The sequence below is a fragment of the Duganella radicis genome (assembly GCF_009720825.1).
Lineage (GTDB): Bacteria > Pseudomonadota > Gammaproteobacteria > Burkholderiales > Burkholderiaceae_D > Rugamonas > Rugamonas radicis.
In genome coordinates, this window is sequence record NZ_WNKY01000003.1 from 1 (window position 1) to 57,194 (window position 57,194).

At 63.0% G+C, this 57,194-nt stretch carries 49 protein-coding genes and 2 tRNA genes (1 of these 51 running past the window's edge); 32 read left to right on the forward strand and 19 right to left on the reverse strand.

The features are described from left to right. The coding region (locus GM676_RS04655; RefSeq protein WP_211923154.1) for a hypothetical protein at positions 1 to 310 on the reverse strand (310 nt) is incomplete at its 3' end. A 196-nt stretch (positions 311 to 506) separates the two neighbouring features. Here GM676_RS04655 and GM676_RS04660 point away from each other — a divergent pair. After that, on the forward strand, positions 507 to 1,466 hold the full coding sequence (locus tag GM676_RS04660) for a helix-turn-helix transcriptional regulator (RefSeq protein ID WP_155462240.1): 960 nt from the start codon (positions 507 to 509) through the stop codon (positions 1,464 to 1,466). Here GM676_RS04660 and GM676_RS04665 read toward each other — a convergent pair. From GM676_RS04665 to GM676_RS04690, 6 genes are read right to left on the reverse strand one after another with little or no spacing between them, the layout of a single operon-like run. Continuing rightward, a complete protein-coding gene (locus tag GM676_RS04665) occupies positions 1,463 to 3,247 on the reverse strand; it encodes an MFS transporter (RefSeq protein ID WP_229262542.1) in 1,785 nt (594 codons plus the stop codon). The two genes, GM676_RS04660 and GM676_RS04665, sit on opposite strands and share 4 nt — an antisense overlap. Positions 3,248 to 3,258: 11 nt before the next feature. Next, complete coding sequence (locus tag GM676_RS04670; RefSeq protein ID WP_371866114.1) at positions 3,259 to 4,356, reverse strand: N-acetylglucosamine-6-phosphate deacetylase; 1,098 nt, start codon at positions 4,354 to 4,356, stop codon at positions 3,259 to 3,261. Between the two features lie 4 nt (positions 4,357 to 4,360). After that, positions 4,361 to 5,128 carry a DeoR family transcriptional regulator gene (locus GM676_RS04675; RefSeq protein WP_155462241.1) on the reverse strand — a complete coding sequence of 256 codons (768 nt, stop codon included), beginning with the start codon at positions 5,126 to 5,128 and terminating at the stop codon, positions 4,361 to 4,363. A gap of 32 nt (positions 5,129 to 5,160) precedes the next feature. After that, a complete protein-coding gene (locus GM676_RS04680; protein ID WP_155462242.1) occupies positions 5,161 to 6,504 on the reverse strand; it encodes a D-tagatose-bisphosphate aldolase, class II, non-catalytic subunit in 1,344 nt (447 codons plus the stop codon). 2 nt (positions 6,505 to 6,506) lie between these two features. Then, positions 6,507 to 7,445: an ROK family protein gene (locus tag GM676_RS04685; RefSeq protein ID WP_155462243.1), complete on the reverse strand. Its 939-nt coding sequence runs from the start codon at positions 7,443 to 7,445 to the stop codon at positions 6,507 to 6,509. After that, the gene (locus GM676_RS04690; protein WP_155462244.1) at positions 7,432 to 8,568 is read right to left on the reverse strand and encodes an SIS domain-containing protein; all 1,137 of its coding nucleotides are present in this window, start codon (positions 8,566 to 8,568) and stop codon (positions 7,432 to 7,434) included. The genes GM676_RS04685 and GM676_RS04690 overlap by 14 nt, the downstream gene beginning before the upstream one ends. Before the next feature lie 273 nt (positions 8,569 to 8,841). On the opposite strand from GM676_RS04690, the gene GM676_RS04695 reads away from it, so the two are divergent. From GM676_RS04695 to GM676_RS04735, 9 genes are all read left to right on the forward strand, one after another. Beyond that, entirely contained in the window at positions 8,842 to 12,147 is a 3,306-nt protein-coding gene (locus GM676_RS04695; protein ID WP_155462245.1) for a TIM-barrel domain-containing protein, read from the forward strand. Between the two features lie 99 nt (positions 12,148 to 12,246). Beyond that, positions 12,247 to 15,195: a TonB-dependent receptor plug domain-containing protein gene (locus tag GM676_RS04700; protein WP_155462246.1), complete on the forward strand. Its 2,949-nt coding sequence runs from the start codon at positions 12,247 to 12,249 to the stop codon at positions 15,193 to 15,195. Between the two features lie 14 nt (positions 15,196 to 15,209). Next, on the forward strand, positions 15,210 to 16,571 hold the full coding sequence (locus GM676_RS04705; RefSeq protein WP_155462247.1) for a Gfo/Idh/MocA family protein: 1,362 nt from the start codon (positions 15,210 to 15,212) through the stop codon (positions 16,569 to 16,571). A gap of 67 nt (positions 16,572 to 16,638) precedes the next feature. Beyond that, complete coding sequence (locus tag GM676_RS04710; RefSeq protein WP_155462248.1) at positions 16,639 to 17,556, forward strand: patatin-like phospholipase family protein; 918 nt, start codon at positions 16,639 to 16,641, stop codon at positions 17,554 to 17,556. A 10-nt stretch (positions 17,557 to 17,566) separates the two neighbouring features. Beyond that, positions 17,567 to 17,977, forward strand: a complete 411-nt coding sequence (locus tag GM676_RS04715; protein ID WP_155462249.1) for a GlcG/HbpS family heme-binding protein — start codon at positions 17,567 to 17,569, stop codon at positions 17,975 to 17,977. Between the two features lie 210 nt (positions 17,978 to 18,187). After that, on the forward strand, positions 18,188 to 19,351 hold the full coding sequence (gene carA, locus GM676_RS04720; RefSeq protein ID WP_155462250.1) for a glutamine-hydrolyzing carbamoyl-phosphate synthase small subunit: 1,164 nt from the start codon (positions 18,188 to 18,190) through the stop codon (positions 19,349 to 19,351). After that, positions 19,352 to 22,570, forward strand: coding sequence for a carbamoyl-phosphate synthase large subunit (gene carB, locus GM676_RS04725; RefSeq protein ID WP_155462251.1), 3,219 nt, complete (start codon positions 19,352 to 19,354; stop codon positions 22,568 to 22,570). Positions 22,571 to 22,671: 101 nt separating this feature from the next. After that, on the forward strand, positions 22,672 to 23,148 hold the full coding sequence (greA, locus tag GM676_RS04730) for a transcription elongation factor GreA (RefSeq protein ID WP_155462252.1): 477 nt from the start codon (positions 22,672 to 22,674) through the stop codon (positions 23,146 to 23,148). Beyond that, positions 23,148 to 23,627, forward strand: a complete 480-nt coding sequence (locus GM676_RS04735) for a DUF4149 domain-containing protein (protein ID WP_155462253.1) — start codon at positions 23,148 to 23,150, stop codon at positions 23,625 to 23,627. Before greA ends, GM676_RS04735 begins: the two co-directional genes overlap by 1 nt. 39 nt (positions 23,628 to 23,666) lie before the next feature. Here GM676_RS04735 and GM676_RS04740 read toward each other — a convergent pair whose 3' ends face one another. Next, positions 23,667 to 24,134: a YhbY family RNA-binding protein gene (locus tag GM676_RS04740; protein WP_155462254.1), complete on the reverse strand. Its 468-nt coding sequence runs from the start codon at positions 24,132 to 24,134 to the stop codon at positions 23,667 to 23,669. A 44-nt stretch (positions 24,135 to 24,178) separates the two neighbouring features. Here GM676_RS04740 and GM676_RS04745 point away from each other — a divergent pair, with 44 nt between their 5' ends. The 9 genes from GM676_RS04745 (at position 24,179) to GM676_RS04785 (ending at position 32,320) form a co-directional block, all read left to right on the forward strand. Then, positions 24,179 to 24,874, forward strand: coding sequence for an RlmE family RNA methyltransferase (locus GM676_RS04745; protein ID WP_155462255.1), 696 nt, complete (start codon positions 24,179 to 24,181; stop codon positions 24,872 to 24,874). A 196-nt stretch (positions 24,875 to 25,070) separates the two neighbouring features. Continuing rightward, on the forward strand, positions 25,071 to 26,954 hold the full coding sequence (ftsH, locus tag GM676_RS04750) for an ATP-dependent zinc metalloprotease FtsH (RefSeq protein ID WP_371866115.1): 1,884 nt from the start codon (positions 25,071 to 25,073) through the stop codon (positions 26,952 to 26,954). Between the two features lie 66 nt (positions 26,955 to 27,020). Continuing rightward, on the forward strand, positions 27,021 to 27,860 hold the full coding sequence (gene folP / locus GM676_RS04755) for a dihydropteroate synthase (RefSeq protein ID WP_155462256.1): 840 nt from the start codon (positions 27,021 to 27,023) through the stop codon (positions 27,858 to 27,860). A gap of 23 nt (positions 27,861 to 27,883) precedes the next feature. Next, entirely contained in the window at positions 27,884 to 29,233 is a 1,350-nt protein-coding gene (gene glmM / locus GM676_RS04760; RefSeq protein WP_155462257.1) for a phosphoglucosamine mutase, read from the forward strand. 73 nt (positions 29,234 to 29,306) lie between these two features. Further along, positions 29,307 to 29,383 (forward strand) — tRNA-Pro (locus tag GM676_RS04765). Positions 29,384 to 29,454: 71 nt separating this feature from the next. Further along, positions 29,455 to 29,531: transfer RNA gene (locus tag GM676_RS04770), tRNA-Arg, on the forward strand. Between the two features lie 198 nt (positions 29,532 to 29,729). After that, entirely contained in the window at positions 29,730 to 31,367 is a 1,638-nt protein-coding gene (locus tag GM676_RS04775) for a methyl-accepting chemotaxis protein (RefSeq protein ID WP_155462258.1), read from the forward strand. 114 nt (positions 31,368 to 31,481) lie between these two features. Next, positions 31,482 to 31,907 carry a YeeE/YedE family protein gene (locus GM676_RS04780; protein WP_155462259.1) on the forward strand — a complete coding sequence of 142 codons (426 nt, stop codon included), beginning with the start codon at positions 31,482 to 31,484 and terminating at the stop codon, positions 31,905 to 31,907. Further along, complete coding sequence (locus tag GM676_RS04785) at positions 31,904 to 32,320, forward strand: DUF6691 family protein (RefSeq protein WP_155462260.1); 417 nt, start codon at positions 31,904 to 31,906, stop codon at positions 32,318 to 32,320. The genes GM676_RS04780 and GM676_RS04785 overlap by 4 nt, the downstream gene beginning before the upstream one ends. Here GM676_RS04785 and GM676_RS04790 read toward each other — a convergent pair. Next, a complete protein-coding gene (locus GM676_RS04790) occupies positions 32,308 to 34,398 on the reverse strand; it encodes a TonB-dependent receptor (RefSeq protein WP_211923155.1) in 2,091 nt (696 codons plus the stop codon). The two genes, GM676_RS04785 and GM676_RS04790, sit on opposite strands and share 13 nt — an antisense overlap. Positions 34,399 to 34,666: 268 nt before the next feature. Next, positions 34,667 to 35,116, reverse strand: a complete 450-nt coding sequence (locus tag GM676_RS04795; RefSeq protein ID WP_155462261.1) for a GNAT family N-acetyltransferase — start codon at positions 35,114 to 35,116, stop codon at positions 34,667 to 34,669. A 106-nt stretch (positions 35,117 to 35,222) separates the two neighbouring features. Here GM676_RS04795 and GM676_RS04800 point away from each other — a divergent pair, with 106 nt between their 5' ends. Further along, positions 35,223 to 35,846: a flavin reductase family protein gene (locus tag GM676_RS04800; RefSeq protein WP_155462262.1), complete on the forward strand. Its 624-nt coding sequence runs from the start codon at positions 35,223 to 35,225 to the stop codon at positions 35,844 to 35,846. A 6-nt stretch (positions 35,847 to 35,852) separates the two neighbouring features. On the opposite strand, the gene GM676_RS04805 is transcribed toward GM676_RS04800, so the two are convergent. Further along, complete coding sequence (locus GM676_RS04805; RefSeq protein WP_155462263.1) at positions 35,853 to 36,878, reverse strand: type II asparaginase; 1,026 nt, start codon at positions 36,876 to 36,878, stop codon at positions 35,853 to 35,855. A 168-nt stretch (positions 36,879 to 37,046) separates the two neighbouring features. On the opposite strand from GM676_RS04805, the gene GM676_RS04810 reads away from it, so the two are divergent. Further along, on the forward strand, positions 37,047 to 37,376 hold the full coding sequence (locus GM676_RS04810) for a hypothetical protein (RefSeq protein ID WP_155462264.1): 330 nt from the start codon (positions 37,047 to 37,049) through the stop codon (positions 37,374 to 37,376). 48 nt (positions 37,377 to 37,424) lie between these two features. On the opposite strand, the gene GM676_RS04815 is transcribed toward GM676_RS04810, so the two are convergent. Next, the gene (locus tag GM676_RS04815) at positions 37,425 to 38,351 is read right to left on the reverse strand and encodes a collagen-binding domain-containing protein (protein ID WP_170304220.1); all 927 of its coding nucleotides are present in this window, start codon (positions 38,349 to 38,351) and stop codon (positions 37,425 to 37,427) included. 176 nt (positions 38,352 to 38,527) lie between these two features. Between GM676_RS04815 and GM676_RS04820 the strand changes: the two genes are divergently transcribed. Next, positions 38,528 to 40,222 (forward strand): FAD-dependent oxidoreductase, encoded by a 1,695-nt coding sequence (locus GM676_RS04820; RefSeq protein WP_155462265.1) that lies wholly within the window; start codon positions 38,528 to 38,530, stop codon positions 40,220 to 40,222. Here GM676_RS04820 and GM676_RS04825 read toward each other — a convergent pair. Beyond that, complete coding sequence (locus GM676_RS04825) at positions 40,219 to 41,325, reverse strand: patatin-like phospholipase family protein (protein ID WP_229262543.1); 1,107 nt, start codon at positions 41,323 to 41,325, stop codon at positions 40,219 to 40,221. The two genes, GM676_RS04820 and GM676_RS04825, sit on opposite strands and share 4 nt — an antisense overlap. A 73-nt stretch (positions 41,326 to 41,398) precedes the next feature. Here GM676_RS04825 and GM676_RS04830 point away from each other — a divergent pair, with 73 nt between their 5' ends. Then, entirely contained in the window at positions 41,399 to 41,734 is a 336-nt protein-coding gene (locus tag GM676_RS04830) for a hypothetical protein (protein WP_155462266.1), read from the forward strand. Here the strand turns inward: GM676_RS04830 and GM676_RS04835 are convergent, their stop codons facing one another. The 3 genes from GM676_RS04835 to GM676_RS04845 are packed head-to-tail and all read right to left on the reverse strand — an operon-like array spanning position 41,735 to position 45,833. Next, positions 41,735 to 43,840, reverse strand: a complete 2,106-nt coding sequence (locus tag GM676_RS04835; RefSeq protein WP_155462267.1) for a TonB-dependent receptor plug domain-containing protein — start codon at positions 43,838 to 43,840, stop codon at positions 41,735 to 41,737. Between the two features lie 2 nt (positions 43,841 to 43,842). Next, positions 43,843 to 45,459 (reverse strand): M23/M56 family metallopeptidase, encoded by a 1,617-nt coding sequence (locus tag GM676_RS04840; protein ID WP_155462523.1) that lies wholly within the window; start codon positions 45,457 to 45,459, stop codon positions 43,843 to 43,845. Next, positions 45,459 to 45,833 (reverse strand): BlaI/MecI/CopY family transcriptional regulator, encoded by a 375-nt coding sequence (locus GM676_RS04845; RefSeq protein WP_155462268.1) that lies wholly within the window; start codon positions 45,831 to 45,833, stop codon positions 45,459 to 45,461. Before GM676_RS04845 ends, GM676_RS04840 begins: the two co-directional genes overlap by 1 nt. A gap of 238 nt (positions 45,834 to 46,071) precedes the next feature. Between GM676_RS04845 and trhA the strand changes: the two genes are divergently transcribed. From trhA to GM676_RS04885, 9 genes are all read left to right on the forward strand, one after another. Next, positions 46,072 to 46,689, forward strand: coding sequence for a PAQR family membrane homeostasis protein TrhA (trhA, locus tag GM676_RS04850; protein ID WP_155462269.1), 618 nt, complete (start codon positions 46,072 to 46,074; stop codon positions 46,687 to 46,689). Between the two features lie 13 nt (positions 46,690 to 46,702). After that, positions 46,703 to 47,584 carry a LysR substrate-binding domain-containing protein gene (locus tag GM676_RS04855; RefSeq protein ID WP_371866117.1) on the forward strand — a complete coding sequence of 294 codons (882 nt, stop codon included), beginning with the start codon at positions 46,703 to 46,705 and terminating at the stop codon, positions 47,582 to 47,584. Positions 47,585 to 47,678: 94 nt separating this feature from the next. Beyond that, entirely contained in the window at positions 47,679 to 47,837 is a 159-nt protein-coding gene (locus tag GM676_RS31520) for a hypothetical protein (protein WP_170304221.1), read from the forward strand. A gap of 108 nt (positions 47,838 to 47,945) precedes the next feature. Further along, entirely contained in the window at positions 47,946 to 48,323 is a 378-nt protein-coding gene (locus tag GM676_RS04860; RefSeq protein WP_155462270.1) for a LiaF transmembrane domain-containing protein, read from the forward strand. Further along, a complete protein-coding gene (locus GM676_RS04865) occupies positions 48,320 to 49,042 on the forward strand; it encodes a LiaI-LiaF-like domain-containing protein (protein ID WP_155462271.1) in 723 nt (240 codons plus the stop codon). Before GM676_RS04860 ends, GM676_RS04865 begins: the two co-directional genes overlap by 4 nt. Next, positions 49,042 to 50,121 (forward strand): sensor histidine kinase, encoded by a 1,080-nt coding sequence (locus GM676_RS04870; protein WP_155462272.1) that lies wholly within the window; start codon positions 49,042 to 49,044, stop codon positions 50,119 to 50,121. Before GM676_RS04865 ends, GM676_RS04870 begins: the two co-directional genes overlap by 1 nt. Before the next feature lie 3 nt (positions 50,122 to 50,124). Further along, complete coding sequence (locus GM676_RS04875; RefSeq protein ID WP_155462273.1) at positions 50,125 to 50,856, forward strand: LytR/AlgR family response regulator transcription factor; 732 nt, start codon at positions 50,125 to 50,127, stop codon at positions 50,854 to 50,856. After that, positions 50,856 to 51,659, forward strand: coding sequence for a DUF6597 domain-containing transcriptional factor (locus GM676_RS04880; RefSeq protein WP_155462274.1), 804 nt, complete (start codon positions 50,856 to 50,858; stop codon positions 51,657 to 51,659). The genes GM676_RS04875 and GM676_RS04880 overlap by 1 nt, the downstream gene beginning before the upstream one ends. Before the next feature lie 17 nt (positions 51,660 to 51,676). Continuing rightward, positions 51,677 to 52,939 (forward strand): FAD-dependent monooxygenase, encoded by a 1,263-nt coding sequence (locus GM676_RS04885; RefSeq protein WP_155462275.1) that lies wholly within the window; start codon positions 51,677 to 51,679, stop codon positions 52,937 to 52,939. On the opposite strand, the gene GM676_RS04890 is transcribed toward GM676_RS04885, so the two are convergent. The 3 genes from GM676_RS04890 to GM676_RS04900 all read right to left on the reverse strand — a co-directional run. Then, positions 52,903 to 55,227 (reverse strand): ATP-dependent DNA helicase, encoded by a 2,325-nt coding sequence (locus GM676_RS04890; RefSeq protein WP_155462276.1) that lies wholly within the window; start codon positions 55,225 to 55,227, stop codon positions 52,903 to 52,905. The two genes, GM676_RS04885 and GM676_RS04890, sit on opposite strands and share 37 nt — an antisense overlap. Next, positions 55,224 to 56,864 (reverse strand): VRR-NUC domain-containing protein, encoded by a 1,641-nt coding sequence (locus GM676_RS04895; RefSeq protein WP_155462277.1) that lies wholly within the window; start codon positions 56,862 to 56,864, stop codon positions 55,224 to 55,226. Before GM676_RS04895 ends, GM676_RS04890 begins: the two co-directional genes overlap by 4 nt. A gap of 69 nt (positions 56,865 to 56,933) precedes the next feature. Continuing rightward, on the reverse strand, positions 56,934 to 57,194 hold the final stretch of the coding sequence (locus GM676_RS04900; protein WP_155462278.1) for a phasin family protein. Its footprint extends 303 nt past the window's final position; only the last 261 of its 564 coding nucleotides appear in the window; its start codon lies beyond the right edge, outside the window — the gene reads right to left on this strand; it ends in the stop codon at positions 56,934 to 56,936.

A 57,194-nucleotide genomic window follows, 5' to 3' on the forward strand; every position in this document is an offset into this window, starting at 1 on the left:
CGCCATTGCCGCCGGCGCCCGCATTGCCGCCGTTGCCGGCCGGGTTGCCGGCCGCGCCGTTGCCGCCATTGCCGCCGCTGCCGCCGTAGGCATTGGCGGTGGCGGTGGCGTCGCTGCCGCCGGTGTTGTTGGCGTTGGCGTTGCCGCCGGCGCCGCCATTGGTGGCGTTGGCGCCCGGTGTGGCGCCGCTGGCGCCGGCGGCGCCGGCCGTGCCGTATTGGGTGACGTCGGCCGCGTAAGCCTGGCTGACGGCCAGGGTCAATAGCAAGGGGGCCAGCTTGCGTTGTGGGCCAGGAGGAAGCACGCGCATGATGCAGACCTTTCAGTAATGGACGATAGTGTTTATATGACAACGTCCTCCACTGTCGCAGGATTGCCTGTCAGCGTAAATGATGCAGGTGCATCATAAGATCGGGAACATTTGTTCCTGGCAGGCAAAATAGTCTTGTTGATTTGATATTTTCCGGATATGCTGAACCAGGTCTCATCTCGGGCGCGGAGCGGTCATGGAGCAGCTGGAAGTGTTGCTGATGCAGTTGTACGGCGCCTTGCGCGAGTGCGGCGGCGCCGGATATGCGCCATATGCCATGAGCTTGTTCCAGCCGGTGCTGGGCTACGATTCGGCCCGCATGACCACGGTGGATCTGCGCGGCGGCGGCATGTTGGTGCGCGACGCGTTGTTATTCCGCGAACCGGACAACATGATGCTGGACTGGAGCAGCATCGCCGCCAGCGATCTGGTGATGCAGGATGCGCTGGCAAACCTGAACCACGCCGTCACCTTTCACGCCGCCAGCCGTTATGCGGGTGCCGGCCACGCCATCATGCGCGACTACGCCCAGCGCTACCAGCACCGCAACGGCACGGTGCAGATCATGCACGATGCCGGCACCGGCTATCACGTCGGCGTGTCGCTGTACCGCGCCGCCGACAGCGCCCGCTACAGCGAAGCCGAGCGCCTGGCCGCGCAGCGCCTGATTCCCCATCTGGCCGAGGCCATCCAGTTAAGCAGCGCCATGCGCCGTCAGCAGCCTGGCGAAGAAGCACAGGGCCGTCTGGCGATCGCCTCGTTTGACGGCAGCCTGCATTACTGCGGTCCGGCCTTCGAGGCGCTGCTGCAACTGGAGTGGCCGGAGTGGCGCTTGCCGCATCTGCCGCGCGTGCTGGTGGATGGCCTGGCGCGCGGCGCGGTGCGGCGCTATCACGGCCGGCATGCGCAATTCAACGCCACGGTGGTGGGGCAGCGCCTGTTCGTGCGTGGCCGGCGTCATTTCCGCCTGGAGCAGCTGGCGCCGCGCGAACGCGAAGTGGCGCGCCTGTTCGGTGGTGGCCATTCCTACAAGGAGATCGCGCGCCGGCTCGACGTGGCGCCCGCCACCGTGCGCAACACGGTGCAGCGGGTCTACCAGAAGCTGGCGGTGGGCAGCAAGGCGCAGCTGGCGAACCTGATGTCCGCCGACCATTAGCGCGCGAAGTGCGCTTCGATTTCTTCCAGCGTCTTGCCCTTGGTTTCAGGCAGCAGGAAGGTGGCGGTGAGGAAGTAGAGCAGGGTGGCGCCGGCCCACCAGAAGAACATGGTCGCGTAGCCGTACTGGCCGACGGTCGGCAGGAAGGTGGCGGCGATCATGGTCGAGACGAACTGGTTGATCAGCAGCGCGATGCTCATGCCGTTGGAGCGGATGCGGGTCGGCATCAGCTCGGACAGCGCCAGCCACACGCACACGCCGGGACCGACCGCGAAGCCGGCCACGAACAGGCACATGGCCGCCGCCACTTGCCAGCCATGCGTGGTGGAGGGCACGGCGGCCAGGTCGGCGCGCTCGATGTGCAGCGGCGCCGTCATGCCTTCGGCCGGATCGGCGAAGGGATTCAGGTGCAGTTTGCGGAAGAAGGCGCCGATAACGCTGTCGGCTTGCACCGTGTCCTCGCGGCTCATGTGCAGCAGCGGCAGGGCGGGATCGTCGCTGCGGCGGGTTTGCACGTTGGTGAACGGGCCGTAGGAATAGGCCACGGTGAGCTGTTGCGGTGTTGTGCTGGTGCTGCCCAGGCTTTGCAATGTGGCGGCGTCCAGTTGCAGCGACAGGCTGTCGGACTGGATCCGCGCTTGCAGCGCGGGGCGCACGTCGTGCTGTCCGGATTCGGCGCCGCGGAACAACAGGCCGGCCGCCACCAGCGCGGTGACGATGCCGCCGGTGCCCAGCATCAGCAGGAACTTGCGGCCCTTGCGGTCGACCAGGATCACGGCCACGACGGTCATCAGGGCGTTCAGTACTTTCAGCACCACGTCGCCGGCGTTGGCGGTGGTGCCGGGCAGGCCGGCCTGATTCAGGATGTTGACCACGTAGGCCAGCACCGAGTTGATGCCGGTGGCCTGGTTCAGCGCGAGGATCAGGCAGGCCAGCAGGAAGGGCAGCAGGTAGCGGCGGCTCAGGAGCGGATCGGCGGCTGGCGCGGTGGCCTCCGTAGCTGGCGTGGTGGCGGTGGCGCTTGGGGCGAGGGCTTGCTGGATTTCGTGCAGTTCGGCCTGCGCCTCGTCGGCGGGGCGGGTACGCAGCAGCGCGGTACGGGCTTCTTCGACCCGGCCTCGGCGCGCCAGCCAGCGTGGCGACTCGGCCAGCAGCAGCGCGCCGATGGTGAACACCAGGCCCGGCGTCAGGCACCACCAGAAGATGCTGCGCCACGCGTGATCTTTGGCCGCAAACACCGCCGCCGTGCGCTCGGCTTCGGCCAGATGCTGGGCGGCGGCGGTGGCGGTTTCCACCGCATGCGCTTGCATCAGACCAATCACCGCTGCCGCCACCAGACCTATCGTCAGCAGCAGCTGAAACAAGGCCGCGCCGCGTCCACGCTGGCGCGCATGCAGGCACTCGGCCAGATACAGCGGCACGATCACGCCGATCAGGCCACCGCTCACGCCTTGCAGCAAGCGGCCGAGCAGCAGCGGCAGATAGCCATCGGCCAGCGCGATCAAAGGAATACTCAAGGTGAACAGCACGCCCGACAGCACCATCGCCCAGCGGCGGCCGATCAGATCTGCCAGCGCGCCGGCAAACAGGGAAGACAGCACGGAACCCAGCAACACCGCGGCTACAATAAAGCCCAGTTGCTGCGCACTCAAATGCCACGCCACCGACGCTGTCGATTCAAGATAAGGCAACGCGCCCGCGATGATGCCAACGTCGATACCGTAAAGCAGTCCACCCATCCCTGCGATGAACAGTAAAAATCCCATGGCGCGTGCTTGCATCGAGTCTCCGTCTAGTTGGTGGTTAGATCGATGGCTTCACCTTCCACGAAGACGGCCACCGGTTGTAATTCCGCGTTGAGTACCACGATATCGGCCCAGGCGCCTGGCGCCAGCCGTCCGCGCTGCGTCTCGCCCAGATAGTCGGCAGGGTAGAGCGACAGGCGGTGCGAGGCGTCGGCCAGATCCAGCCCGAGGCCGACGAAATTGCGCAAGGCCTGGTCCATGGTCAGCACGCTGCCGGCCAGCGATCCGGTGGCCAATCGCACGCAGCCCAGGCACTTGTAGACGCGCTGGCTGCCAAGGCCATATTCGCCATCCGGCATGCCGGTGGCCGACGTTGCGTCAGTCACGCCGTACAGGCGCGGGATTGCCCGCAGCGCCGCCCGGATCGCCCCCGGCGCCACGTGCTGGAGGTCCGGAATAATCTCGGCATACTCCGCATGCGCCAGCGCCGCGCCGACGACGCCAGGATGGTAGTGGTTCAGCCCCGTCATGCCGTTGTACAGATGGGTGAAACCGGCCGCACCGGCTTCCAGCGCGGCCACGCCGTCTTCATACGTGCCGTTGCTATGGCCGATCTGCACGCGAATGCCGAGTTCATTGAGTTGCGGGATCAGCGCCAGATGGCCGTCCACCTCCGTCGCCAGGGTCATGGCGCGGATCGGCGCCAGCGCGTGATAGCTGCGCACCAGATCCATGCTGCCCACCGCGATCGCATCCGCAGGCTGCGCGCCGAGGCGGTGGATGCTGAGGAACGGGCCTTCCAGATGCACGCCCAGCATGCGCGCCGCGCCGGTTGGACGCTGGGCGATGGTTGGTGCCAGTCCGCGCAAGGCGCGGCGGATCGAGTTGTCGGTGGCGGTCATGGTGGTGCCCAGCATGGCGGTGGTGCCGTGCTTCGCATGCGCGCGCGCCACGGTGGCGCCGGCGTCGCCGCCCTGCATGATGTCCACGCCGGCCGCGCCATGCACGTGCAGGTCGACAAAGCCGGGCAGGATGGTCAGCGTGCTGTCCGTGCCATTGTCTTCGCGGATGTGCTGGATGCGCTGGCCGAAAGCGATGCTGCCGTTGATCCAGCCGTCCGGGGTAAGAATACGTCCACTCAGCACAGCGTCACTCCGCGATCAGGACTTCGATGCCGGCTTCCAGCAGGCCGTCGCGATATTCCGGACTGATGCCGGCGTCGGTGACCACCGTGTGCACGCGGTCCAGCTGCACGATGCGGTGCAGACTCACGCGGCCGAACTTGGAGGCGTCGGTCAGCACGATGATCTTTTTGGCCCGCTCCACCATCTTGTGATTCAGGCTGGCCTCCGCCTCGTGGTGGGTGGTGACGCCGAACTGCAAATCGAAACCGTCCACGCCGAGGAACAGCTTGTCGAAGCTATAGGCTTGCAAACAGGCTTCGGCCTGTGTGCCCTGGATCGACAGCGACTGCTTGCGCAGCAAGCCGCCGGTCAGGATCAGGTCCACGCCTGGTGCGTCGGCCAGCTCCCACGCGATGTTCAGGCCATTGGTCATGACCGTGACCCCTTGCGCCTCGCGCAAATGGCGCGCCAGCGAAATGGTGGTGGTACCGGAGTCGATGATGATGTTATCGCCCGGCTGCACCATGCGCGCGGCGTAGGCGCCGATGCGCGCCTTCTGCTCGTGGTTGATGGCGTCCTTCTGCGGCACCGTGTGTTCGGTCGGCGGCGTGCGCGCCAGCGTGGCGCCACCGTGGCTGCGCGTGGCCAGGCCTTGCGCTTCAAGGGCGCTCAGGTCGGTCCGGATGGTCACCGCGGAGACGCCCAACTGGTCCACCAGCGCGTTGACCTGCACCGAGCCGTGTTGGGTGAGCGCCTGCAAAATGGTGGCGCGGCGTTGACTGGTATGTCGCATGGTTGTGCTGATAATCTGTCAAAAATGGCAGCTTAACAGATCGCAGCCGCGGCGCCAGCCTGCGCGGCGTGATCGGCGGCGGCGTTGCGGTTGCAGGCGCGCGCATATTGCGCCAGCAGGCGGCCGATCTTGTGCTCCAGCAGGGCGTTGGCCTTGGCCGGCAACTGGCCTTGCAGCACTTCCAGATACTGCTCCGGCAGGTATTGGCTGAGTAGCGACAGCGGAATCTCCAGCGCATCCAGATTGTCCACCAGCTTCTCGACCGCAGCCACCACCGGCGCCTCGCCCCAGTAGTAGCGGCAACGGTCGCTCAGGCCATAGCGGCGCAGCAGGCGCTGCTCGGCGCTGGTGCCGGGATAATGCTTGGCCCAGTGCCTGGGCTGCGCCAGCATGGTTTCGTCCAGCACCTGCATCAGGCGCGAGGCCTGGCCGGCCGGGACCAGCTGTTCCTCGATCTGGCACAGTGCCACGAAGCCTTCGCGCAGGGCAAAGGTGGCGGCCGGGCCGACCTTGAGGATCGCAAAATGGTCGCGCACCATCTGGTGCAGCGCCGATTCGCGCTGGTAGTCGGTGGAGTGGGCCTCGAACACAATGCCCGGCTGGCCGGCCACGAAGGCCGACAGCTCGGCCGCCTGCGCCGCGTCGTAGTGCTGGATTTGGGAGTGGTCGAAGTCCACGCCCGGCTGCACCACCATGGCGATCACGCGGCGCCAGGCGCTGTGCAGCTTGTGCTCCATGAAGGCTTGGCGGTGCACGTCCAGTGTGCGCTGCGCCGCCTTGGGCGAAGTGACGGCGCCGGCCTGCGCCAGATTGGCTTCGCCGCCGGGAATCGGCACTTCGGTGCCGATCACGTACACCGGCGGCGGCAAGCCTGCCTGCTCGGCGGCTTGCTCGGCGACGATGCACAGGCGTGCGGAACGCGCCGCGATGGTTTCATCGCTCAGGTATTGCGGATCGTCGGCGCAGCGCATGCTGCAATCGAGGTGGATTTTGTGGAAGCCGGCGGCCGCGTAGGCGGCGATCAGCGTTTCCGCGTGCCCCATGGCGGTGGCCGCGTCCAGTTCCTGCCAGGCGTTGGGGCCGAGATGGTCGCCGCCCAGCACCAGCTTCTCCAGCGGGAAGCCATGCTCGCGCGCCAGCGCATGCACATATGCGACAAACTGCGTCGGCGTCATGCCGGTGTAGCCGCCGAATTGATCGACCTGATTCGACGTCGCCTCGACCAGCAGCACGGTGTCGTAGGTGGTGGCGACGCGCATGGCGGCGCGCAGCACGCTCGGATGGCTGCAACATACGCTGTACAAACCGGCGGCTTCGCCACGGCGGTGGGCGGCGATGATGTGCTGGACGGGAGACGGGGAATCGGTGGTCTTCATGATTAACTCAGTTGTTGACGAGCGAGGAGGGCGGCGCCGCGTGCGCCGCCGGCATCGCCGAAAGTGGGCGGCAGCACGGGAGGCGTGCGCACGCCGGAGAACAGGTGGCGGTTCATGGCCGCCGGCAGTTTTTCGTACAGGTGGGCCAGTTGCGACAATCCCCCGCCCAGTACAATCGCATGCGGATCGAGCGTGATCACCAGCGTGGACAGCGCGTTGGCCAGCAGGTCCAGATGCACATCCAGCGTGTGCTGGGCAACCGCCGAACCGCTTTGCGCGCGGGCGACGATGGTCAGCGGCGTTTCATCGCCGCCGCCGAAGTGGCGGTACATCTGCTTCATGCCGGGACCGGCGACGTAGCGCTCAAGGCAGCCGCGCCGTCCGCAAGGACAATCGAACAGCGGCAGGCCGTGCGGCTCCAGCAGCGATGCGGCCAGTGGCCAGTGGCCCCATTCGCCGCCGACGCCATTCGGGCCGCGTATCAGTCGGCCGTTGACGCAGTAGCCGCCGCCGGCGCCGGTGCCGATGATGGCGCCGAACATGGTGGCCATGCCCTCGGCCGCGCCGCCCTGCGCTTCGGACAGGGCGAAGCACTGGCAGTCGTTGCCGATGGCGAGCGGGCGTTGCAGCGCTTCTTCCAGCGACTGCGCCACCTGACGGCCGTTCAGCGCCGGCACATTGGAGCTGAGCTGGCGGCCGGTGGCGCTGTCGATCACGCCCGGCAGGCCGATGCCGACCGGCGCGCGCGTGCCCAGCGCAACATCGGCGCGGACGATCAGGCCCTGGATGGCGGCGACAAACTGCGCGAAGTCGGTGCCGGGTGTGGCCACGCGTTCGCGATGCACTTCGCGCAGTTGCTGGCCTTCTTCGGCAAACGCCACCAGCTCGATCTTGGTGCCGCCGATGTCGATGCCGTGATAGCCGTTGTTAGAATTCGTCATGGCGATAGATGGTGACGCCTTGAACCACGCGGTTCACGATGCCGCCCGTGAAAGGATTGTCGGGACACAGTTGCAGCAGCGCCGATTGATGCAGCGCGTATTGTTGCGCCATCAGCAGCCACAGAGGCGCCAGCCAGGCATCGGGCCACGAGGGCGTGTCGATGCCGAAGTCGCCGCCGGCGCCCACGGTCAGCACCTTGGCCGCCACCTGATCGCGGCGGAGCTCTTGCAGCAGGTCTTGCTCGTACCGGCGCGACAGCGGATCGGCGCTGCGGAACAGCAGCACCAGCGTGTCGTGTGTGACGGCGGCTTTCGGACCGTGGCGGAAACCGAGGGCGCTGTTCGCCATCGTCATGACCGCGCCTGCGGTCAGTTCCATGATTTTGAGCGCGGCTTCTTTCGCCAGCGCTTCCAGCGGACCGCTGCCCAGATAGATGACACGCGAGACGCGCAACTGGGCCAGCTCCGCCACCGGCGCGGCCCACTGCGCCGCCGCCTGTTCACCCAGACCGGCCAGTGTATTCAGGCGCTCCGGCTGGAAGTCCGGATCGAGCACGCTCAACGCCGCCAGCAGCATGCAGCTAAAGCTGCTGGTCATGGCGAAGCCACGGTCGCAGCTGGCCGCCGGCATCATCAGGTTGAAGGTGTTGGCATCCTGGGTGCCTTGCTGCGCCAGCGCGCCTTCCGCGTTGCAGGTGATGTTGAGGAAGCGCGCATTCGGCACCAGATCGCGCACCAGCTGCACGGCGGCCGTGCTTTCAGGGCTGTTGCCGCTGCGGGCGAAGGACACCAGCAGCGTCGGCGCGCCGGCTTCCAGATACAGGGCAGGGTGAGTCAGCAGGCTGGTGGTCGAAATGGCGCGCACCTGGCACGGCCACGCCGCGTTGATTTCGTCCGCGATGATCTCGCCCACATACGCCGAGCTGCCGGCGCCGGTCAGGATCACGCGCTGTTGCGGGTTGCGCAGGCTGTCGCCGAGGAAGGCGGCTATGCGGTTTTGCTCGGCGCTCAGGTGCGCCGCCAGCTCGCGCCACAGGGCGGGCTGGTGGGCGATTTCTTCGGCGGTATCGAGGCCGCCGATGTCGCGCCAGTCGGTAGTCGAACGCTGGAATAAGGTAGTCATCGAAAGAATTCTCTGTTGAAGGTCAGGCAAAGAGTAAGGTTTAATTTTCGAAAAGTCAAATACGAAAGATAAAAGAAAGAAATACTCCACAACAACTTTGCTTTAATGTGCTTGTTTCACGACATATTCGAAAGTGAAGCATGGTATGCGGACCTGATTCGAAAGATTTTGGCAATTATTTTTCGCTTTTTGCTTTCTTTTGGTTGACCGGCCTTGTTTTTATTTTTAGAGTAAATGTATCCCCACGGATTCTTTTCGAAAAATAAGCAAACTATGAGACACATTTTCGCCATCGTTGCCTTGTTCGCCAGTGCCCCGCTGCTGGCCGCGCCAATCGGCAACCTGCGCACCATGACCGCTGCGGCGGGCCAGCAGTGGAATCTGGTGACCGATACCGGCGCACAGCTACAGCTTAGTCTTCCGCGCGCCGATGTGCTGCATATCTGGGCCGGCCCGCGCGGCGGTCTGACCAGCGCCGGCGACAAGGCGGCGCCGATTGTGGTGGCCACACCGGCGGCCTCGGTCGAGCACAGCGTCAGCGAGCAGGCCGACCACATCGTGATCCGCACGCCGGCACTGAGCTTGCGCATCGACCGCAAGCCGCTGCGTTTTACTTTATATCGTGCCGGCGAGGCGCAGCCGCTGTGGCGCGAGGTGCAGCCGCTGGAGCTGGGCGACAGGCAAAGCGTGCAGACTCTGTCCAGCGACAAGGCGGAACGCTTCTTCGGCGGCGGCCAGCAGAATGGCCGTTATGAATTCAAGGGCAGGCAGTTGCAGGTATCGTATTCCGGCGGCTGGGAGGAGGGCGATCGGCCGAGTCCCGCGCCTTTTCTCATGAGCTCTCGCGGCTGGGGCATGCTGCGCAATACCTGGTCGGACGGCAGCTACGATTTGCGCCAGAACGATCAGATCACGCTGGAGCATGACGAGGCGCGTTTCGATGCCTACTACTTCGTCGGCAGGGATGTGCGCGAAGTACTGGCGCGCTACACCGAATGGACCGGCCGCGCGCGCATGCTGCCGCGCTGGGCGCTGGAATATGGCGACGCCGATTGCTACAACGACGGCGACAACGTCAAGAAGCCCGGCACGGTGCCGAAAGGCTGGAGCGACGGCCCGACAGGCAAGACGCCGGACGTGATCGAGACCGTGGCACGCAAGTATCGCGAGCACGATATGCCGGGTGGCTGGATTCTGCCGAACGATGGTTATGGCTGCGGCTATTCTTCGCTGCCGGAGACGGTGCAGGGCCTGGCCAGATATGGCTTCCGCACCGGCCTGTGGACCGAGAACGGCGTCGAGAAGATGGCGTGGGAGGTCGGCACCGCCGGCACCCGTGTGCAGAAGCTTGATGTGGCTTGGACGGGCAAGGGCTATCAGTTTTCTCTGGATGCGAACAAGTCTGCCTATGACGGCATCCTGAATAATTCCGATGGACGTCCGTTCATCTGGACGGTGATGGGTTGGGCAGGCACGCAGCGCTACGCGGTGACGTGGACTGGCGACCAGAGTGCCAGCTGGGATTACATCCGCTGGCATGTGCCGACCTTGATCGGTTCCGGCTTGTCCGGCCAGGCCTATGCCACCGGTGACGTCGACGCGATTTTCGGCGGCAGCCCGGAGACCTATACCCGCGATTTGCAGTGGAAGAGTTTTACGCCGGTACTGATGGGGATGTCCGGCTGGGCGGCAGCGGAACGCAAGCATCCGTGGTGGTTTGCCGAGCCTTATGTCAGCATCAATCGCCGCTATCTGAAATTGAAGATGCGCCTGACGCCATATATGTACACCCTGATGCGCGAGGCGGAGCAGAGCGGCGCGCCGCTGGTGCGTGGCTTGATGTGGGATCACCCGGACGATCCCGCCGCGTACACGGAGGCTTATAAATACCAGTACCTGCTGGGCCGCGATCTGCTGGTGGCGCCGGTGTACCGCAGCCAGGCGGTCAGCCAGGGATGGCGCCGCGGTATCCATTTGCCGCAGGGGCGGTGGTTTGATTATTGGGATGGTCGCCAGGCCACGGCCGGCAAGGCCGGGCGCGATATCGATCTGGCGGTCACGCTGGACAAGCTGCCGGTGTTCGTGCGCGCCGGCGCCATCCTGCCGATGTATCCGGAGATGCTGTACGACGGCCAGAAGCCGAAGGACGTGCTGACGCTGGACCTGTACCCACAAGGTACTTCCGAATTCACGCTGTATGAGGATGATGGCAACACGCGCCGCTATCAGGAGGACGCGTTCAGCCAGCAGGTGATCCGCATGAACGCCGGCGCCGAAGGCGTGACGGTCGACGTGGCGCCGGTCGCCGGCAGCTACGACGGCCAGCTGCCACAGCGCGCCATCGCGCTGCGCATGCTTACCCGTCAGCGCCCCGCAGCGGTGAGCATCGCCACCATCCCTTCCACGCCGGCGGCCGCTGTGCTGCCGCCGCTGGCAGATCGCGCCGCGTTCGATGCGGCTGCGGAGGGCTGGTACTTCGATGCGGACGAGCGCCTTGGCACGTTGCACGTCAAGACATCCAGCCGGGACATCCGCCAGCCGTTGCGCTTCGTGGTGCAAGCGCCTGCGGCCACCGTTGCCGATGACGCTTTCCCGGCCGCGCCGGCACTGGGCCGCGCCATCCCGGCCGACGCCATGATGGTGCTGAACCGCCCATCCGAAGAAAACGGCTACCCGCTGGAAAACGCGTTCGATAACAATCCAGCCACCTGGTTCCGCACCACGCGCAGCCCGGCGGTGCAGGGCGGACCGCACGAGTGGGTGATCGGCTTCACCGAACGCCGCTTGATCGACGGCATCGAACTCGCTCCGCGCAACGATCAACACTGGAAGAACGGCCAGATTCGCGACTACGAAATCTACATGAGCGACAACAACGGCGACTGGGGGCGGCCGATCAAACGTGGACAGCTGAAACTGGAGCAGGGTACGCAAACCATCAACTTCCCGCCCGTTGCCGGCCGCCTGCTGCGCTTCCGCGTCCTCAGTACGCAGAATCCCGACGGCGACGGCGCCGCAGCCACCGACCCGATGGTGACCGCCGCCGGCGCATCCGCCGCCCGCGCCTTCAACGCCGCAGTCCCGAGCGAAGTAGCGCCGATCACACTGTCCGAATTCCACGTGATGGCCTACCAGCCGAAGGAAGGCGCGGAGCTCCAGCAATACCTGTCCGACCTGGCGTTGCCGAAGTCCATTAGCCGCGACAAACCATTGCGCGGCAAGGAGATGCGCATGAACGGCCTGTGGTTCCGCAAAGGCCTGGGCGTTGGACCATCCAGCCGCATCGACCTGCAACTGGCGGGCACCTGGAATCTGCTGCGCGCCGACCTTGGCGTCGACGACAGCTGCCGCGATGCGGGCGGTCTGCAATTCCAGGTCTGGAGCGGCGAACGCCTGCTGTACGACAGTGGCCTGATTACCGCGCCAGCGGTGGTCAAGCCGGAGATCGACATACGCGGATTAAGCCAGATCAGCCTGCGCACGCTGGGTGCGCGCGGCGGCAAGCCGCAGCAGGTATGCGGCAACTGGGCCAACGCGGTCCTGCTGGGCACGGAGGGAAGCACGGTCACGCCGCGCTAGATCCAACACAGAGTTTTCACACGAAAGAGCCCCTCTTCGGACCGGGGAGGGACTGTTGCAGCCTCACGATAACAAACCATGTATAAAAGGGAGAGAACCATGCAGATGAAAAAACTGGTCGCCGCGATGATGGCGGTAGGTCTGGCTTCGACGGCATTCGCCGCCGAGGACCAGGACGACAAGATGGTGCGAGTCGAGGTGACCGGCTCCAGCCTGAAACGCATCAACGCGGAGACGGCGTCGCCGGTGCAGGTCATCGATGCCAAAGAGATCGAAAACATGGGCGCACGCACGCTGCTGCAAGTGTTGGACAACCTGCCGGCCGCGCGTCCGGCGCAGCAGGACTTCCGTTCGATGTTCACTGGCTCCGACGGTGCCTCGCAGGCCAACCTGCGCGGACTTGGCGCGCAAGGCACGCTGGTGCTGCTGAATGGCCGCCGCCTGTCGTTCTACGGCGCGCCGGCCGGCTTCCAGACCATGTTCGTCAACATCGACTCGATTCCCGCCGCCGCCATCGAGCGCATGGAAATCCTGACCGACGGCGCGTCGGCGGTGTATGGCTCGGACGCGGTGGCAGGCGTCATCAACGTGATTACCAGGAAGAGCTACCAGGGCCTGGAAGCGCGCGGCAACGTGGATACCTCGCCCAGCGTGAAATCCTACGGTGAGCGCCAGGGCAGCCTGATTTACGGCCACGGTGACCTGGCCAGCGACGGTTACAACATCTACGGCTCGGTTAACGTCTATCAGCGCGACCGCATTTCGACTGCGGACACCTACCTCAAACGTCCGGCCGCCTTCTACGACAACAACCCAACCTTCATCACCAACTACCGCGTTGGCGTCGGCAGCGAGCCGGGTGCGCTGAATCCGGGCACCTTCTTCGTCTTCGATAAAGCCAACAACACCCGCACCCAGCGCGCGGTCAGCGGCTGCACCACCAGGATCACTGAAGCTTCCGGTACGCGCTGCGTGTGGAACTCGCTGCCGTATGCGTTGGATACCGGCCCCTCGTCGGACCGCATCACCGGCTACCTGAATGGCCGCATGAAGCTGGGCGGCGACCTGGAAGCGTTCGCGGAAACCGCCTACACCCACATCAGGCTGCGCGGCGAGAACGGCCCGCGTACCTTCAACAGCGGCAGCACCAACAACTGGTTCGCGCGTAACACCGGCACCACGCTCAACACCTTCGCCATTCCGTATCTGGGACCGGACAACGTCTACCTGAAAGGCAAGCTGGATGCCGACATGGCGGCCAAGATGGGCGGTGCGGCGGGGCTGAACTACATCCTGCAAGACGCCAACGGCCACTTCGGCCAGACCAATATCGACAACAGCTACCGCGCACTGGCCGGCCTGCGCGGCAGCTTCGCCAACGGCTGGGATTTTGAAACGGCACTGGCGGTGGCGGGCAGTCATTCCACGCTGTACCAGACCATCAACATCAATACCAAGGGCTTCGAAAAAGCGTTTGGCCCGTTCACCACCGACCCGGTCACCGGCCGCACCTATATCTCGGATAATCCCGCCTACAAGTTCGGTGAGATCAGCGAATCGAATGCCGCGTTGCTGCGCGCCGCTTATCCAACCTTCGACATCCAGTCCTGGACCAAGTTGATCACCTGGGACGGCAAGGTGGAAGGCACGCTGTTCACGCTGGGCGAGCGCGAGGTGCGCGCGGCATTCGGCGCAAGTTTCATGCGCGAGAGCTTCTACACGCCGGGCAATCCGGATGCGGCCAATGGCCTGATCACGCAGCAGGGCGGTTCCTGGTTCGACGGCCAGCGCAATATCGGCGCCGTGTTCAGCGAAGTGGTGGTGCCGCTGAGCGATACGCTGGAGCTGAATGCTGCCGCGCGGCTCGATAAATATCCCAACTTTGCCGCCAACCTGGCGCCGAAGATCGGCGTGCAATGGCGCGCCCGCCCGGAGGTGCTGGTGCGCGGCACCTACTCGGAAGGCTTCCGCGCGCCCAACCTGGCGGAATCGGGTAGCGGCGGCGTGTTCGCGCAGGTGGGCGGTATCCGCGACACCGTGCGCTGCGACGAAACCAACGCCATGGCCAAGCTGCTGATGAAGTCCGTCACGCCGGCCGAGGTCGAGCTGGGCAAGAACCTGCTGAACTCCAACTGCTCGACCACCGTGGGCGGCCTGACGCCGCCGAATCCGCAGCTGCGTCCGGAGAAAGCCAAGATCTCCACCGCAGGCCTGGTGCTGCAACCGGCCAAGGATGTCAGCGTGTCGGTCGACTACTGGTTCGTCTATCGCCGCAATGAAATCGTGCGCCAGGACTTCAATGAACTGTTCACGCAACTGGTGGAAAAGTATGGCCCGACCCTGGCAGGCAGCAGCGCCGCGATCCGCAATCCGATCAGCGATGCGGACCGTGGCAATATCGCGGCGGTGGCGGCCATGTGCAAGAACCCGGCCAACGCGGCCGCCTGCTCCGGCGCCTTGCCGACCTACTCGGTGGGTAACATCGGCGGCCTGATTAACTCCTACTCGAATCGCGGACGCACGCTGATCGACGGCATCGACGTGGATGCGCGCACCCGCTTCTCGTTCGGCGACATGGGCAAGCTGAATACCGGCGTATCGGCCACTTTCCGCCGCCGGGAAACCTATAACTCGGAAGACGGCACCGGCTTCAGTGGCAACTACGTGGGTTACTACGATTCGCCACGCATTCGCGCCACCTTCAATGCCGACTGGGCCTACCGCAACTTCATCACCAGTGTGTTCGTGAACTACTCTGGCAAGACCAAGTGGGCCGCCGGTCCGTGGGACACCGACAATGCGCCGGGCACCTGCATGGCCGCCGGCGTCGAGATGCCCAAGAACCAGTGCGATGGCGCGCCTTCGTACACCACCGTCAATCTGGGCTTCAACTGGAAGCCGATGAAGCATCTGGATCTGGGCCTGAACATCAAGAATGTGCTGAACAAGCAGCCTTACTACGATCCTAATGGCTGGGAGGGCTACAATCACAGCCAGAATTTGTTCGGACGCCAGTATGCATTCTCGGCGAGCTATAAATTCTTTTAACAAGGGTAGAACTGATGGACAAGCAATTCAATCGACGTGACTTCCTTGCCACCGGCGCGGCGCTGGCCGGTAGCCTGATGCTGCCGAAGGCCTTTGCCGCCACGCGCCAGCGCGTGCGCATCGGCATGATCGGTACCGGCATGCGCGGCCAGGTGCTGTTGCAGGAACTGCTGCGCCGCGATGACGTGGAAGTGGCGGCGCTGTGCGATATCGAACCGATCATGTTGAGCCGCGCGCTGGCCAACGTCAGCAAGCACAATAAACCTGCGCCCAAGACCTGGGGCGAAGACCGCGACCCGCAAGCCTACAAGCGCATGCTGGATGCCGGCGGCCTCGATGGCGTGATCATTGCCACGCCGTGGGAATGGCATGCGCCGATGGCCATCGCCGCCATGCAGGCTAAAATCCCGGTCGGTTGCGAGGTGGTGGCAGGCATCACGCTGCAAGACCACTGGGATGTACTGAATGCCCAGTTGAAAACGCAGACGCCGTATATGCTGCTGGAGAATGTGTGCTTCCGCCGCGATGTGATGGCGGTGCTGCAAATGGTGCGCGCCGGCGTGTTTGGTGAACTGGTGCATCTGCAAGGCGGCTACCAGCACGATTTGCGCGCGGTGAAGTTCAATAGCGGCGATCCGGCCAAGCCGTATGGCGGTGGCGTGGAGTACGGCGCCAAGGGCTGGTCGGAGGCGCGCTGGCGCACCGAGCATTCGGTGCGGCGCAATGGCGAGCTGTATCCGAGCCATGGCATCGGCCCGTGCGCGATGTACACCAACATCAATCGCGGCAACCGGTTCACGCGCATTAATTCCTTCGCCACCAAGGCGCGCGGCCTGCATGATTACGTGGTGAAGCAGGGCGGGGCGAATCATCCGAACGCCAAGACCACTTTCAAACTGGGCGACGTGGTGACCACCACACTGGCTTGCGAGAATGGCGAGACCATTATTCTGCAACACGATACCTCGCTGCCGCGCCCTTATTCGCTGGGCTTCCGCGTGCAGGGTACGGATGGCCTGTGGATGGATGTGAATCACTCGATCCACATCGAAGGCAAGAGCAAGCCGCACCAGTGGGACGACTTCCAGCAGTGGCAGGACAAGTATGAGCATCCGCTGTGGAAGAAGTATGGCAAGCAGGCGGAGGGCGCGGGTCATGGCGGCATGGACTTCTTTGTGATCCATTCCTTCATTGAGGCGCTGAAGGCGGAAGCGCCAATGCCGATCGATATCTACGATGCGGTGACGTGGAGCGCCATTACGCCGCTGTCCGAGCAGTCGATCGCGCAGAACTTCCAGACGCTGGACTTCCCGGACTTCACGGCCGGCCAGTGGAAGACGCGCAAGCCGATTTTCGCGTTTGATGACCGCTATTAATCACCGCGAATAAGAGACGCAGCAAGGCGGTGTACAATCTGGGCGCTTAAATTTCACTCTCGCGCCCATGCTTTCACGCCGCCTTGTTTTAGTGTTACTGTCCGCAGTCGCCATCGCCGGCTGCAAAACCACGCCTGTGGCGGAAACGCCTGTCGTGCAGCCGCCGGTCGCCGCACCGGAGCCGCTGCCTCCCAAGAAAATCAAGATCGGCCTGGCCCTGGGCGGCGGCGCGGCGCGCGGCTTCGCGCATATCGGCGTGATCAAGGCACTGGAAGCGCAGGGCATTTATCCTGACATCGTGGTCGGCACCAGCGCCGGCAGCGTGGTCGGCGCGCTGTACGCCGCCGGCAACACCGGCTTCCAGCTGCAAAAGATGGCGATGGAAATGGACGAGGCGCAGATTTCCGACTGGGCCTTGCCGCTGTTCCGCAAGTCGACTGGCGTGTTGAAAGGCGAGGCGCTGCAAGCCTACGTGAATAAAGCCGTCAACAACCAGCCGATGGAAAAGCTCAAGATTCCGTTCGGCGCGGTGGCGGCGGACCTCAAGGACGGCAAGTCTATCCTGTTCCAGCGAGGGAACACCGGCATGGCGGTGCGCGCCTCGTCGGCGGTGCCGGGCGTGTTTCAGCCGGTGACCATCAATGGCCATACTTATGTCGACGGTGGCCTGGTGGCGCCGGTGCCGGTGCGCTTTGCGCGCGACATGGGCGCGGACTTCGTCATCGCGGTCAATATCTCGACGCAGGCCGACGTGCAAGCCACCGTCAGCTCGCTGGACGTGATCATGCAGACCTTCTCCATCATGGGCCAGCGTATCAACGAATATGAGCTGCGCGATGCGGACGTCGTCATCACGCCGCCGCTGGGTAAAATGGCCAGCAATGACTTCAATGGCCGCAACCAGGCGGTGCTGGCGGGCGAGCAGGCCGCGGCGCAGGTGATGGCTCAGATCAAACAAAAACTCGAAGCGAAACGTCGACCATAAGGAAGTACTCATGCAAACCAAACCATACCTGTCGCTCGCCGACGTCAAGAAAATCGCCGCTGCCGCCGAGGCGGAAGCCGTGGCCAATAACTGGCCTGTGGTGATCGCCATCGTCGACGACGGCGGCCACCTGCTGTGGCTCCAGCGCCAGGACGGCGCCAGCCCGCTGTCGTCGCACATCGCACCGGCCAAGGCGCGCGTATCGGCGCTGGGTCGCCGTGAGTCCAAGCTGTATGAAGACATGATCAACAACGGCCGCACGGCATTCCTGACCGCGCCGGCCCCGGTGGCCGATGGCATGCTGGAAGGCGGCGTGCCGATCATCGTGGATGGCCATACCATAGGCGCCGTCGGCGTCTCGGGCGTGAAATCGACCGAAGATGCACAAATTGCAAAAGCCGGCATCGCCGCGCTGAACTAAAAAAAGGGCCGCCGGCGCAACGCCGGTGGCCTTGCCAAGCAGGGCAGATTTGGTTATAATTCAAAGGTTTAGCCAAATCATATCTCTACCGTAGCGATTACCACTCATCCATCATCAATCTGACCAACTCCCCCGTGGTGTGTAAGCGCCTGGGTCGCTTGAGGGTCGTCTGACGTGGCGCAGCTACGGTAACTTTATCAGGAGTTGCCCTTGCCGCCATTTTTTTCTGGCCCCGCCGTTCCAGCCATACTGGCCCTCGCTGACGGAACCATTTTCAAAGGTTTTTCGATCGGCGCCGCCGGCCATACGACCGGTGAAGTGGTCTTCAATACTTCCATGACCGGCTATCAGGAAATCCTTACCGATCCTTCCTACAGCCGCCAGATCGTCACCCTGACGTATCCACACATCGGCAACTACGGTATCAATACCGAAGACGTCGAATCCACCAAAGTGCACGCCGCTGGTCTAATCATCCGTGACCTGCCGCTGATCGCTTCGAATTTCCGCTCCTCCCAATCGCTGTCCGACTACCTGAAGGCCGAGAACATCGTCGCCATCGCCGGTATCGACACCCGCAAACTGACCCGTATCCTGCGCGAGAAGGGCGCCCAGTCCGGCGCCATCGTCACTGGCACCCAGGGTAACGAACCGTCGGTGTCGCAGGCGCTGGACCTGGCCCGCTCGTTCCCTGGCCTGTCGGGCATGGACCTGGCCAAGGTGGTGACCGTGAAAGAGAAGTACGAGTTCACCGAGACCGAATGGGCGCTGGGCGAGGGCTATGGCAAGCTGCAAGACTCTAACTTCCACGTCGTGGCCTACGACTTCGGCGTCAAGAAAAACATCCTGCGCATGCTGACCTCGCGCGGCTGCAAAGTCACCGTCGTTCCTGCGCAAACCACCGCTGAGGAAGTGCTGGCCCTGAACCCGGACGGCGTGTTCCTGTCGAACGGTCCTGGCGATCCGCAGCCTTGCGATTACGCCATCGCCGCCGCCAAGGTGTTCATGGAGAAGAAGATCCCGCTGTTCGGCATCTGCCTCGGCCATCAGATCATGGGCCTGGCCTCCGGCGCCACCACCCTGAAAATGAAATTCGGCCACCACGGCGCCAACCACCCGGTGCAGGACCTGGACAGCAAACAAGTGCTGATCACGTCCCAGAACCACGGCTTCGCTGTCGATCCGAACACGCTGCCGGCCAACTGCCGCGTGACCCACGTGTCGCTGTTCGACGGTTCGCTGCAAGGCTTCGCCCGCACCGACACGCCGGCCTTCTGCTTCCAGGGCCACCCTGAAGCATCGCCTGGCCCGACTGACGTCGCTTACCTGTTTGACCGCTTCATCGGCCTGATGGAAGCAACGGAGAAAAAATAAATGCCAAAACGTTTAGACATTAAAAGTATTCTGATTATTGGCGCTGGCCCGATCGTGATCGGCCAGGCCTGTGAGTTCGACTATTCCGGCGCCCAGGCTTGCAAGGCCCTGCGCGAAGAAGGCTACAAAGTCATTCTGGTCAACAGCAACCCCGCGACCATCATGACCGACCCGGAAATGGCCGACGTCACCTACATCGAACCGATCACCTGGCAGATCGTCGAGAAGATCATCGCCAAGGAAAAGCCGGACGCCATCCTGCCGACCATGGGCGGCCAGACCGCGTTGAACTGCGCGCTGGACCTGCACCGCAACGGCATCCTGGACAAGTACAAGGTTGAGCTGATCGGCGCCACTCCGGAAGCCATCGACAAGGCTGAGGACCGCTCCAAATTCAAGGATGCGATGACCAAGATCGGCCTGGGCTCGGCCCGTTCCGGCGTGGCGCATTCGATGGAGGAGTCGTGGGCGGTGCAGAAGCAAGTCGGCTTCCCGACCATCATCCGCCCGTCGTTCACCATGGGTGGCAGCGGCGGCGGCATCGCTTACAACGAAGAGGAATTCGAAGCGATCTGCAAACGCGGCCTGGAAGCCTCGCCAACCAATGAGCTGCTGATCGAAGAATCGCTGCTGGGCTGGAAAGAGTACGAGATGGAAGTGGTGCGCGACAAGGCGGACAACTGCATCATCATCTGCTCGATCGAAAACCTGGATCCGATGGGCGTGCACACCGGCGACTCGATCACCGTGGCGCCGGCACAGACCCTGACCGACAAGGAATACCAGATCATGCGTAACGCCTCGCTGGCGGTACTGCGTGAAATCGGCGTGGACACCGGCGGTTCGAACGTGCAGTTCTCGATCAACCCGAAAGACGGCCGCATGATCGTCATCGAGATGAACCCGCGCGTATCGCGTTCGTCGGCGCTGGCGTCGAAAGCCACCGGCTTCCCGATCGCCAAAGTGGCGGCCAAGCTGGCCGTGGGCTTCACCCTGGATGAGCTGCGCAACGAGATCACCGGCGGCGCGACCCCGGCCTCGTTCGAACCGTCGATCGACTACGTCGTGACCAAGGTGCCGCGCTTCACCTTCGAGAAATTCCCGACCGCCGACCACCACCTGACCACCCAGATGAAATCCGTGGGCGAAGTGATGGCGATCGGCCGCACCTTCCAGGAATCGTTCCAGAAAGCCCTGCGCGGCCTGGAAGTGGGCGTGGATGGCCTGAACGAGAAGACCAAGGACCGCGAGAAGATCGAAGAGGAACTGGGCGAGCCAGGTCCGGAACGTATCTGGTACGTGGGCGACGCCTTCGCCCAGGGCTTCACGCTGGAAGAAGTACAGCAGCTGACCAAGATCGACCCATGGTTCCTGATCCAGATTAAAGAGATCGTCGACCTGGAACTGTGGATGGACACGCAGAAGCTGGAGCAGCTGGACAAGACCACGCTGTACAAGCTGAAACAGAAGGGCTTCTCGGACCGCCGTCTGGCCTTCCTGCTGCAAACCACCCCGGCCGAAGTGCGCAAGTACCGCCATTCGCTGGGCATTCGTCCGGTGTACAAGCGCGTGGACACCTGCGCCGCCGAATTCGCGACCAACACCGCGTACATGTACTCGACCTACGACGAGGAATGCGAGTCCAACCCGACCGACAAGAAGAAGATCATGGTGCTGGGCGGTGGCCCTAACCGTATCGGCCAGGGCATCGAATTCGACTACTGCTGCGTGCACGCCGCGCTGGCCATGCGCGAAGACGGCTACGAGACCATCATGGTCAACTGCAATCCGGAGACCGTGTCGACCGACTACGATACCTCGGATCGCCTGTACTTCGAATCGCTGACGCTGGAAGATGTGCTGGAAATCGTCGACCTGGAAAAACCGGCCGGCGTGATCGTGCAGTACGGCGGCCAGACCCCATTGAAACTGGCGCTGGATCTGGAAGCCAACGGTGTGCCGATCATCGGCACCTCGCCGGACATGATCGACGCCGCCGAAGACCGCGAGCGTTTCCAGAAGCTGCTGCAGGACTTGGGTCTGCGCCAGCCGCCTAACCGCACCGCGCGCACCGAAGCCGAAGCGCTGGCCCTGGCACAGGAAATCGGCTACCCGCTGGTGGTGCGTCCTTCCTACGTGCTGGGCGGCCGCGCGATGGAAATCGTCCACGAGCAGCGTGACCTCGAGCGCTACATGCGCGAAGCGGTCAAGGTATCGAACGACTCGCCGGTGCTGCTGGACCGCTTCCTGAACGACGCCATCGAGTGCGACGTCGACTGCATCTCGGACGGCGAAACCACCTTCATCGGCGGCGTGATGGAACACATCGAACAAGCCGGCGTCCACTCGGGCGACTCGGCCTGCTCGCTGCCGCCGTACTCGCTGGCGCAGGAAACCATCGATGAACTGAAGCGTCAGACCTCGCTGATGGCCAAGGGCCTGAACGTGGTTGGCCTGATGAACGTGCAGTTCGCGATCCAGAAGCAGGACGGCCAGGACGTGGTCTACGTGCTGGAAGTGAACCCGCGCGCGTCGCGCACCGTGCCTTATGTGTCGAAAGCCACCGGCCTGCAACTGGCCAAGATCGCCGCGCGCTGCATGGTGGGCCAGAAGCTGGCGGACCAGGGCATCACCAAGGAGATCGTGCCCGAGTACTACAGCGTCAAGGAAGCCGTGTTCCCGTTCGTGAAATTCCCGGGCGTGGACACCATCCTCGGCCCCGAGATGAAATCGACCGGTGAGGTGATGGGCGTCGGCAAGACCTTCGGCGAGGCTTTCGTCAAATCGCAGTTGGGCGCCGGCGTCAAGCTGCCGAAATCGGGCAAGGTATTCCTGTCGGTGAAATCGTCGGACAAGCCGCGCGCCGTGAAGGTGGCGCGCGACCTGGTCGACATGGGCTTCACGCTGGCTGCCACCAAGGGCACCGCGGCGGTGATCGCGGCGGCCGGCATCCCGGTCACCGCCGTCAACAAAGTGGTGGAGGGCCGTCCGCACATCGTCGACATGATCAAGAACCACGAAATTGTCCTGGTCATCAACACGGTGGAAGAGAAGCGCAACGCCATCATCGACTCGCGTGCCATCCGCACCTCGTCGCTGGCCTCGCGCGTGACCACCTACACCACCATCGCCGGCGCCGAGGCGGCGGTGGAGGGCATCCGTCATCTGGACGAATTGCGCGTGTACGATTTACAAGGGCTGCATAAAACCTTACACTAAGCCTGTGAGGTTTAGGTAGTACCCGGACCACAGAGCTCGCGCTGGCAGTTTTGGCGCGGCCTCTGTGGTTTTCCATTGTAAAAACAGAGTAAATAAATAACATGACTTCAGTTCCACTTACCAAGTACGGCGCAGAACTCCTGAAAGAAGAGTTGCACCAGTTGAAGACCAAAGAACGCCGCATCGTGATCGACGCCATTGCCGAAGCACGCTCGCATGGCGACTTGTCGGAAAACGCCGAGTACGATGCCGCCAAGGAACGCCAGGCGTTCGTGGAAGGCCGCATCGCGGAACTGGAAGGCAAGCTGAGCACCGCCCAGATCATCGACCCGACCACCCTGGACGCGGACGGCCGCGTGGTGTTTGCCGCCACCGTGGATCTGGAAGACCTGGAAACCGGCGACAACGTCAGCTACCAGATCGTCGGCACCGACGAGGCGGACATCAAATTGAACAAGGTATCGGTGACCTCGCCGATCGCCCGCGCGTTGATCGGCAAGTCGGCCGGCGACGTGGTGGAAGTGCAGGCCCCGGCCGGCCCGCGCGAATACGAAATCCTGGAAGTGCGTTACGTCTGATGCTACTCGCCCGCACACGTTTGCTGGTCGCGACCCTGTGGGCCGGCAGTTTATGGGCGGTGGGCTATCTGGCTGCACCGACCCTGTTCGCCACGCTGAGTGACCGCGTGCTGGCCGGCACCATTGCCGCCAGCCTGTTCACCAATCAGGCCTGGCTGTCGATCGTCTGCGCGCTGGTGATGCTGGTGCTGCTGTGGGCGACCAATACCGGCACCGGCGGCATTTTTGCCGGTTCGGCCGTGAATATGGCGGCCAAGTCGCGCCGCAACCTGCTGCTGATCGTGGTGGTGATGTTGGGATGTACCCTGGTGTCGCACTTCGGCTTGCAGCCGATGATGGCGTCGCTGCGTGCCGCGGCGGGGCCGGGCGGTGTGATGGAAGGCGCCGCGCGCAATGAATTTGGCATCCTGCACGGGATTTCCAGTGCCATCTACCTGGTGCAAAGCCTGCTGGCCGCGTGGCTGGTGGTGAAGCAGTAATGATGATTTCGCTCCCGCTGGCGCGGGAGCGATGGCGTATCAACCCAATACCGTCTTCTTGGTCGACTTCTGGCGCGCCTTGGCGCGCTTGATGTTGCCGCCCTGAGTCACACGTTCATTCCCCTTCAGCAGTACCTTGGTGACCGACGGACGCTTGGTGCCGGTCGGGCTGGCCTTGACGATGGTGACTTCGCGCATGCCTTTGCCGGCGCTGGTGCCGCGGGCTTTTTCCGTTTCCACTTTCGGGCGGTACAGCACCAGCAGCTTGCCGATGTGCTGCACCGGCGCCGCTTTCAGCTGCTCGCAAATGGTTTCGTACATGGCGATGCGCGCTTCGCGGTCGTCGCCGAACACGCGGACCTTGATCAGGCCGTGGGCGTCCAGGCCCAGCGAGATTTCTTTGATAACGTTGGCAGTCAGGCCAGCCTCGCCGATCAGGACGATGGGTTTCAGGCCGTGGGCTTCGGCGCGCAGTGCGCTGCGCTCGGCAGGAGTCAGTTTGATCATAAAATTATTTTTTGTAGGTTCCTTAAAGGCAGTATTCTACGCGAATGGCTAAGAACAAAATAAACAAAAACTGGATTCACGACCATATTAACGATCCTTACGTGAAATTGGCCCAGAAAGAGGGCTATCGCGCCCGTGCGGCTTTCAAGCTGAAAGAGATCGATGAGGATGAAAAGCTCATCAAGCCGGGCCAGGTGATCGTCGACCTGGGCTGCACCCCGGGCAGCTGGGCCCAGTACACCCGCCGCAAGCTGTCCGGCAAGGAGGGCGGGGGCGTGCACGGCACCTTGATCGGGCTGGACATCCTGCCGATGGAGCCGGTGGCCGATTTCCATTTCATCCAGGGCGATTTCCGCGAAGCCGAGGTGCTGCAACAGCTGGAGGCGGTGGTGCAGGGCCAGAAAGTTGACCTGGTGTTATCGGATATGGCGCCCAACCTGTCCGGCATTCCGGATTCCGACGCCGCGCGCATGGAGCATCTGATCGATCTGGCAATTGAATTCTCGCAAGCGCATTTGAAACCGGAAGGTTCCCTGCTGGTGAAATGTTTTAAGGATATGGGTTTCAACGACATCGTGCATAAATTCCGCGCCGAATTTAAAACCGTGATCCAAAAGAAACCAAAAGCCAGCCGCGACAAATCGTCCGAGATTTTCCTGCTCGGCCGTGGCCTGAAAAATCCGACCGAAGGCGGCATGGCCTCGGCCCAGCCGTTGGATTCCGGCGGCTGGCGCCCTTGATATTTGCCGAACAACCCGCACATCGCTCACTGGAAGAGCAGTTTTAACTTGATTGCAGGGTGTTTTTGCTCAAATAATATGCTTTTCAGCCGGTTTTAAGCCGGCGCACGGCAGGGTTCTGGCACCTCCTGCCTATTGCGGGTAAAATCGAATTTCAGCCAGGTTTATCGATGCGCCTCGCATCCAAGGAGTTTTCGTGAATAACATGTTTTCCAAATCAGCCATCTGGGTAGTCGTGGTACTGCTCCTGCTTATGCTGTACAAGCAGTTTGACAGCCATGGCGTAACCGGTGGAGCCAAAGCCATCGCTTATTCCGACCTGCTGGATGACGTGAAAGCCAAGCGCATCAAGGACGTCGTGATTGAAGGCGGCAACATCACCGCCACCCGCAGCGACGATACCAAAGTCCGCACCACCGCCACGCTGCTCGACCGCGGCCTGATCGGCGACCTGCGCGACAACGGCATCCATTTCGACGTGAAACCGCCTGAGGAGCCATCGTTCCTGTCGCAGGTGTTCGTGTCGTGGTTCCCGATGCTGCTGCTGATCGGCGTGTGGATCTTCTTCATGCGACAGATGCAGGGCGGCGGCAAGGGCGGCGCGTTCTCCTTCGGCAAGTCGAAGGCGCGCATGATGGATGAAACCAATAACACCGTCACCCTGGCCGACGTGGCCGGCTGCGACGAAGCCAAGGAAGAGGTCGCCGAGATCGTCGACTTCCTGAAAGATCCGAGCAAGTTCCAGAAACTGGGCGGCCGCATTCCACGCGGCGTGCTGATGGTCGGTCCTCCGGGCACCGGTAAAACCCTGCTGGCGCGCGCCATCGCCGGCGAAGCCAAGGTGCCGTTCTTCTCGATTTCCGGTTCGGACTTCGTGGAAATGTTTGTCGGCGTGGGTGCGTCCCGTGTGCGCGACATGTTCGAGAACGCCAAGAAGCATTCGCCTTGCATCATCTTCATCGACGAGATCGACGCGGTCGGCCGTCATCGCGGCGCCGGCATGGGCGGCGGCAACGACGAGCGCGAACAGACGCTGAACCAGCTGCTGGTGGAAATGGACGGCTTTGAAGCCCAGTCCGGCGTGATCGTGATCGCCGCCACCAACCGTGCCGACGTGCTGGACAAGGCGCTGCTGCGTCCGGGCCGTTTCGACCGCCAGGTCAACGTGGGCCTGCCGGACATCCGCGGCCGCGAACAGATCCTGAACGTGCACATGCGCAAAGTGCCGATCGGCACCGACGTCAAGGCCGACATCCTGGCGCGCGGCACCCCGGGCTTCTCGGGCGCCGACCTGGCCAACCTGGTCAACGAGGCCGCGCTGTTTGCCGCCCGCCGCTCCAAGCGCCTGGTCGACATGCAGGACTTCGAGGACGCCAAGGACAAGATCTACATGGGCCCTGAGCGCAAGTCGATGGTCATCCGTGAGGACGAGCGCCGCAACACCGCGTACCACGAGTCCGGCCACGCGGTGGTGGCCAAGCTGCTGCCGAAGGCCGACCCGGTCCACAAAGTGACCATCATGCCGCGCGGCTGGGCGCTGGGCCTGACCTGGCAGCTGCCGGAGCACGATAATATTTCGGGCTACAAGGACAAGATGCTGGAAGAAATTTCCATCCTGTTCGGCGGCCGCATCGCGGAAGAGATCTTTGTCGGCCAGATGTCGACCGGCGCCTCGAACGACTTCTCGCGCGCCACCAAGCTGGCCCGCTCGATGGTCACCAAGTTCGGCATGTCGGACGCGCTGGGCGTGATGGTGTACGAGGATACGCAGAACGACGGCTTCCTGGGCGGCACCAACAAGACCATCTCGGAAGCGACCCAGCAAAAAGTGGACGCGGAAATCCGCGCCATCCTGGACACGCAATACGCGCTGGCCCGCAAGCTGCTGGAAGAGAACCGCGACAAGGTCGAAGTCATGACCAAGGCCCTGCTGGAATGGGAAACCATCGACGCGGACCAGATCAACGACATCATGGCCGGCCTGGAGCCGCGCCCGCCGAAGGCTGGCGTGTCGCTGCGCAAACCGCCTTCGGGCGATGGCGGCAACGGCGTATCGCCGAGCGTGACCGCACCGGCCTGATCGGACGGCAAGGCATCAACACCAAGGGTGAGGAGCGATCCTCGCCCTTTTTCATTTTCGTTTCCCATGCAATCCACCTTACAGTTTGGCCGTTTTAATTTCCCGTGGCGGGGGCAGGGCGCGCGCGCGCGCGTGATGGGCATCCTCAACGTGACGCCCGATTCGTTTTCCGACGGCGGCAATTACCAGTCGCTGGAATTCGCCATTTCCCATGCCGAGGAAATGGTCGAGGCCGGTGTCGACATCATCGACGTCGGCGGCGAATCGACCCGTCCCGGTTCGCCGCCGGTGTCGCTGGAAGACGAGCTGCGACGCGTGATGCCGGTGCTGTACGCGGTGCGCGACATGGGCCCGGCCATCTCGGTCGATACCTACAAGCCACAGGTGATGCGCGAAGCCATCATCGCCGGGGTCGACATGATCAACGATATCAATGGCTTCCGCGCGCCGGGCGCCATCGAAGCCGTGCGCGACAGTGACTGCGCGCTGTGTATCATGCACATGCAAAGCGATCCGCAGCACATGCAGCTGGCGCCGAGCTATACCGACGTGGTGGCCGAGGTGATCGCCTTCCTGCGCGAGCGCATCGACGCCATGCTGGCGGCCGGCATTGATCCACGCCGGATTTGCATCGATCCCGGCCTTGGCTTTGGCAAAACGGTAGAGCATAATTACACGTTGCTAAAATCTACATCCCGGCTGATTGCCGAGCTGAATATGCCGTTGCTGGCGGGCCTGTCGCGCAAGTCCATGGTGGGCGCGGTGACCGGCAAACCCGTCGAACAGCGTATGGCCGGCAGTGTGGGTGGTGCATTGGCTGCGGTAGCGCAAGGCGCGCTGATCGTGCGGGTGCACGATGTGGCAGAGACGGTGGACGCGCTCAAAGTGTGGAACGCCGCGCAATAAACCTATAACGAACAGAGTACACAATGACCCGTAAATATTTTGGCACCGATGGCATCCGCGGCCTGGTAGGCGAAGCGCCGATTACCCCTGATTTCGTCATGCGCCTGGGCTACGCGGCCGGCAAGGTGCTGGCCAGCAAGCGCAGCGGCACCGGCCGCCCGACCGTCCTGATCGGCAAGGACACCCGCATCTCCGGCTACATGCTGGAGGCGGCGCTGGAGGCCGGTTTTTCGGCCGCTGGCGTGGACGTCATGCTGGCCGGCCCGATGCCGACCCCGGCCATCGCCTACCTGACCCGCGCGCTGCGCCTGTCGGCCGGCGTGGTGATCTCGGCCTCGCACAACCCGTTCCAGGACAACGGCATCAAATTCTTCTCGGCCCAGGGCACCAAGCTGCCGGATTCGGTGGAACTCGACATTGAAGCCGAGCTGGACCAGCCAATGAACTGCGTGGCGTCGGAAAAACTGGGCCGCGCCAAGCGCCTGGACGACGCTCAGGGACGTTACATCGAATTCTGCAAGAGTACCTTCCCGAACGAACTGGACCTGCGCGGCCTGAAAGTGGTGGTCGACACCGCCCATGGCGCGGCCTACAACATCGCCCCGCACGTGTTCCATGAACTGGGCGCGGAAGTGATCGCCATCGGCAACAAGCCGGACGGTTTCAACATCAATCTGGAACACGGCGCCACCGCGCCCAAAGCCATGGCCGCGGCCGTGCAGGCGCACGGCGCCGACCTCGGCATCGCGCTGGACGGCGACGCCGACCGCCTCATCATGTGCGACGCCAATGGCCGCCTGTACAACGGCGACGAGCTGCTGTACCTGATGGTGATGGACCGCCTGGCCACCGGTCCGGTCGCCGGCGCGGTCGGCACCCTGATGACCAATATGGCGGTGGAAGTGGCGTTGAAAGAGAAGGGCATCGGCTTCGCGCGCGCCAAGGTGGGCGATCGTTACGTGCTGGAAGTGATGCAGGAAAAAGGCTGGATTCTGGGCGGCGAAGGCTCGGGCCACCTGCTGGCGCTGGACAAGCACACCACCGGCGACGGCATCATCTCCGCCCTGCAAGTGCTGTCGGCCCTGAAACGCGCCGGCAAATCGCTGGAGGCATGCTGCGCCGACCTGACCATCTTCCCGCAAACCCTGATCAATGTGCGCGTGCCGGCCGGTTTCGACTGGACCAAAAATGCCGCCATGGTGGCGGAAAAGGCCAAGGTCGAGTCCGAACTGGGCGACAGCGGCCGCGTGCTGATCCGCGCATCGGGCACCGAACCGCTGATCCGCGTGATGGTCGAGGCGCGCGACGCCGAGGCCGCGCAGTCGATGGCACGTCGCATCGCCGACAAGGTGGAAACCCAGCTGGCTGCGTAAAATTTCAGCAATGAAATTTAAATCGGGTGCTTTGATTGACGCCGAAGGCGAGTGAGGCTAAAATACTGTTCATCGGAGTGTAGCGCAGCCCGGTAGCGCATCTGGTTTGGGACCAGAGGGTCCAAGGTTCGAATCCTTGTACTCCGACCAAAATCTCTAAAAACGGGTTGTCTTCGGACAGCCCGTTTTTCATTTCCGCCGCAGATTCCTGCGACGTCTTTCTGCCCATAGCTCAGTTGGATAGAGCATCAGCCTTCTAAGCTGAGGGTCGCTGGTTCGAACCCAGCTGGGCAGGCCACACGACTGTTGCTTCGAGGACTCATAGTTTTTTTTGTGTTGATTCTGTGAGCTATTCGCGGCATATTGTTGCTTAACGGTACTTCATCTTGCGCTGCCCCATTGCTGCCAGCGTGTCTCATCTTCGTTTTGTTTCTTTCGCCCCGATCCCGCGAGCTTCGTTGCTGTCCAACTTTGCTTGTTATAAAGGTGCGAAATCATGGATTCTTTCAAAAAATTAAAAATTGGTACCCAGCTGTGGCTTGGCTTCGGCATGTTGACGGCTTTGATGCTGGTGCTGGCCGTGTTCTCGGTGATGCGGGTGTCTTCGCTGTCGCAGGCGTTCCAGGAGCAAGACAAGATGTCGTCCGAGAAGCTCGATCCGCTCTACGTGGCGCGGGAGGCGCTGGCACAGACCGGACTGGCAGCGCGTAATGCCTACATCTTTGAAGACGATGCACAGGCCGCCAAGGAGCTGGCCATTGTCGATGAGCAGAAAGCGCTTTATCTCTCGGCGCTGGAAAAAATGACGCCAGCCTATGCCAACGACCCCCAGTTTGCCAAAGTCAAAGAGGGCTTGCTGGCCATGGCGGACGCCTTGAAGCGCCCACGCCAGCTCCGTGAAGCCAAGAAAATGGAGGAGTACGGCAAGTTCCTGGTGACTGAATGCAGCCCGCTGCGCCGTCGCATCGTGGAGGACATGGCGGTGCTGGTAACGGCTGCCCAGAAGGAGTTTGACGCCGCCAGCGGGGCGGTGGCCAGCGATGCCAGCAGCGCGCAGCAACTGGTGACGATACTGGCGGTGGTGGCGGTTGTGCTGAGTGTGGTCATCGCCGGGTTGATCAAACGGGTGTTGCTCAAGCAGTTGGGCGGCGAGCCGGCGTATGCGGCTGAGATTGCCCGCCGTATCGCCAAGGGCGATCTGGCCGTTAATGTGCAACTGACGCAGAAAGACGAGGATAGCTTGCTGTTTGCCATCAAGAGCATGCGCGATAGCCTGGCAGGTATCGTGCAGGATGTAAGGCAGGGCACCGACGCCATCACCAATGCCTCGAACGAGATCGCTTCCGGGAACGAGGACTTGTCGGCCCGCACCGAGCAACAGGCGCAATCGCTGGAGCGGGTGGCAAGCGCCATGGACGAGCTGACCTCGACGGTCAAGCAGAACGCCAGCAATGCACAGCAAGCGAATCAATTGTCGCAGTCGGCGTCGGAAGTATCGGAGCAGGGTGGCGAGGTAATGCGGCAGGTGACTGAAACGATGGCGTCGATTAATGATTCGTCCAAAAAAATCGTTGATATCATTTCCGTTATTGACGGGATCGCATTCCAGACGAATATCCTGGCGTTGAATGCGGCCGTGGAAGCGGCACGTGCCGGTGAACAGGGCCGGGGTTTTGCGGTAGTGGCTACCGAGGTGCGTAATCTGGCGCAACGTGCGGCGCTGGCTGCCAAAGAAATTAAGGTATTAATTGATGATTCGGTGGAAAAAGTCGGCAGTGGTTCGCATCTGGTTGAAAAAGCTGGAACCACAATGCAGGAGGTGGTTTCCAGCGTGCGCAAGGTAACGGAAATAATCCTCGATATTAGCCACGCCAGCCAGGAGCAGAGCGCCGGGATTCAAGAGGTGAGCAGTGCGATCGGCCAAATCGATGGTATGACACAAAGGAATACCGCCTTGGTCGAGGAAGCCAGTTCGGCCGCGCAGGAATTAAAACAACAGGCCTATCATTTAACCGAAGCCGTTGGGCAATTTAAACTCGATGCATCCAATGCCTCGGTTTCCCATTTGCCAGCGAAAGCAGTATCCGATCATGCTGGCAAACCGGTACGTGGCCTGCGTCTGGCGGCGGGCTAGCCGGCAAACAGCGGCGCCAGTATGCCAGAAATTGGCGCGTTGCCACTGATTTCTGGCATACTCTGATCTTCCGTCCGGGGCGCCAAGCCCCGGACCTGCTTTGAGGAGATCCGGATGACCGTGGATTGGAATACATTTACGCCGGCCGCCAGTTTGGCCGGCGGACTGCTGATTGGCTTGGCCGCTGCCATATTCGTTGTTTTTAACGGGCGCATCGCCGGCATCAGCGGCATTATCGGCGGTCTGATCAGACCGCATCGCGGCGATTGGGGCTGGCGGGCCGCCTTTATCGCCGGTCTGATTATTTCCCCTATTATTTACGCTATCTTTTTTCAGTTGCCGTCAGTGCAGATTGAGGCTGATACGCCAACACTGCTTATTGCCGGTTTAATTGTTGGAATAGGAACGCGATTCGGCTCGGGTTGCACCAGCGGTCATGGCGTGTGTGGGATTTCCCGATTATCCTTCCGATCCGCCATTGCCACGCTGACCTTTATGCTGGCGGGATTTATTACAGTGTTTTTGGTACGTCATCTATGATCATCGTTTCTTTTTTGACCGGATTAATATTCGGCCTTGGACTGATTATTTCGGGCATGGCGAATCCGGCCAAGGTGCTGGGTTTTCTGGATTTGGCCGGCGCATGGGACCCGTCGTTGATGCTGGTCATGTGCGGCGCTATCGGCGTAGGTTTCTTTGCTTTTTTCTGGGCTAAAAAGCAGCAGACCACTTTACTGGGATTTGAAATGAAACTACCCAGCGCCACTAAAATAGACCGCCGTTTAATCGGTGGTTCTATTATGTTTGGCGTGGGTTGGGGCATTGCCGGTTTTTGTCCGGGGCCTGCGCTGGTCGGGTTGGGAATGGGCCTGCCCAAGGCCCTGATTTTTGTTGCCGCTATGCTAGCCGGCATGGGCATTTACGAACTGATCGAACGCCTTCAGAAGCGATAGCGCGCCGTCAGCTGCGCCGAGCGTGGCGCGCCCGGCAAGTTGAGGTTTTTATTGCTGCCGTGACCGGCGATGGTGTAAGCCTTGTCCGCCAGGTTCAGCAGATTGAGCGTCAGGTCCAGGTCGCGATCGCGGTAATAGACCATGGCGTCGGCCGTCACGTAGCTCGGCAGCACCACCGTGTTGCCCGGATTGGCAAAACGGTCGCCGACGTAGTTCAGACCGCCGCCGACGCCAAAGTGGCCGGCCAGCGACTTGGTCAGCCACAGGTTGGCGCTGTTTTTCGGCGTCAGCGTCGGTTGTTTGCCTTGCACGAGCTGGCCGTCGTCTTTTGCCACCGAAGCAATCATTTTCGCATCCAGCCAGGCGTAGCCGGCCCAGGCTTGCCAGCCATCGCCCAGATCGCCGCCGAAAGTCAGTTCCACGCCATTGGTGCGCTGCGTGCCGACCGGTAGCAACTTGTTGGTGACCGGATCGCTGGATTTCATATTGTCGCGCGTCAGTTGGAACACCGACACACCGGCCGACGCACGGCCGCCGAACAGGTCGTATTTGGCGCCGACTTCCTTGTTTTTGGTGGTTTCCGGCGCGATATCGACATTGTTGGCCGCCAGCGCGAAACCTTCGCCCGACGGCTGGAAGGAGCGGCTGAACGAGGCGTAATAGGATTGCGTCGCGCTTGGCTGATACACCAGGCCGGCGCGCGGGCTCCAGTTGCGGTCGGTGCGGGACAGGTTAGCCAGGCCGGCGATGCGTTGCTGGGTCTGCTGCTCAAAGCGGTCGTAGCGCACGCCCGCCAGCGCTTTCCACTCCGGCGCCAGCGTCACCAAGTCCTGCACATAGGCGCTGGCCACTTTGAAAATACCCAGATTGTTCGCCGTGGGCGCTCCGCCGGCCGTAAATGGCACGACCGGTGCGATCGGGTTGAACAATGACACGGTGGCCGCATTGGCTTGCGAGCGCACCAGCTGGTATTTGTTCTGCTTGCCGAATTCCACGCCGTACAGCACTGTGTGCTGCATGCCGCCCAGTTCGGCGTGCTGGGTCAGCTCTGTCTGATTGTTATAGCCGTCTTCGTCGCGCAGGACATTACCGCGCGTCAGCGACACGGTCCTGGCGGTCTCGTTCACCGAGCCGACCAGCGTATTATTCCGGTGCAACGAATAATCGTAGTGGCGGAAGGCGTTTCTGAGCGAAAGCTGCGCAGTGAAGCGGTGGTCCAGCGTGAAGCCATAGCTGTACACGCGCGATTCGCTGAAATCGAACTGGCGCGCGTTGGCCGCGCCATAGTAAGTGCTGGCCGGTACATTCACCGGACGGCCCTGGTAGGAAGGATTGCCAAAGTCGGTCACGCGCTTGTCGTGCAGATAATCGGCTTGCAGCAGCAGTTGCGTGTCCGGGCTGATGCGGAACAGCGCGGACGGCGCCAGCGCTTGCCGTTCGAGGAATTGCTGGTCGCGGTAACTGTCGGCATCTTCCACCGCGCCGGTCAGGCGCACGGCGGCGTTTTGCTCGGGCAGGTTGCGTGCGAGGTCGAATTCGCCGCGCTTCTGGCCCCAGCTGCCAACTTGCAGACTGACTTCGCTGCGGTCCACGCCCGGTTTTTTGCTGATGCGGTTGATCATGCCGCCGGACGAACCGCGCCCGTACAGCACCGAAGCCGGGCCTTTCACCACCTCCACCTGCCCGATGTTCGACAGGTCGCGGAAATACAGGGCATCGTCGCGCATGCCATCGACAAACTGGTCGCTGATGGCGCTAAAGCCGCGGATGGTCACCTGGTCGCGCTGGCCGTCGCCGGTGGACAGGCCGATGCCGGGCACGTTTTTCAGCGCGTCTTGCAGCGAGCGCGCGCCTTGGTCGCGCAGCAATTGCGCCGGCACCACGTTGACGGTCTGCGGAATGTCGCGCAGCGGGGCGTCGATCTTGGACGCGCTGTTGGAGGAGGAGATGCGGTAGCCCTCGTCGCTGGCGCCGGTCACGGTCACCGTTTGCATGGTTTGCTCGGTCTGGGCCGCAGCGTAAGGGGAAAGGGAGAGGCTCGCCAGCATCAGCGCCAGCGGAGTTTTTTGCATAGCCATGGTCGTCCTTGAAGTGATGGCATGGCTGGCTTTTGGCTGGCTAAATGAGAATTGTTATCATTGGATTATGCTCCTAAGTTAATATCCACGCAAGTGGTCCAGTCACCGTGCGGTGGATAACTTAGCTGCGGAAAAATTACGCAGCCAAACTTTATCGTTTGAAATCAGTAAGTTGGGATAGGGTGCTGGCGCTTGTTAACAGGCTTATCCACAGAATTTGTTAACAACCGGCCCTCAAGATGGACTGCTGTAGCGGCTGAAATAAGCCTTAGCGCAGTGGTGGCGCGAACATCTTCGGCTGGAAGGGATTGATGTCCTTGCGCAGCATGCGCGGGATGATGGGATCCTGCACGAAGGACTGTGATTTGTAGAAGTCGTCCGTGCCGGCCGCCGCCACCAGCAGCAGGCGGCGAATGCCCAGCCCCAGCACGTACTGCTCGATGCGTTTCATGATCCAGTGGCCAATGCCCATGCCGCGATAGCGGCTCTGGATCATCAGTTCCGACACGTAGCAAAACTCCGGCGCCGCCAGCTCCAGCCGGGCGATGCCGATCTGTTGCCTGTTCAGCTCCACCGCCACCCATTCCACCTTGCCGCGCGGATCGGCCGCCGTTGGGGGCGGCAGCAAGCTGCTGGCATCGGCGTCCTTGCGAAAGGCCAGCAGGACTTTGTTGGGTGGCGCCGCTTTCAGCAGGCGAAATTGCAGCTCGAGATCCATGGTACGTGCTTCAAGTAAGTGATCTGCGTATATTGCGGGGCGCACGCTAGCCGCGCAAGTCCACTTTTGTATAAATTGTTTCTTTACGTCTATGCGACAATGTGGCATGGATAATCAATACTTCTATGAACCCGCACAAGGCCACGGCCTGCCGCACGATCCCTTCAATGCCATCGTCGGTCCGCGTCCGATCGGCTGGATCTCCACCCGCTCCGCTGGCGGCGCCCTGAACCTGGCGCCGTACAGCTTCTTCAACGCCTTCAACTACACGCCGCCGCTGATCGGCTTCGCCAGCCTGGGCCGCAAGGACACGCTGCGCAATATCGAGGAAACCGGCGAATTCGTCTGGAACCTGGCCACGCGCCCGCTGGCCGAAGCCATGAACGCCAGTTGCGCCAGCGCGCCGCCGGAGGTGGACGAATTCCAATTGGCCGGCCTGGCGACCGCGCCATCGCGCGTGGTCGCGCCGCCGCGCGTGGCGGACAGCCCGGTAGCGTTTGAATGCAAGTGCAGCCAGATCATCCGCCTGCAAGGCGCGTCCGGCGTCGAGACCAACAGCTGGCTGATTCTGGGGGAGGTGGTGGGCGTGCACATCGCGCGCAGCGCGCTGCGCGACGGCATTTACGACACGGCCGGTTCGCGCCCCGTCTTGCGTGGCGGCGGCCCGGCCGATTACTTCGAAATCACGCCGGATAATCTGTTCCGCATGACGCGGCCCAGCTATCCGTAGGCGCGATCAGTAGGTGTAGAACATGCGCTGGATCTGCTTGCTGTCGCTGGTCTTGGTCAGCGCCAGCATCAGCAGGATGCGGGCTTTCTGCGGATTCAGCGTATCGGAGGCCACGAAGTCCAGTTCGTCGTCATTGGCCTCGCCGTTGCGCGCCACGATGCCCTGGCCGACGCGCGCCGAGCGCACGATCAGCACACCTTGTTGGCGCGCCGCCACCAGACCGGTCTTGACCGAGGTGGCCAGGCTGCCATCGCCCACGCCGGCGTGGATGATGCCCTTGGCGCCGGCCGCCACCAGCGCGTTCAGCGCCACCGGGCTGACATTGGCGTAGCCGTAGACGATGTCCACTTGCGGCAAGGTGTCCAGCTTGCTGATGTCGAACTCGCTGTCCACCGTGTGCTTGCGGGTGGAGGCGCGGTAGAAGTAAGGCTTGTTACCTTGGATATAGCCCAGCAGACCCAGTTCCGGCGTCTTGAAGCTGTCCGGGGTCGAAGTGTTGGTCTTGGTGACGTCGCGGGCGGCGTGGATCTGGTCGTTCAACGCCACCAGCACGCCTTTGCCGACCGCGTCCTGGCTGGCGGCCAGCAGCACGGCGTTGTACAGGTTGATCGGGCCGTCAGCCGACAGCGCGGTGCCCGGACGCATGGCGCCCACCAGCACCACCGGCTTCTTGCTTTTCACGGTCAGGTCCAGGAAGTAGGCGGTTTCTTCCAGGGTGTCGGTGCCGTGGGTGATGACGATGCCATCCACGTCCGGCTGCGCCAGCAGGGTGTTGACGCGCTTGGCCAGCTTGAGCCAATGGTCGTTGCTCATGTTCTCGCTGGCGATCTGGAACACTTGCTCGCCCTTGACGTCGGCCACCTTGGCCAGTTCCGGCACGGCGGCGATCAGCCGCTCCACGCCGACGGTGGCGGCGGTGTAGCCGACCGTGGTGGTGGAACTGGCGCCGCTGCCGGCGATGGTGCCGCCGGTGGCGAGGATGGTGACATGGGCCAGTTTTTCCGCTGCCTCGGCATAAGAGGTCAGCAACATTGCACAAGCAAGCACAGCTTTGCCCCAGCGGTTAGAATTATTATTAAAGAACATGAAGTCTCCTGATGGGTTTGTAAAGTTTGGCATTTTAGCAAAGCCGCCGCATGTCAACAATGCGGGGCGTTGCCGCGTTAATACGTGGTTGCAGGAACAATAAAGAGAAAAGATATGAGATTGGTTATCACGATCGCATTATTGCTGGCGCTGGCCGCTTGCGGCAAGACCGCCGAGCAAAAACAGCGTGAAGAAGCGGCGACGCTGACCACACTGGGCGAAAAATACGTCAGGGAAAAGGTGCTGGAGCCTTCACAGGCGCAATTCCGCAACCAGTTCATCGGCAAGGGCGGCGCCCCGTGCGGCGAGGTCAACGCCAAGGACGCGTTTGGCGGCTACATCGGCTACCAGCGCTACATCTCGGTGGCGCGCGACCTGACTTTGCTGGCGCAGGATGTGTCGCCGGCGGAATTCGAGGCGCAGTGGCAGCAATTGTGCCGCTGAAGTAAAAACGGAGCCCTCGGGCTCCGTTTGCGTTGCAAGGCCGGGAAATCAGGCCTTGTTCTGACGGCGGCGCACCAGCGCCAGGCCGGCCAGGCCGACGCCCATCATGGCCCAGGTCGATGGCTCGGGAACGGCCGGCAGGGTGCCGAGGAAGTTGCGGTCGTGCAGTTCGCCCGGACCGGTGTAGCTTTCGGCGTACAGGAAGCCGTTCATGGCCGAACCGGCCTGGACGTCCGAGGTGCCGGCCAGCACGGTGCCGTACCAGCCGCGGAAGTTCACGGCGGTGGTGTCGACAAAGTTCCAGATGATGCGGTTGCCCAGGTGGGTGTCATCGTTGAAATTGCCGTTGATGGTCAGGGCTTTGTCGGTGCTGGAGCTGCCGTCATAGCGCACGTTGATCACCACCGTGTCGGCCACGCCGCTGAACTTGATGGTGGCCGCCGAGGCCAGCTGGCTGGTGGTGATGTTGAACACCGAGGTGCTGCTGGCGTTGCCGGTCAGCTTGAAGGTGAAGTTGTTTGGATCGGACGAGTTCAGCAGGCTGTTGGCGCTGGTCATGCCGGCCAGTTGGGCTTCCAGCGTGTTCAGCGGGGTGGAGAAGTCCGAGATCGAGAAGGTCGGCACGCCGTGCTGGACGCTGCCGCCGCCGTTCAGGTTGAAGTGACCGGCGTTGCTGTTGATCCAGTTGACGCCGCCGGCGTTGTTGACGTTGCCGCCGCCGTTGGCGCCGATATTGATAGCGTTAACCGCCGAGTAGTCCGAAGCGTTGCCGCGCGGATTGTTGTAGAAGGTGGCGCCCTGAACCAGATTGTTGACAACCAGGCGGCCTTCGATATCGCTGGTGGTCGACACGTTGCCGGTGATCACGGCGTTGAACTGGTTGAGGATTTGGCTGGAGGTCAGCGAGGCTGCCTGAGCGGAAACGGCGGCGAGGCTGGCCACGGTGCTGATGGCGAGGGTTTTCAGTGCGCGCATGATTAGTAGATTTAGGGTAAGAAATAATGTCAGGCGCCATTTTAACCCAAAAGAAACGGAAATTAGTAATTTTGAACGAGAAATATTTTTATGGCATGATTGTTGGCGCTGAGCAATGCCCGGCGCCATGGCGTAATTAGCGCTATCATGGCCGCACTACACCGCGAGGACACGGCATGGATCAGAAATTCGGCGGCGCCAACACCGCCCCTCACCTGGCGTCATCCGACGTCGGCAACCGTCGGCATCAGATTTTCCCCACCCTGAGCGAAGACCAGTTCGACGTCCTGCTGCGCTATGGCGAACGCCGCCACTTTACCGCCGGCGCGGTGTTGTTCCGTCAGGGCGACCGGCATATCGACACCTACGTCATCATCTCAGGCTCGATCGAGATCGAGCGTGGCTCGGCGCTCGGATCGACCATCATCGGCACCCACGGCCCCGGCATGTTCACCGGCGAGATGGGATCGCTGGCCGGCCGCGCCGCCGTCGCCACCGCGCGCGTGGTGGCCGACAGTGAACTGATCGTGATCAGCGAGGACGCCATGCGCACGCTGGTGATTTCAGAAGCGGAACTGAGCGAAACCATCATGCGCGCCTACATCCTGCGGCGCGTGGTCTACATGTCCGATCAGACCGGCGGCGTGGTGCTGTTCGGCGCGCGCGATTCGCAGCAAACCCTGATCCTGCGCCATTTCCTCAACCGGAATGGCCAGCCGGCCGCCTATTTCGACAGCGATTCGGACGATGAGGAGGCCAGGACGCTGATGGCCCGCTTCGGCGTCACGCCTGAAGACGTCCCGGCCGTGGTCACGCTCAGCGGCGAAGTGTTGCGCAAACCGACGTTGCGCCAGCTGGCCGACGGCATTGGCATCAGCCCGGATGGCATCGACGGCCGTCTGTTCGATGTGGTGGTGGTGGGCGCCGGTCCCGCAGGTTTGGCGGCGGCGGTGTACGCGGCATCGGAAGGCCTGACGGTGGCGGTGCTGGATGCCAAAGCGCCCGGCGGCCAGGCCGGCGCCAGCTCCAAGATCGAAAACTACTTCGGCTTCCCGACCGGCGTGTCAGGGCAGGCCCTGGCCGGCCGCGGCCTGTCGCAGGCGCGCAAGTTCGGCGCCGAGGTGGCGGTGCCGGTCAAGGTCAGCGCCGTCAATTGCGACAGTCCGGAATACGACATCGCGCTCGATAGCGGCGAGAAGCTGCGCGCGCGCTCCATGGTGATTGCCAGCGGCGCGCGCTATCGCAAGCCGGACCTGCCGGGACTGGAGCGCTTTGAAGGACGCGGCGTCTACTACAGCGCCTCCTTCATGGAAGCGAACTTCTGCGCCAATGAAGAAGTGGTGATCGTCGGCGGCGGCAATTCGGCCGGGCAGGCGGCGGTGTTCCTGTCGCAGCACGCCAAGCATGTGCACATCGTGGTGCGTTCCAGCGGGCTGGCGGCCAGCATGTCGCGCTACCTGATCCAGCGCATCGAAGCGTCGCCCAAGATCACGCTGCACACGCACAAGCAGATCGTTGAACTGCGCGGCGGCGACCGGCTGGAAAGCATCTGCTGGCAAAGCGCGGGCGGCGAGCCGCGCGAGGCGCCGGCACGCCATCTGTTCCTGTTCCTCGGCGCGGAGCCCAGCACCGCATGGCTGGGTGACTGCGTGGCGCTGGACGACAAGAACTTCGTGCTGACCGGCCCGGACGTGCCGGACGAGAAATGGCCGCTGGAGCGGCCGCGCCACTTCCTGGAGACCAGCCGCCCGCGCATTTTTGCCGTCGGCGATGTGCGCAGCGGCTCGGTCAAGCGCGTGGCGGCGGCGGTGGGCGAGGGTTCGGCGGCGGTGGCGTCGCTGCACCAGGCCCTGGCCTCGGATTTCCTCTAAGGCTCGATGCTGCTGAGTGGTTTGCTGTGGCGGTTGGCGCGGCGGACCGTCGGCTGCTGGCGTGGCGGCCATGCCAGCGCTTCCTGCGCGCGCTGGTAGCCGTACCGCCATTGGTCCTGCATATGCTGGACGAAGATCTCGTAACTCGGCGGCATGCGCAGCTCGATGCGGTTGCGCAGCCAGTCCAGCTTTTGCTGTAGCTGCTGCTTCTCCAGCACCACCGACACGTCGGACGAATCGATGCGCATGTCGGCCAGATGCGAATTGGCATAACGCAGGCGCGCATTGCCGTCCACCCCCAGCACCGAGCGCCAGGCGGGAATCGCGAACACCTGGTCGAAGGCCTCCTTGAATTCCATAACCACTTCCTCGCCCAGCTTGCGCGCGATTTCGACCGGGAACAGATCGAGCACGCCGCCGATGTATTCATCGCCCCGATGGTGGGCGCAGCGGAAGTAAATCATGTCGGCTATCGAGATGCGGGCGGCGTCGGTGACGGCCACGCTGCTGTCGGTCAGCAGCTCGCGGGCGATGGCGTGGTCGCCCCAGCGCGGGTCACTGAGCGGCGAATCCATGCCTTGCAGCGCGGCTGCCGCGCGTTCCTTGCAGAACACCGTCTCCGCGTACAGCTTGCGCCGGCCGCGCGGCTGGCCGACATCCGACGCATCGAACAGCAGCTTGCCGCCGATGATGGCGACATCCACCGCCGGCGTGCCGGTGGCGGGCGGGAAGGGCAGCTGTGGTGGAATCTCGAACAGATAATCGTTGAACAGGTCCGGAATCACGGGCGCGCTGACGTTGTTCATCTTGCGTTTGGCGGCGCGCAGCAGGGTGCCGAGCAGCACTGCGTTGTCGGTCGAGCGCAAGCTGCACCAGAACTGGTACATGGCCTCGGACGACAGCCACGCGCGCTGCGCCTCGGGATCGGGCAGATTATGGATGATGGCGGCCGCGATAGCGCCGCCGCAGCTGGCCAGCAGCACATCCGGCGCCTTGCCGGCCTCGCGCAGCGCGGCATACATGCCGATGTAAATCCCGAAACGGAATCCGCCACCGCCCATCACCATGCAACGTTTATACGGTTTATACGATTCTTGCGTCATAGCCCGCCACCATACCACAGCAAGCAGCGTCCAGCTTGCTTGACGGCGCTCAGCAGAGGAATATGATGGGACCATGGACAGCCAAACCGCATCGACGGAAGAAGCGCTGCGAACCTTGCTGGAGCGCACTGCGGCCTTGCAAGCCAGCACTGATGCGCTTGCCGTAACCGTCTCTGAGTTGCGGGATGGACAGGTCGCTTTGCAAGGGACTGTTACCGGACTTCAGGTCGACTTAGCTGTAATCAAAGGAACGATGAGCCATTATGCTACGCACGCTGAAGTTGAAAGCGTCCGGGCGGAGCTGTACAAAGCCATCGAAGCGCAGACCTGGCGCTTGCTTGTCTGGATGACGGCGGTTTGCTCGGGGCTGACGGCTGCCGTCTATTACATTGCGCGGAACGTTCACTGACTACAGCTGCTGCTCCAGCATGATGCGCAGGGTGGCTTGGGTGGGCGTGAGGCGCAGGCGTTGCATGCTGCCTTCGGCGTCGGTGTAGCGGTAGGTTTCGGTGGCTTGCTGGCGCAGCAGGTTGTTGGCGGAGAGGCGCAGCTGGGTTTTTGCGTTCAGCTTCCACAGGGCGTACAGGTCCAGTTCGCGTTTCGGGCTGGCGCTGGTCAGCACTTCCGCCGACTGCCGCGATGGGCCGGCGGCCTGATAATTAAGGTTGCCGCCCAGTGTCCACTGCCGCCAGCGATAGTCGGCGCCGAGGTTGGCGGTGGCCGGGGTCTGGTTCTCCAGCCGGTTGTCCGGGCCCGGCACATTGTCCACGCGCGACCAGTTGCGCGACAGGTTGGCGCGCAGGTCCAGCGCTTTGCTCAGCGGCAGCCTGGCTTCCAGTTCCACTCCATGCGCGCGGGCGTTGCCGTCGTTGAAGGGCGCTTCCACCCACACCCCATCCTGCTGGAACAGGCGCGATTGCGTGACGTCGCGGATGCGCCGCAAGTAGGTGCTGACGCTGACCAGCGCTCCACCGCCCAGATAATGTTCATACGCCGCATCCAGTCCCCACGCCAGCTCCGGCCGCAGATGCGGATTGCCCTGCTCATCGGGATTGGTCTGGTTATTGTTGTTATCGTTGGTGTAGCGGCGCGGGATCAGCTTGACCAGTGGCGGCGCCTTGTAGGTGCGGCTGATCGCCATGCGCAGCACATCCTTGTTGGCCAGTTCGTAGCGTGATTGCAGCGACGGGCTCCACACCGAGGAATTGCTGTCCAGTGCATCCGGCGCATTGGTGGCGTTGGCGCGGCTGGCGGTATCGAGACGCTCGTGGCGCAGGCCAAGGTAGAGCGAGTACCGCTTCGTCACCTGCCATTCGTCCTGTGCGAACAGGGCCAGGCGGTTGACGTTGGCGCGGTAGTCGGCGTTGTTTGCGCCGGTTTGCTGGTCCACGGCGTTGAACAGGATCTCGTTGCGGTCTTCGCTGCGCACGGCATGGCTGGCGTCCCAGCCGATGGCGATGGCATGCTGTTCGCCCACCGGATGGCGATAGGTGCCGGTACTGGTCAGCGTATTCTCCACCGGCCCGGAATCGACGTGATGACGGCCCAGTGGCTTGCCTTCCGCATCGCGGCCGTGGAAGTCGAAGGTGCCGCTGCGGCGATTGGTGGCGGCGCCCAGTTTCATTTCCAGCCTGGCGCCGTCGTCCAGCAGGTGCGTCCAATTGACATCGCTGCGCAGCATCACAAAGTTGGCGATGAAGTTGGCGTCGTTGTGCGGATAGTCTGAATGCTTGCCGATCAGTGCCGTTTCATCGGCTCGGGCGAGATTGTCGACACGGCGCAGGTAGGCGAAGCTTTGCCAGCTGATGGTATCGCCGCCCTCCAGTTTCCAGTTCAGGCGCGGCGTCAGGGTGAGGGCGTCGGTGCGGCCGGATTCGATCTGCGGCGTGCGGCGCAGCAGCGTGGTAACGCCGTTGGCGTCGCGCTGTTCCTGCCAGTCGACGAACGGTTTTTCATTGCGCTTGCGCGTCAGCGTGGCGGCGAGGCTGTAGCTATAAGCTTCGCTTTGGCCGGACAGTTGTGCGCTGACGGCAGGCGTGGTCACGCCACCTTGGCGCGCCACACTGGTGCTGACCGAGCGCTGGCCGACAGCTTTTCTCAGAATGATGTTGATGGCGCCCGCGACAGCCTGGTTGCTTTGCTCCGCCGTGGTGCTGCGCAGGATCTCGATGCGCTCGATGGTTTCGGGTGCGATGCTGTCCAGCGAGAAGCCGGTGGCGACCGGTTCGCCGTTGAGCAAGATTTGCGTGTAGCCGTTGCCCAGGCCGCGCATCTGTATCGCGCCGGCGCTGGAGATGCTCACGCCGGGCAAGCGCTTGAGGACATCGGCCAGCGTCTGGTCGCCTTGCCGGACGATGTCGGCATGGTTGATGGTGACGGCGGTGGTGGTCTCGCGCTGGCGCTGGTCGGCGCGCGCGCCGGTGATCAGGACCTGCTGCGGCTCCGGCGTTTCCGAAGCGTAGGCGCAAGCGGAGACCGCCAGCAGCAGGCTGCTGGTGATTTGACGTGACAACATGGTTATCCTTTTTGCTGGCGGCGGACTTTGAGCGCGCGGGCGGTGGCGTAGGCGTCGAGGTTGTCGAGGCGGGAGGCGGGGTCGATGATCCTGCCGTTCTCTCGCAGTTCGAGATGCAGATGTGGGCCGGTGGTGAAGCCGCTTTGGCCGGAAGCGCCGATCAGTTCTCCGGCGGTGACGTGTTGGCCGGGTTTGACGTTGACGCGGTCGAGGTGCGCGTACAGCGTTTGCTGCGCGCCGTGGTCGATGATGACGGCGTTGCCGTAGCGGCCTTCGTTCTCGGGCAGCGGGCCGGCGGCGATGACGGTGCCGCTGGCCGTGGCGCGCACCGGTGTGCCTTTGGCGGCGGCGAAGTCGATGCCTTTGTGCGGCGTCGGCAGCACGCTGCGCATCACGCCGAAGAAGCTGGTGACGCGCACTTTGTCCACCGGCGCGCGCCATGTCTCGTTAGCCGGTGCGTCACCGGTTGCAACTTCCGGCATGACCCGGCCCGGGGCTTCGGCTGCGGCGGGCTGGCTGTAGGCCAGTGCCGGTTGCAGCAGCATCGCCAGCGTCAGGATGGCTGCCAATGCGGCGGCGATCAGCCATGTGGCGGCGGCGCTCAATGCCGGCAGGCCGTCTTGCTGCATGCTGCGAATGCGGCTGGCGATGGTGGCGCCGCCGAAAGCAGCGGCGCCGGCCGGCGTGATGCTGGTCCATTGACGCAGCAGGGCGGCGGCATACTGTTTGCGCTGTTGTTGCGGGCGGCCGGCCAGAACATGCTGGTCGCAGCTCAGTTCCAGCGCCCATTCCATTTGCTTCGCCATCCAGCGCAGGGCGGGGTTGAACCAGAAAACCGTCTGCAAGATGGAGGCGATGGCGAGGCATAGCGGATCACGGACGCGCAGGTGATGCAGTTCGTGGGCGATGATCATGTGCTGCTGTTCGCGTGTGAGGGCGTCCAGATCGGCGGGCAGCAGCAGGCGAGGGTGGGCCACGCCGATCAGCATTGGCGAGATGGCGGCGTCGGTGCGCAGGACGGCCAGCTTGCGGCGGGCGATCTCGCGCAGTTGCGGGGAACTGAACGCGCCGTGCGCCAGCAGGTCTTGCGACGACAGGTGCTGCGCGCTGGCCAGCAGCACGCGCCACAAGCGGCGCGCGTGCAGTTGTCTGGCCACGGTCCATGCCAGGCCGGCGGCGTAGACCAGCAGCCAAAGCGCCGCCAGCAAAGGCACGATGCGCGATGCCGCGTTGACGGGCGGGGCGAAAGCGCTGACGGCCGCGCCGGTATCCGTAGCTATCAGGGCACCGGAATTCGCAGCTATCGCCGCGCCGACATCCGGCCCGGCCGCGATCTGGCCGGCGGCCGGTGTTGTCGCGCGGGTGGCGGGCTGCATCGCGGCTGGCGCGGGAAGCGTGATCCGCGGCGCGACGCCGATCTGCGCGCCTTGCGGCAGGAAGGGCAGTATGGCGGTGGTGGCGGCCACGCATTGCGCCGCCAGCCACACGGCCCGGCGTGTCCGCAACCCCGGCCACACCCGTGCCGCGCCTTCCAGCAACGCCCATGTCAGCAGACCAGACGCCACGCAGCCAACGCACGCCAGCAGCCACGCCAGCGCCAACATCGACACGTCCTCCATCACGCTTCGTCCGCCGGCCAGTCATGCAGCATCTGTTCCAGCCGCGCCAGCTCCTGTTGATCGACCAGCTTACTGCCCGTGAACATGGCCACCGGCAGCGGCGCGTCGATCTCCATCACGCGCCGTCCGAAATCATGCGCAAACGCCGCCAGGGTGCCGACCTTCTCCAGCCGCGCACTGTAGACATTCACCCCATGCACCACCTGCACGCCCACCATCTGCTTCTCCAGCATCCGCTCCAGCGTCTTGCGGGTGGACGAAAACGACCAATCCAGTTCAGCGGCGGCCGCGTCGTGAATCTCGCGCGCGCTCAGCGGCTGCTGTTTCCACAGCACTTTCAGCAAGGTCAGCTCCGTGACCGATGGAATACTCATAGCAATACCTCCATGCGACTAATAGCGCAAGTATGCGACAAATGTCGCAATGCGGTCAAGCCAATGTATATCATTTTGTAACATTGCTTTGCATAAATTCCAAATATGCTACGATGAATTTTTTGATAATTAGTAAGAAGGCACGGCATAAACCCGGCGGCGCGCGCAAGCGAGGCGCTATACAATGCCGGTGGCCGCCGCTATCCCAGCCGCAGCCACCACTGCATTGGAACCAGACATGTATTACGGAGAGCGCTTCAACAGTATCACGCACACCGTAGGCGCGGCGCTGGCCGCGATCGGCGGCACGCTGCTGATCGTCCAGGCGGCCCGCAGCGGCGACGCCTGGAAAGTCGTCAGCTTTAGCATCTACGCCGCCACCTTGCTGGCCTTATACCTGACGTCCACGCTGTATCACAGCCTGCGCGGACGCGCCAAGGACGTGCTGCGGCAGCTGGATTACTGCGCCATCTACCTGCTGATCGCCGGCAGCTACACCCCGTTCACGCTGGTCAGCCTGCGCGGACCGTGGGGCTGGGCCCTGTTCGGCGTGGTGTGGGGACTGGCGGTGCTGGGCATCGTGCAGGAACTGCTGTTCGCCAAAGGCGCGCGCGTGCTGTCGCTGCTGATCTACGTGGCGATGGGCTGGGTGGGCGTGATCGGCGCCAGCCCGCTGATCGACGCGCTGGGCTGGAATGGCTTTATGTGGCTGGCGGCCGGTGGCCTGGTGTACACGCTGGGCATCGCCTTCTTCGTCACCGATCACAAATGGCGCTACGGTCACGGCGTCTGGCATTTGTTTGTACTGGGCGGCAGCGCATGCCATTTCGGCGCGGTGCTGCTGTACGTCGCGTAAGGATGAAACACCCGTGGATATCAACTCGGACGACTTAAAGACCTTCATCACCGTCATCGACAGCGGCACCTTGAGTGCGGCGTCGGTGCATCTGGGCCAGACCACGTCCGGCGTCAGCCGCGCGCTGTCGCGGCTGGAAGACAAGCTGGCCACCTCGCTGCTGACGCGCACCACGCGCCGCATGGAACTGACCGAGGAAGGCCAGCTGTTCCTGGAAAAAGCCCGCGCCATTTTAGGGGCGATGGAAGAAGCGGAAGAAACCATCCGCATCCGCCGCCAGAAGCCGGCCGGCCGCCTGTGTGTGGACGCGGCTTCGCCGTTCATGCTGCACTCTGTGGTGCCGCACGTGGCCGAATTCCGCGAAATGTATCCGGACATCCGCCTCGAATTAAGCAGCAACGACCAGATCGCGGACCTGATCGAACACCGCACCGACATCGCCATCCGCATCGGCGCGCTGACCGACTCCACCCTGCATGCGCGCGCCCTGATTTCCAGCCCGCTGTACGTGCTGGCCAGCCCGGACTACCTGGCGCGCCACGGCACGCCGCAAACGCCGGAAGACCTGGCGCGGCATTCGCTGCTGGGCTTTGTGCAGTATGAGCTGGGTAACCAGTGGCCATTGCGTCACGCGGCCGGCAACACCCTGCCGGTCACGCCGTCGATCTCGGCCTCCAGCGGCGAGACCTTGCGTCAGCTGGCCTTGGGCGGGCAGGGCATCGTCTGCCTGGCGGACTTCATGACCCGCGCCGACATCGCCGCCGGCCGCCTGGTCAAAGTGCTGGAAGCCGACTACACCGGCTACCGCCAGCAGATCCACGCGGTCTACTACCGCAACACCCAGCTGGCGCAGCGGATCAGCTGCTTCCTGGAGTTTTTGCAGCAAAAACTCTGAGCGATACAGTGTGCGCGCCCGTACAGAGCGACGGGCGAGGTAGGCCTACACTGAACCTACCGAATAACGATGTTGCCGCCATATGGAGGTCATCATGACGCCCACTACCCATCCTTCGAAGTATCTGGTCCGCGCCTATCTGGAGCGCCGTTCGCACGAAGTGAAGCCGCCGCCGACGCCGGAAGAGATCCGCCGCCAGCTCGGCTGGGGGCTGATGGCCTTCGAACAGAAAGTCAGCAACGGCCGCAACTAAGGTTTTTTCGCCATTCACCGGTCCAATTCCGCTATTCGCCGAATAGCGGTTTCCCCGCCTGCCGTTCCCCGGTATTGTTACATTCATACCGACTTGGGGGACATTCACATGAACGTAGAAACTGCATACCGCTGGCGCCAGCAACTGGTCTGGGGCCTGGGGCTGATCGCTGTCGGCACGGCCTTCCTGCTGGAGCGCGCCGACATGCTGGAGCTGGACATCAACTGGGCACAGGCCTGGCGCTACTGGCCATGGCTGATGGTCATCAGCGGCATCATCAAGATCATTCCACCGACCACACCGCGTTACCTGCTCCAGGGCTTCTGGGAGCTTTTCTTCGCCGGCTGGTGGTACGTCTCCTTCAACCACATCTGGGGCTTGAGTTTCGCGCAGACCTGGCCTGCCTTGCTGGTCGCCTGGGGCGTCGGCCTGCTGCTGCGCCCCTTGTTGGACAATATCTTCGCATCGATCAAGGAGCAAGCATGAAAAACCGCCGCGAGCGCAATCCCGCCACGCAGATGATTATTGGCCTGTTCGTCATCGGCATCGGCTTGCTGTTCCTGATCGATAATCTGGGCTGGGTGCACTTGAACCTGACAGTGCATATCGTGCCCGTCATCCTGATCGGCGCAGGCATCCTGAAAGTGGTGCAGACCCGCAGCCAGTCCGGCACCGTGGTCGGCGGCCTGATGATCGCGGCGGGGAGCGTGATCCTGTTGCGCGAAACGGGCCTGATCGACATCAGCATGCGTTCCCTGTGGCCGCTGCTGCTGATCGCGGCCGGCGTGGCGGTGGTGTACAAGGCCACCGCCAGCCATGCCGCGCAAACGCGGCCGGCCCCCGGTCCGCTCGATAAGCCGGACGCCGATGGCGAATCGGTCATCAACTACACCGCCATTATGGGCGGCTTCAAGCACCGCATCACCACGCAGGATTTCCGTGGCGGCGAGATCACCGCCATCATGGGCGGCTGCGACCTCGATCTGCGTCAGGCCTCGGTCAATGGCGACGCGGTGCTGAACGTGTTTGCCATGTGCGGCGGCATCACCCTCAAGGTGCCGGTCGACTGGACCGTGGTGTTCGACGGCACGCCGATCATGGGCGGCTTCGATGAAAAAACCGTGCCGCCGACCGGCCCGGCTTCCGGCAAGCGCCTGATCGTGCGCGGCTACGTCATCATGGGCGGCATGGAAGTCCGTAACTGATGCAGGAAATATCCGCTACGCGCCGGGCAACCGTCATCTATCTGCTGGTATGGCTGTTCCTCGGTTGCGCATTGGGCGGCGTGATCTCGCTTGCCAGCGAGACGCCGCTGGCCAACGCCATGCTGTTCGCGATTCCGATGAACCTGTGGTACGCCTTCGCCGCCGGCTACTCCGCTTACTATCTGTGTCGGGCCAATCCGCTAGGCACGCGCCCGGCCCCGGCGATCGCGCTGATGCTGTCGGTGGCGGCGGTGGTGCTGGGCTTTTTGTGGCTGATTATCGGGAATCTGTGGAATGCCCTGTGCCTGCTGCTGGGGGCTGCGTGGAGCGGCATCGTCATCACACCGCAGCTGTCGGTACTGGTTGTGGTGCTGGGCGTGCTGCTGTATGGCTTTGCGGCGGCGCTGCATTATCTGGTGATCGAATTCGTGCGTGCCAAAAACGCGGAACAGCGCGAGCTGGAATCGCTGCTGATGGCGCAGGAGGCCGAGCTGCGCATGCTGCGCACGCAGATCGATCCACACTTCCTGTTCAACAGCCTCAATTCGATCAGCGCCCTGACTTCGCAAGATCCCAAGGCGGCGCGGCGCATGACGCTGGAGCTGGCGAGCTTCTTCCGTCAAAGCCTGGGCATGGAGGCGCACAAGAAGGTGACGTTGGGCGAGGAGATGGTGCTGATCCGGCACTTCCTGTCGATCGAGCAGGTGCGCTTTGGCGAGCGGCTGAAAGTGGAGGAAGACATCGGCGACGGCGCGGCCGAGTGCCTGGTGCCGCCGATGATCATCCAGCCGCTGGTGGAAAACGCCGTCAAGCACGGCATCTGCAATATGCCGGAAGGCGGTACGATACGCATCACCGCGCGCCGCGCAGGCACCATGCTGCACATCGGCGTGGCCAATCCGGTGGACGAGGACATGTCGTCCGTCCGCGGCGACGGCCATGGCATAGGACTGAGCAACGTGCGCCAGCGTTTATCCGGCGCATATAAACACGAAGCCGGCATCCAGTGGGGCCGGCAGCAGAACAGCTTTGGCGTGGACATCACGATGCCCGCGCAAACGAGCGAACAAGGGGATTGAGGTATGCGTATCATCATCGTGGACGATGAAATGCTGGCGCGCGGCGTGGTGCGCGAATATCTGTCCGAACATGCGGACGTGGAAGTCGTGGCCGAATGCGGCAATGGCTTCGAGGCGGTGAAGGCGATCACCGAGCTGTCGCCGGATCTGGTGTTTTTGGACATCCAGATGCCCAAGCTGGATGGCTTTGAGGTGGCGGAACTGGCGGGCAGCAAGACCCGCTACATTTTCGCCACCGCCTACGATCAGTACGCGATCAAGGCGTTCGAATTCCACGCGCTGGATTACCTGTTGAAACCCTTCAGTCAGCAGCGCTTCGATCAGGCGCTGGCGCACGCGCGCGCCAACCTTGGTGCTGGCGGCGAGGCGGTCGAGAAGATGGTGCGCGAAGCCGCGGGCCGCAACAAGCCGCTGGGCCGCGTACTGATACGCGATGGCGCCAAAGTTCACGTCATCAATGCCGACAAGATCGAGCACGTGGAGGCGCAGGACGATTATGTGCAGATCCGCTCGGAGGGCAAATCCTACCTGAAGAACCAGCGCATGTCGGAGCTGGAGGAGCAATTGGACGCGGAGCAGTTCCTGCGGATTCATCGCTCCTACATCGTCAACATCGCGTTTGTAGACCGCATCGAGCAGGCCACCAAAGATAGTCATGTGGCGGTGCTCAAGGATGGCAGCCGCGTGCCGATCAGCCGCAGTGGCTACCAGAAAATACGCGCCGTGGTGCAGTAATGCTGCATCAGGAGTTTGCGCCGCCGCAGCCGCTGCGCGAGGTCATCAAATGCTTCTGGTATAACCGGCGCGAGGGCGCGCAGCAGCCGTACAGTTTTGAGGTGCTGCCGGATGGTTACGCTGAAATCGTGTTCTGCTTCGGCGGCGTGTCGCGCGACGGGGTTGGGTTGCCGTCGCCGTTCATGATGGGATTACTGAATCAGCCGGTCACCTTCACCGCCATCGGACGGCTGGAGATACTCGGCGTGCGTTGTTATCCGTGGACGGTGTTCGATCTGCTTGGCTTGCCGTCCGGCCGGCATGGCGTACACGCCTTCGAGCATCCTATGGCGCAGTTGCAGGCACCGCTGGCCGCTTGCGTGCAGGCGGGCGAGGTCGACGCGGCGGTGGCGCTGCTGGCCCAGTACTTCCTGCAAGCGCGCTCACAGCTGGCGCTGGACAGCATGCTGTTCAGGGCCGGGGAGGCGATGCGCGCGGCGCGCGGCGCCATGCCGGTGAGCGAAGTCGCAGCGGCGGCGCATGCCACGGTGCGCACGCTGGAGCGCAAGTTCAAGCAGTCGTCCGGACATACGGTGAAGGACGTCTCTGGCCTGATGCGCTTCGAGCAGGTGCGCAATCGCTTGTGGCATGCGCCCCAGAGCAATCTCGCCGCGCTGGCGCAGGAGCTGGGTTATACCGATCAATCGCATCTGAGCCGGGAATTCAAACGCTACAGCGGCGCCACGCCAGCCGCGTTTGCGCGCAGGGCGCGGGAGACCAGCAAGGATTTTGTCGCATTTGTACAAGCGCCGCGCGGGGACTAAGCCCTAGACTGCGGGGCATGAATACTTATGACGTCATTATCGCAGGCGCCGGACCGGCCGGCCTGTTCCTCGCTGGTGAGCTGGCCGAGGCCAAATGCTCGGTCCTCATTCTGGAGAAAGCGGAAGATCCGCATTCGCCTTTGAAGCTGCTGCCCTTTGGCATACGCGGACTGAATGCGCCTTCCATCGAAGCGCTGCACCGGCGCGGCTTGCTGGATCAGTTGGAACTGCACAAGCGTCTCCAGAATCCGTTCAGCGGCGCGCGCGGCAAGCAGGCCGGCCACTTCGCCGGCATTCCCTTTGAATACGCGAATATCGACACCGAGCGCTGGCCCCGGCGTGCGCCGGACGCGCCACCGACACATTTGCTGGCGGAGCTTGCGGAGCTGGAAGCCGTGCTGACGCGCCGCGCGCTGGCGTTGGGTGTCGATATCCGCCGTGGCCTGGCCGTCGATGGCGTCGAGCAAAGCGGCGATGGCGCCATGTTCGCGAGCCGCGGTCCGCGATCCGATGACGCAGCCGCCCGTCGCGTCGAGCGAGGAGGCGGCGTGGCGGTGCGGGCGGGAGGCCAGCTATTCCGCGCTGGGTGGCTGATTGGATGCGACGGCGCGCGCAGTGTGGTGCGCAAGGCTGGCGGCTTTACGTTCGAAGGCACCGAGCCGGCATTCACCGGCTACTCGGCCAAGGTCGATATCGCCGATCCTGAAAAGCTGGCGGCCGGCCGCGTGACCACGCCGCAGGGCATGTATTTCCAATCGCAGCCGGGCTACCTGAACATGCAGGACTTCGATGGCGGAGCGTCGCATCAGGCGCATCAAGCCGGCCAGCCGCTGACGCGCGAACGCCTCCAGACCGTCCTGCGCCGCATCTCCGGCACCGGCGTCACCATCAGCGCGCTGCACATCGCCACCACCTGGACCGACCGCGCGCGCCAGGCCACGAGTTACCGCAACGGCCGCATTCTGCTGGCCGGCGACGCCGCGCACATCCACTCGCCGCTGGGCGGCCAAGGCCTCAACCTCGGTCTCGGCGACGCCGCAAACCTCGGCTGGAAACTGGCCGCTACCATTCATGGTACCGCGCCCGAAGGCCTGCTGGACAGCTACCACGCCGAGCGCCATCCCATCGGCGCCAAGGTACTGGACTGGTCGCGTGCCCAGGTCGCCGTCATGCGGCCAACGCCGGAAGGCCGCGCCCTCAACGCCATCTTCCGCGACTTGGTTAACACCCGCGACGGCGCGACTTATTTTGCCGGCCGCGTCTGGGGTATTGGCGCGTAGCGGTCAATACGCCACCAGTTGGGCATCAGTTCCTGAATCTCCGGCCTGCCAAAGCGGTCGTCGATCAGGTAGACCGTACCGCGATCCGATTGCGTGCGGATCACGCGGCCAGCCGCCTGTACCACCTTCTGCATGCCGGGATAGGTATAGGTGTAATCGTAGCCCGCGCCAAAAATCGTCTCCATGCGCTGGCGGATCTGCTCATTCACCGGATTGACCTGAGGCAGGCCCAGGGTGGCGACAAACGCGCCAATCAGGCGCGCACCCGGCAAGTCGACTCCCTCGCCGAACGAGCCGCCCAGCACCGCAAAGCCGATGCCTTCGCTATCGAGCGTGAAGCGGTCGAGGAACTGCGCGCGCTCCGCTTCGTCCATGCGGCGCGACTGGCGCCATACCGGCACCTCCGGATACAGTTCGCTGAACTGATTGGCCGCTTTTTCCATGTAATCGAAGCTGCTGAAAAAGGCCAGATAGTTACCGCGCTGCGTGGCGTACTGCTGTCCCATCAACTCCGCGATGGGACGCAGCGATTGCTGGCGGTGTGCGTAGCGCGTGGAGATGTGCTGCGCCACCTGCACCGACAACTGCTCCGCCACGAACGGCGATTCCACATCCACCCACGCCGTGGTCTCCGGCATGCCGAGCATGTCGCCGAAGTAGTTCCATGGACTGAGCGTGGCCGAGAACAGCGCCGTGGTGTGCGTGCTTTCAAAGCGCGGCTTGAGGTACGGGGCCGGGACGATGTTGCGGATGCAAAGCACCGAGTTGCTGTTGCTGGCGCGCGCGCCAGGCGCTTTCTCGATATCGAACAGCGCATGGTCGCCAAAGCTTTCCGCCAGCCGCGCGAACATCAGCGCGTTGAAGTAGAAGCTTTGCAGGTCCGGTTCCACGTAGCCAGGATGATCGGCCATGTAATCGGAGATGGCGGTGGACGCGGTCTGCAACGCGCCCATGAATTTTTCCGGCAGCTCGGCATAAGACTGGTACTCGGCCGTCTGGTCTTTCTCCAGCTGGTTCCACTGCTTGTGCACGCGGTCCAGCGGCTTTTTCAATTCGTCCGGCACGATCTTGCGCAGCTGGCGCAGGCCGTCGTGCTCCATGTCGGCCGAATACATCTTGCGCGCGCGCGACACCATATTGTGCGCCTCGTCCACCAGGATGTTCACCTTCCAGTCGTTCAGCTGCGTGAGGCTGTACAGCATGGCGCTGCTGTCGAAGTAGTAGTTGTAGTCACCGATGACGATGTCGCACCAGCGCGCCATTTCGCTGCTCAGGTAATACGGGCAGACGTTGTGGGCGAGGGCGATGGCGCGCAACGTGTCGCGGTCCAGTGCCGGCGGTGCGCTGCCGCTTTCCGATGGCGCCATGATGGCCAGCGCCGACTCGCGCGCGGCCGGCAAGCGATCGTAGAAGCCTTTGGCCAACGGGCAGGACTCGCCGTGGCAGGCCTTGTCCGGATTGACGCAGGCCGTGCTTTTGGCCGCCATTTCCAGCGTGCGCAGTGGCAGTAGTGGTGCGCCTTCGCGGATCAGGTCCACCGCATCGAGCGCCATCTGCCGGCCAGAGGTCTTCGCCGCGAGGAAGAAGACTTTATCGATGCCGTGATCGGCGCTGGCTTTCAGCATCGGGAACAGACTGCCGACAGTTTTGCCGATGCCCGTCGGCGCTTGCGCCAGCAGGCACACCTTGCGGTTGCTGGCGCGGTACATGGCTTCCGCCAGCTGGCGCTGGCCTGGACGGAAATCGCCATAGGGGAAGCGCATCGCCTTGAGTTGCAGGTCGCGCTCCGCGCGGTGCGCCATTTCCTGCTGCGCCCATTGCAGGAACAGGCCGCATTGCTGCTCGAAGTAGGTCTGCAAATCGGCGGCCGTGTGGTCTTCGTGCAGCACGGTTTCCTTCTGGCTGCCGATGTCGAAGTAGACCAGCGCGAGATGGATCTTTTCCAGTCCCTGATCCTTGCACAGCAGGTGACCGTAGATTTTTACCTGCGCCCAGTGCAGCGCGCGTTGGTTGTCCGGCATCTTCTTCAAGTCGCCGCGATAGGTCTTGATTTCTTCCAGGCGGTTGGCGCGGATGTCGTAACCGTCGGCGCGGCCGCGCACGTGCAGCGGGCCGAAATCGCCCGACAGCGAAATCTCGGTCTGGTAATCGTCATCGCGGCGCGAGGTCACCACGCCATGGCCGGCGATGCCTTCCTGCGCGGTGGGCGAGGGCGTGAAGCGCAGATCGAGATCGCCGGTCTTGGCGGTAAACTCGCATAGCGCCCGGACGGCGACAACGTACGTCATGCCGCCCACTGCAAATAGCAGACCGAAATCGGCATCTGGTGCTGGGCGCAGTACTCGATCCAGCGCAACTGGTTGTCCTGCAAACGGTCGCCCGGGCCTTTTACTTCGATCATGTTGTAGCGGCGCTCGGCCGGCCAGAATTGAATCAGGTCGGGGAAGCCGCTGCGGTTGGCTTTGATGTCCAGCAGGATGCGCTCGAACGCGCGTCTCAGATGTAGCGGCGGGATGCAGTCCAGCGCCAGGTCGAGCAGCTCTTTGTCGATCGCTTCCCAGTACATGAAGGGCGACTGGATGCCATGCTTGGCCGCGTAGTTGGCGCGGATGGTGGCGCGATACTGTTCACTATTCAGCTGCGCCAGCACATCGGCAAATTGTTGTGCGCGGCGGCGCTGGAAGTCGGCGCTGTGCAGGTCGGCCGGGCCGCGATGGTAGGGATGGAAGAACGCGCCCGGTATCGGCGCGAACACCACGTCCCAGCACAACAGTCCGAACAGGGAATTGATCAGCGAATTCTCGACGTAATACACCGGCGCCTCGTCGCTGTGCAGATGATCGCGCACCACGAATTCCACGTAAGTGGCTTGCTCCGGCGGCGGCAGGTTCAGATCGATGCGTTCGGCCTGCGCCAGCGCCACCGGCGGCGGCTTGGCGTGACCAAGCTTGCGCGCGAGGCGCGGCGCCATGCGCAGCAGTTGCTGGCGTTCGGCCTCGCTCTCCGGCGCCTGCATGGCGGTTTGCAGCAGCTCGAAGGCTTCGCGCGGCAGATCGTTTTTTTCCAGCACGCGGATGGCGCGCGCGCGGGCACCGGGATAGTCGCAATCGGCGTACAGCGCATAGGCCATCGCCCAGTCGGCCTGCTTTTCAACGTGCTGGGCGATGGTGAACACCAGCTTGTTGCGGCGGCTGCGCAGCCATTCGTTATCGGCTGCGCAGGGCGGCAGATCGGCCATGACGGCGGCCACGTCTTCGCCGTCGGCGAAGCGTTCGTGGCAGCGGTGGATGGCGAGGAAATCGTCGATGTCGCGGCGGCTGCGGAAGCCGCGCGCGGCCGGCGAGAACTCCACCTTTTCGTACTGGTAGATGCCCAGGTCGGACAGCACGAAGTCGGTCCAGTCCTGATGGTAGTTGCCGAAGAAGATGAGACGCAGGCGGTCGCACAGCTCCTGCGTCAGGTTGCGGTAGACGTGGTCGCCGGAATTGGCGTACCAGCCGGAGAAGGGATGCTCGGCGTCGTATTCCTCGCGCAGCGCCTCCAGCTGCTCGGCCTTGCGCAGATGCCGGACGTGCGGCGCCAATTGGAAGACTTTGACGATTTCCGGTTTTTGCAGCAGCTCGAACAACTGGTCCAGGCACAAGCAAGGATCTTCCTCGATCAGGCCCTGCTCGGCCAGCGGACGGGCCGCTTCATGCGTGCTGCCGATTTCGGCATAGACCAGTTTGCTGGCGCGGAACACCGTGCCCTTGCGCATCACCATGCGCACGAACAGCGCGCGCGAAGGCTGGGGCAGGGAAGGAAAGACGGACAGGAAGTGCCGCTCGTCGGCGTTCAGCAGATCGTCGTAGCGTTCGCTGATCCACGCCAGCACCTGGTGAAAATTCTCCAGGTAGTAGAACGGATTTTCCAGAACTTTGATCATTGCGGCGGGGACGAACGGCGATTAACTGTACTTTTGTACAGTGTATCGCGTTCGCCCCCGCAGGTACAGCTATTTCTTGGCTTTGGCCGGCTTGGCCGGCGCGCCCTGGGTCACCAGCGCGTTGGCCTTGGCGATTTCCGCTTCCACGGCCTGCACGGCTTGCTTGGTGGCCTTGGTCACCTGCTCATAGCCGGCGAAGGCGTTATCGATGGCGGTCTTGACGATCTGCACCGCGTTCTCCGAACCGGGGCGCACGTTCTTGGTGACGTCATGGATCAGCGCGCTCAGGTTGTTCCTGGCTTCGGCCACATGGGCGTCGGCGGCGCGGGT

What these genes read in the sequence shown, in the direction of transcription:
- GM676_RS04710 (WP_155462248.1), top strand. Translation starts at nt 16,639, where the DNA reads ATGCTTTCACGCCGCCTTGTTTTAGTGTTACTGTCCGCAGTCGCCATC.
- GM676_RS04795 (WP_155462261.1), bottom strand. Translation starts at nt 35,116, where the DNA reads ATGGATCTCGAGCTGCAATTTCGCCTGCTGAAAGCGGCGCCACCCAAC.
- GM676_RS04685 (WP_155462243.1), bottom strand. Translation starts at nt 7,445, where the DNA reads ATGACGAATTCTAACAACGGCTATCACGGCATCGACATCGGCGGCACC.
- trhA (WP_155462269.1), top strand. Translation starts at nt 46,072, where the DNA reads ATGTATTACGGAGAGCGCTTCAACAGTATCACGCACACCGTAGGCGCG.
- GM676_RS04780 (WP_155462259.1), top strand. Translation starts at nt 31,482, where the DNA reads ATGACCGTGGATTGGAATACATTTACGCCGGCCGCCAGTTTGGCCGGC.
- GM676_RS04800 (WP_155462262.1), top strand. Translation starts at nt 35,223, where the DNA reads ATGGATAATCAATACTTCTATGAACCCGCACAAGGCCACGGCCTGCCG.
- GM676_RS04790 (WP_211923155.1), bottom strand. Translation starts at nt 34,398, where the DNA reads ATGGCTATGCAAAAAACTCCGCTGGCGCTGATGCTGGCGAGCCTCTCC.
- GM676_RS04660 (WP_155462240.1), top strand. Translation starts at nt 507, where the DNA reads ATGGAGCAGCTGGAAGTGTTGCTGATGCAGTTGTACGGCGCCTTGCGC.
- GM676_RS04830 (WP_155462266.1), top strand. Translation starts at nt 41,399, where the DNA reads ATGGACAGCCAAACCGCATCGACGGAAGAAGCGCTGCGAACCTTGCTG.
- GM676_RS04845 (WP_155462268.1), bottom strand. Translation starts at nt 45,833, where the DNA reads ATGAGTATTCCATCGGTCACGGAGCTGACCTTGCTGAAAGTGCTGTGG.
- GM676_RS04880 (WP_155462274.1), top strand. Translation starts at nt 50,856, where the DNA reads ATGCTGCATCAGGAGTTTGCGCCGCCGCAGCCGCTGCGCGAGGTCATC.
- GM676_RS04690 (WP_155462244.1), bottom strand. Translation starts at nt 8,568, where the DNA reads ATGACTACCTTATTCCAGCGTTCGACTACCGACTGGCGCGACATCGGC.
- GM676_RS31520 (WP_170304221.1), top strand. Translation starts at nt 47,679, where the DNA reads ATGACGCCCACTACCCATCCTTCGAAGTATCTGGTCCGCGCCTATCTG.
- GM676_RS04890 (WP_155462276.1), bottom strand. Translation starts at nt 55,227, where the DNA reads ATGACGTACGTTGTCGCCGTCCGGGCGCTATGCGAGTTTACCGCCAAG.
- GM676_RS04665 (WP_229262542.1), bottom strand. Translation starts at nt 3,247, where the DNA reads ATGCAAGCACGCGCCATGGGATTTTTACTGTTCATCGCAGGGATGGGT.
- greA (WP_155462252.1), top strand. Translation starts at nt 22,672, where the DNA reads ATGACTTCAGTTCCACTTACCAAGTACGGCGCAGAACTCCTGAAAGAA.
- GM676_RS04820 (WP_155462265.1), top strand. Translation starts at nt 38,528, where the DNA reads ATGGATCAGAAATTCGGCGGCGCCAACACCGCCCCTCACCTGGCGTCA.
- GM676_RS04840 (WP_155462523.1), bottom strand. Translation starts at nt 45,459, where the DNA reads ATGGAGGACGTGTCGATGTTGGCGCTGGCGTGGCTGCTGGCGTGCGTT.
- GM676_RS04735 (WP_155462253.1), top strand. Translation starts at nt 23,148, where the DNA reads ATGCTACTCGCCCGCACACGTTTGCTGGTCGCGACCCTGTGGGCCGGC.
- GM676_RS04895 (WP_155462277.1), bottom strand. Translation starts at nt 56,864, where the DNA reads ATGATCAAAGTTCTGGAAAATCCGTTCTACTACCTGGAGAATTTTCAC.
- GM676_RS04775 (WP_155462258.1), top strand. Translation starts at nt 29,730, where the DNA reads ATGGATTCTTTCAAAAAATTAAAAATTGGTACCCAGCTGTGGCTTGGC.
- GM676_RS04810 (WP_155462264.1), top strand. Translation starts at nt 37,047, where the DNA reads ATGAGATTGGTTATCACGATCGCATTATTGCTGGCGCTGGCCGCTTGC.
- GM676_RS04865 (WP_155462271.1), top strand. Translation starts at nt 48,320, where the DNA reads ATGAAAAACCGCCGCGAGCGCAATCCCGCCACGCAGATGATTATTGGC.
- GM676_RS04815 (WP_170304220.1), bottom strand. Translation starts at nt 38,351, where the DNA reads ATGCGCGCACTGAAAACCCTCGCCATCAGCACCGTGGCCAGCCTCGCC.
- carB (WP_155462251.1), top strand. Translation starts at nt 19,352, where the DNA reads ATGCCAAAACGTTTAGACATTAAAAGTATTCTGATTATTGGCGCTGGC.
- GM676_RS04675 (WP_155462241.1), bottom strand. Translation starts at nt 5,128, where the DNA reads ATGCGACATACCAGTCAACGCCGCGCCACCATTTTGCAGGCGCTCACC.
- GM676_RS04860 (WP_155462270.1), top strand. Translation starts at nt 47,946, where the DNA reads ATGAACGTAGAAACTGCATACCGCTGGCGCCAGCAACTGGTCTGGGGC.
- GM676_RS04745 (WP_155462255.1), top strand. Translation starts at nt 24,179, where the DNA reads ATGGCTAAGAACAAAATAAACAAAAACTGGATTCACGACCATATTAAC.
- GM676_RS04885 (WP_155462275.1), top strand. Translation starts at nt 51,677, where the DNA reads ATGAATACTTATGACGTCATTATCGCAGGCGCCGGACCGGCCGGCCTG.
- GM676_RS04715 (WP_155462249.1), top strand. Translation starts at nt 17,567, where the DNA reads ATGCAAACCAAACCATACCTGTCGCTCGCCGACGTCAAGAAAATCGCC.
- GM676_RS04700 (WP_155462246.1), top strand. Translation starts at nt 12,247, where the DNA reads ATGCAGATGAAAAAACTGGTCGCCGCGATGATGGCGGTAGGTCTGGCT.
- GM676_RS04680 (WP_155462242.1), bottom strand. Translation starts at nt 6,504, where the DNA reads ATGAAGACCACCGATTCCCCGTCTCCCGTCCAGCACATCATCGCCGCC.
- GM676_RS04740 (WP_155462254.1), bottom strand. Translation starts at nt 24,134, where the DNA reads ATGATCAAACTGACTCCTGCCGAGCGCAGCGCACTGCGCGCCGAAGCC.
- glmM (WP_155462257.1), top strand. Translation starts at nt 27,884, where the DNA reads ATGACCCGTAAATATTTTGGCACCGATGGCATCCGCGGCCTGGTAGGC.
- GM676_RS04875 (WP_155462273.1), top strand. Translation starts at nt 50,125, where the DNA reads ATGCGTATCATCATCGTGGACGATGAAATGCTGGCGCGCGGCGTGGTG.
- GM676_RS04695 (WP_155462245.1), top strand. Translation starts at nt 8,842, where the DNA reads ATGAGACACATTTTCGCCATCGTTGCCTTGTTCGCCAGTGCCCCGCTG.
- GM676_RS04805 (WP_155462263.1), bottom strand. Translation starts at nt 36,878, where the DNA reads ATGTTGCTGACCTCTTATGCCGAGGCAGCGGAAAAACTGGCCCATGTC.
- GM676_RS04825 (WP_229262543.1), bottom strand. Translation starts at nt 41,325, where the DNA reads ATGACGCAAGAATCGTATAAACCGTATAAACGTTGCATGGTGATGGGC.
- GM676_RS04870 (WP_155462272.1), top strand. Translation starts at nt 49,042, where the DNA reads ATGCAGGAAATATCCGCTACGCGCCGGGCAACCGTCATCTATCTGCTG.
- folP (WP_155462256.1), top strand. Translation starts at nt 27,021, where the DNA reads ATGCAATCCACCTTACAGTTTGGCCGTTTTAATTTCCCGTGGCGGGGG.
- GM676_RS04705 (WP_155462247.1), top strand. Translation starts at nt 15,210, where the DNA reads ATGGACAAGCAATTCAATCGACGTGACTTCCTTGCCACCGGCGCGGCG.
- GM676_RS04785 (WP_155462260.1), top strand. Translation starts at nt 31,904, where the DNA reads ATGATCATCGTTTCTTTTTTGACCGGATTAATATTCGGCCTTGGACTG.
- GM676_RS04835 (WP_155462267.1), bottom strand. Translation starts at nt 43,840, where the DNA reads ATGTTGTCACGTCAAATCACCAGCAGCCTGCTGCTGGCGGTCTCCGCT.